Origin of the sequence: Clostridium sp. DFI.1.208, assembly GCF_024463855.1 — a bacterium.
GTDB lineage: Bacteria > Bacillota_I > Bacilli_A > Erysipelotrichales > Erysipelotrichaceae > Clostridium_AQ.
This window is the reverse complement of record NZ_JANGCA010000007.1, coordinates 1-57,671: the sequence shown is the minus strand read 5'-3', so window position 1 is coordinate 57,671 and position 57,671 is coordinate 1. Positions and strand designations below refer to the sequence as shown.

Annotated in this window: 59 protein-coding genes (1 of these 59 running past the window's edge); 40 read left to right on the top strand and 19 right to left on the bottom strand. The window is 36.8% G+C overall.

The window, feature by feature from the left end; all coding sequences use genetic code 11:
• Together NE665_RS05325 and NE665_RS05320 are read right to left on the bottom strand one after the other, a co-directional pair.
• Nucleotides 1–420: the start of a site-specific integrase gene (locus tag NE665_RS05325; protein WP_117442487.1), read on the bottom strand. 561 nt of this gene lie to the left of the window's left edge; only the first 420 of its 981 coding nucleotides appear in the window; its start codon is at nucleotides 418–420; its stop codon lies off the left edge, out of view.
• Between the two features lie 16 nt (nucleotides 421–436).
• Complete coding sequence (locus tag NE665_RS05320) at nucleotides 437–622, bottom strand: DNA-binding protein (RefSeq protein WP_117442457.1); 186 nt, start codon at nucleotides 620–622, stop codon at nucleotides 437–439.
• A gap of 194 nt (nucleotides 623–816) precedes the next feature.
• Here NE665_RS05320 and NE665_RS05315 point away from each other — a divergent pair, with 194 nt between their 5' ends.
• The 33 genes from NE665_RS05315 (at nucleotide 817) to NE665_RS05155 (ending at nucleotide 28,799) form a co-directional block, all read left to right on the top strand.
• Complete coding sequence (locus tag NE665_RS05315; RefSeq protein ID WP_117442456.1) at nucleotides 817–1,296, top strand: helix-turn-helix transcriptional regulator; 480 nt, start codon at nucleotides 817–819, stop codon at nucleotides 1,294–1,296.
• A 454-nt stretch (nucleotides 1,297–1,750) separates the two neighbouring features.
• Nucleotides 1,751–3,139, top strand: coding sequence for a helix-turn-helix domain-containing protein (locus NE665_RS05310; protein WP_195294527.1), 1,389 nt, complete (start codon nucleotides 1,751–1,753; stop codon nucleotides 3,137–3,139).
• Nucleotides 3,140–3,597: 458 nt separating this feature from the next.
• Nucleotides 3,598–4,092 (top strand): lincosamide nucleotidyltransferase Lnu(C), encoded by a 495-nt coding sequence (gene lnu(C), locus NE665_RS05305; protein ID WP_016147248.1) that lies wholly within the window; start codon nucleotides 3,598–3,600, stop codon nucleotides 4,090–4,092.
• A 93-nt stretch (nucleotides 4,093–4,185) separates the two neighbouring features.
• Entirely contained in the window at nucleotides 4,186–5,004 is an 819-nt protein-coding gene (locus tag NE665_RS05300; RefSeq protein WP_195294524.1) for an AAA family ATPase, read from the top strand.
• A 14-nt stretch (nucleotides 5,005–5,018) separates the two neighbouring features.
• Entirely contained in the window at nucleotides 5,019–5,330 is a 312-nt protein-coding gene (locus tag NE665_RS05295; RefSeq protein ID WP_154459520.1) for a single-stranded DNA-binding protein, read from the top strand.
• Nucleotides 5,323–5,535 (top strand): Lar family restriction alleviation protein, encoded by a 213-nt coding sequence (locus NE665_RS05290; protein ID WP_117445849.1) that lies wholly within the window; start codon nucleotides 5,323–5,325, stop codon nucleotides 5,533–5,535. The genes NE665_RS05295 and NE665_RS05290 overlap by 8 nt, the downstream gene beginning before the upstream one ends.
• A 12-nt stretch (nucleotides 5,536–5,547) precedes the next feature.
• Nucleotides 5,548–6,522 (top strand): ParB/RepB/Spo0J family partition protein, encoded by a 975-nt coding sequence (locus tag NE665_RS05285; RefSeq protein ID WP_195294522.1) that lies wholly within the window; start codon nucleotides 5,548–5,550, stop codon nucleotides 6,520–6,522.
• A 204-nt stretch (nucleotides 6,523–6,726) separates the two neighbouring features.
• Nucleotides 6,727–7,407 carry a hypothetical protein gene (locus NE665_RS05280; RefSeq protein WP_195294520.1) on the top strand — a complete coding sequence of 227 codons (681 nt, stop codon included), beginning with the start codon at nucleotides 6,727–6,729 and terminating at the stop codon, nucleotides 7,405–7,407.
• A gap of 92 nt (nucleotides 7,408–7,499) precedes the next feature.
• Nucleotides 7,500–10,577 (top strand): SpaA isopeptide-forming pilin-related protein, encoded by a 3,078-nt coding sequence (locus NE665_RS05275; RefSeq protein ID WP_195294518.1) that lies wholly within the window; start codon nucleotides 7,500–7,502, stop codon nucleotides 10,575–10,577.
• A gap of 2 nt (nucleotides 10,578–10,579) precedes the next feature.
• A complete protein-coding gene (locus NE665_RS05270) occupies nucleotides 10,580–11,317 on the top strand; it encodes a class B sortase (protein WP_195294516.1) in 738 nt (245 codons plus the stop codon).
• Nucleotides 11,318–11,683 (top strand): type II toxin-antitoxin system RelB/DinJ family antitoxin, encoded by a 366-nt coding sequence (locus NE665_RS05265; protein ID WP_347285918.1) that lies wholly within the window; start codon nucleotides 11,318–11,320, stop codon nucleotides 11,681–11,683.
• The gene (locus NE665_RS05260) at nucleotides 11,680–12,003 is read left to right on the top strand and encodes a type II toxin-antitoxin system RelE/ParE family toxin (protein ID WP_195294514.1); all 324 of its coding nucleotides are present in this window, start codon (nucleotides 11,680–11,682) and stop codon (nucleotides 12,001–12,003) included. The genes NE665_RS05265 and NE665_RS05260 overlap by 4 nt, the downstream gene beginning before the upstream one ends.
• Before the next feature lie 55 nt (nucleotides 12,004–12,058).
• Nucleotides 12,059–12,475: a hypothetical protein gene (locus NE665_RS05255; RefSeq protein WP_195294513.1), complete on the top strand. Its 417-nt coding sequence runs from the start codon at nucleotides 12,059–12,061 to the stop codon at nucleotides 12,473–12,475.
• A 17-nt stretch (nucleotides 12,476–12,492) separates the two neighbouring features.
• Complete coding sequence (locus NE665_RS05250) at nucleotides 12,493–14,145, top strand: ArdC family protein (RefSeq protein ID WP_195294512.1); 1,653 nt, start codon at nucleotides 12,493–12,495, stop codon at nucleotides 14,143–14,145.
• On the top strand, nucleotides 14,142–15,086 hold the full coding sequence (locus NE665_RS05245; protein ID WP_195294511.1) for a DUF3991 and TOPRIM domain-containing protein: 945 nt from the start codon (nucleotides 14,142–14,144) through the stop codon (nucleotides 15,084–15,086). Before NE665_RS05250 ends, NE665_RS05245 begins: the two co-directional genes overlap by 4 nt.
• Nucleotides 15,087–15,329 (top strand): DUF4314 domain-containing protein, encoded by a 243-nt coding sequence (locus tag NE665_RS05240; protein WP_195294510.1) that lies wholly within the window; start codon nucleotides 15,087–15,089, stop codon nucleotides 15,327–15,329.
• A 3-nt stretch (nucleotides 15,330–15,332) separates the two neighbouring features.
• Nucleotides 15,333–15,869 carry a hypothetical protein gene (locus NE665_RS05235; protein WP_195294509.1) on the top strand — a complete coding sequence of 179 codons (537 nt, stop codon included), beginning with the start codon at nucleotides 15,333–15,335 and terminating at the stop codon, nucleotides 15,867–15,869.
• A gap of 12 nt (nucleotides 15,870–15,881) precedes the next feature.
• Entirely contained in the window at nucleotides 15,882–16,199 is a 318-nt protein-coding gene (locus NE665_RS05230; protein ID WP_117445859.1) for a hypothetical protein, read from the top strand.
• 8 nt (nucleotides 16,200–16,207) lie between these two features.
• On the top strand, nucleotides 16,208–16,432 hold the full coding sequence (locus NE665_RS05225; RefSeq protein WP_195294508.1) for a hypothetical protein: 225 nt from the start codon (nucleotides 16,208–16,210) through the stop codon (nucleotides 16,430–16,432).
• A gap of 86 nt (nucleotides 16,433–16,518) precedes the next feature.
• A complete protein-coding gene (locus tag NE665_RS05220) occupies nucleotides 16,519–17,205 on the top strand; it encodes a DUF5688 family protein (protein WP_195294507.1) in 687 nt (228 codons plus the stop codon).
• A 351-nt stretch (nucleotides 17,206–17,556) separates the two neighbouring features.
• Nucleotides 17,557–17,916 (top strand): plasmid mobilization relaxosome protein MobC, encoded by a 360-nt coding sequence (locus NE665_RS05215; protein WP_195294506.1) that lies wholly within the window; start codon nucleotides 17,557–17,559, stop codon nucleotides 17,914–17,916.
• A complete protein-coding gene (locus NE665_RS05210; RefSeq protein WP_195294504.1) occupies nucleotides 17,889–19,223 on the top strand; it encodes a relaxase/mobilization nuclease domain-containing protein in 1,335 nt (444 codons plus the stop codon). Before NE665_RS05215 ends, NE665_RS05210 begins: the two co-directional genes overlap by 28 nt.
• On the top strand, nucleotides 19,220–19,930 hold the full coding sequence (locus NE665_RS05205) for a PcfB family protein (RefSeq protein ID WP_195294502.1): 711 nt from the start codon (nucleotides 19,220–19,222) through the stop codon (nucleotides 19,928–19,930). The genes NE665_RS05210 and NE665_RS05205 overlap by 4 nt, the downstream gene beginning before the upstream one ends.
• A gap of 4 nt (nucleotides 19,931–19,934) precedes the next feature.
• Nucleotides 19,935–20,138 carry a hypothetical protein gene (locus tag NE665_RS05200; RefSeq protein ID WP_195294500.1) on the top strand — a complete coding sequence of 68 codons (204 nt, stop codon included), beginning with the start codon at nucleotides 19,935–19,937 and terminating at the stop codon, nucleotides 20,136–20,138.
• Nucleotides 20,125–21,915, top strand: a complete 1,791-nt coding sequence (locus NE665_RS05195; RefSeq protein WP_195294529.1) for a VirD4-like conjugal transfer protein, CD1115 family — start codon at nucleotides 20,125–20,127, stop codon at nucleotides 21,913–21,915. The genes NE665_RS05200 and NE665_RS05195 overlap by 14 nt, the downstream gene beginning before the upstream one ends.
• Complete coding sequence (locus tag NE665_RS05190) at nucleotides 21,902–22,204, top strand: glutamyl-tRNA amidotransferase (protein WP_195294498.1); 303 nt, start codon at nucleotides 21,902–21,904, stop codon at nucleotides 22,202–22,204. Before NE665_RS05195 ends, NE665_RS05190 begins: the two co-directional genes overlap by 14 nt.
• Nucleotides 22,205–22,216: 12 nt before the next feature.
• A complete protein-coding gene (locus tag NE665_RS05185) occupies nucleotides 22,217–23,047 on the top strand; it encodes a hypothetical protein (RefSeq protein ID WP_195294496.1) in 831 nt (276 codons plus the stop codon).
• 81 nt (nucleotides 23,048–23,128) lie between these two features.
• Nucleotides 23,129–23,623 (top strand): helix-turn-helix transcriptional regulator, encoded by a 495-nt coding sequence (locus NE665_RS05180; RefSeq protein WP_195294494.1) that lies wholly within the window; start codon nucleotides 23,129–23,131, stop codon nucleotides 23,621–23,623.
• Between the two features lie 9 nt (nucleotides 23,624–23,632).
• Nucleotides 23,633–23,842: a hypothetical protein gene (locus NE665_RS05175; RefSeq protein ID WP_195294492.1), complete on the top strand. Its 210-nt coding sequence runs from the start codon at nucleotides 23,633–23,635 to the stop codon at nucleotides 23,840–23,842.
• Nucleotides 23,843–24,093: 251 nt separating this feature from the next.
• Nucleotides 24,094–24,279 (top strand): hypothetical protein, encoded by a 186-nt coding sequence (locus tag NE665_RS05170; RefSeq protein WP_195294490.1) that lies wholly within the window; start codon nucleotides 24,094–24,096, stop codon nucleotides 24,277–24,279.
• Between the two features lie 60 nt (nucleotides 24,280–24,339).
• Entirely contained in the window at nucleotides 24,340–24,579 is a 240-nt protein-coding gene (locus NE665_RS05165; protein ID WP_117445871.1) for a hypothetical protein, read from the top strand.
• Nucleotides 24,580–24,935: 356 nt separating this feature from the next.
• Nucleotides 24,936–27,290: a VirB4-like conjugal transfer ATPase, CD1110 family gene (locus NE665_RS05160; RefSeq protein WP_195294486.1), complete on the top strand. Its 2,355-nt coding sequence runs from the start codon at nucleotides 24,936–24,938 to the stop codon at nucleotides 27,288–27,290.
• 36 nt (nucleotides 27,291–27,326) lie between these two features.
• The gene (locus NE665_RS05155; protein WP_195294484.1) at nucleotides 27,327–28,799 is read left to right on the top strand and encodes a lysozyme family protein; all 1,473 of its coding nucleotides are present in this window, start codon (nucleotides 27,327–27,329) and stop codon (nucleotides 28,797–28,799) included.
• Nucleotides 28,800–28,846: 47 nt separating this feature from the next.
• On the opposite strand, the gene qatD is transcribed toward NE665_RS05155, so the two are convergent.
• The 9 genes from qatD to NE665_RS05110 all read right to left on the bottom strand — a co-directional run bounded on the left by qatD (nucleotide 28,847) and on the right by NE665_RS05110 (nucleotide 39,796).
• Complete coding sequence (qatD, locus tag NE665_RS05150) at nucleotides 28,847–29,578, bottom strand: Qat anti-phage system TatD family nuclease QatD (protein ID WP_256302477.1); 732 nt, start codon at nucleotides 29,576–29,578, stop codon at nucleotides 28,847–28,849.
• On the bottom strand, nucleotides 29,571–30,857 hold the full coding sequence (gene qatC, locus NE665_RS05145; RefSeq protein ID WP_256302476.1) for a Qat anti-phage system QueC-like protein QatC: 1,287 nt from the start codon (nucleotides 30,855–30,857) through the stop codon (nucleotides 29,571–29,573). The genes qatD and qatC overlap by 8 nt, the downstream gene beginning before the upstream one ends.
• Nucleotides 30,854–31,621, bottom strand: a complete 768-nt coding sequence (locus NE665_RS05140) for a hypothetical protein (protein WP_195295785.1) — start codon at nucleotides 31,619–31,621, stop codon at nucleotides 30,854–30,856. The genes qatC and NE665_RS05140 overlap by 4 nt, the downstream gene beginning before the upstream one ends.
• 3 nt (nucleotides 31,622–31,624) lie before the next feature.
• A complete protein-coding gene (locus NE665_RS05135; RefSeq protein WP_256302475.1) occupies nucleotides 31,625–33,451 on the bottom strand; it encodes a P-loop NTPase fold protein in 1,827 nt (608 codons plus the stop codon).
• Nucleotides 33,452–35,479 carry a protease Lon-related BREX system protein BrxL gene (brxL, locus tag NE665_RS05130; RefSeq protein ID WP_195295302.1) on the bottom strand — a complete coding sequence of 676 codons (2,028 nt, stop codon included), beginning with the start codon at nucleotides 35,477–35,479 and terminating at the stop codon, nucleotides 33,452–33,454.
• A 265-nt stretch (nucleotides 35,480–35,744) separates the two neighbouring features.
• Nucleotides 35,745–36,395 carry an ATP-binding cassette domain-containing protein gene (locus NE665_RS05125; RefSeq protein WP_009243732.1) on the bottom strand — a complete coding sequence of 217 codons (651 nt, stop codon included), beginning with the start codon at nucleotides 36,393–36,395 and terminating at the stop codon, nucleotides 35,745–35,747.
• A 2-nt stretch (nucleotides 36,396–36,397) separates the two neighbouring features.
• Nucleotides 36,398–38,353: a hypothetical protein gene (locus NE665_RS05120; RefSeq protein WP_101629281.1), complete on the bottom strand. Its 1,956-nt coding sequence runs from the start codon at nucleotides 38,351–38,353 to the stop codon at nucleotides 36,398–36,400.
• A gap of 81 nt (nucleotides 38,354–38,434) precedes the next feature.
• Nucleotides 38,435–38,749 carry a hypothetical protein gene (locus NE665_RS05115; protein ID WP_009243730.1) on the bottom strand — a complete coding sequence of 105 codons (315 nt, stop codon included), beginning with the start codon at nucleotides 38,747–38,749 and terminating at the stop codon, nucleotides 38,435–38,437.
• 411 nt (nucleotides 38,750–39,160) lie between these two features.
• Nucleotides 39,161–39,796: a helix-turn-helix transcriptional regulator gene (locus NE665_RS05110; RefSeq protein WP_101629280.1), complete on the bottom strand. Its 636-nt coding sequence runs from the start codon at nucleotides 39,794–39,796 to the stop codon at nucleotides 39,161–39,163.
• A 497-nt stretch (nucleotides 39,797–40,293) separates the two neighbouring features.
• Here NE665_RS05110 and NE665_RS05105 point away from each other — a divergent pair, with 497 nt between their 5' ends.
• The 3 genes from NE665_RS05105 to NE665_RS05095 all read left to right on the top strand — a co-directional run bounded on the left by NE665_RS05105 (nucleotide 40,294) and on the right by NE665_RS05095 (nucleotide 42,830).
• Nucleotides 40,294–41,343 (top strand): replication initiation factor domain-containing protein, encoded by a 1,050-nt coding sequence (locus tag NE665_RS05105; RefSeq protein ID WP_257963366.1) that lies wholly within the window; start codon nucleotides 40,294–40,296, stop codon nucleotides 41,341–41,343.
• 12 nt (nucleotides 41,344–41,355) lie between these two features.
• The gene (locus NE665_RS05100) at nucleotides 41,356–41,562 is read left to right on the top strand and encodes an excisionase (protein WP_101629282.1); all 207 of its coding nucleotides are present in this window, start codon (nucleotides 41,356–41,358) and stop codon (nucleotides 41,560–41,562) included.
• A 77-nt stretch (nucleotides 41,563–41,639) separates the two neighbouring features.
• On the top strand, nucleotides 41,640–42,830 hold the full coding sequence (locus NE665_RS05095) for a site-specific integrase (protein ID WP_101629279.1): 1,191 nt from the start codon (nucleotides 41,640–41,642) through the stop codon (nucleotides 42,828–42,830).
• 144 nt (nucleotides 42,831–42,974) lie between these two features.
• Here NE665_RS05095 and NE665_RS05090 read toward each other — a convergent pair whose 3' ends face one another.
• Genes NE665_RS05090 through NE665_RS05055 form a run of 8 tightly spaced genes read right to left on the bottom strand, consistent with a single transcriptional unit; the run spans nucleotide 42,975 to nucleotide 55,385 of the window.
• Entirely contained in the window at nucleotides 42,975–43,862 is an 888-nt protein-coding gene (locus NE665_RS05090; RefSeq protein ID WP_256302474.1) for a restriction endonuclease, read from the bottom strand.
• A 12-nt stretch (nucleotides 43,863–43,874) separates the two neighbouring features.
• On the bottom strand, nucleotides 43,875–46,460 hold the full coding sequence (gene pglZ, locus NE665_RS05085) for a BREX-1 system phosphatase PglZ type A (protein ID WP_195295306.1): 2,586 nt from the start codon (nucleotides 46,458–46,460) through the stop codon (nucleotides 43,875–43,877).
• A gap of 21 nt (nucleotides 46,461–46,481) precedes the next feature.
• Nucleotides 46,482–50,132 carry a BREX-1 system adenine-specific DNA-methyltransferase PglX gene (pglX, locus tag NE665_RS05080; protein WP_256302473.1) on the bottom strand — a complete coding sequence of 1,217 codons (3,651 nt, stop codon included), beginning with the start codon at nucleotides 50,130–50,132 and terminating at the stop codon, nucleotides 46,482–46,484.
• Between the two features lie 17 nt (nucleotides 50,133–50,149).
• A complete protein-coding gene (brxC, locus tag NE665_RS05075) occupies nucleotides 50,150–53,671 on the bottom strand; it encodes a BREX system P-loop protein BrxC (protein WP_195295489.1) in 3,522 nt (1,173 codons plus the stop codon).
• Nucleotides 53,672–53,687: 16 nt separating this feature from the next.
• A complete protein-coding gene (locus tag NE665_RS05070) occupies nucleotides 53,688–54,239 on the bottom strand; it encodes a DUF1788 domain-containing protein (RefSeq protein WP_195295491.1) in 552 nt (183 codons plus the stop codon).
• A 10-nt stretch (nucleotides 54,240–54,249) separates the two neighbouring features.
• Entirely contained in the window at nucleotides 54,250–54,849 is a 600-nt protein-coding gene (locus NE665_RS05065) for a DUF1819 family protein (RefSeq protein WP_256302472.1), read from the bottom strand.
• Nucleotides 54,833–55,183, bottom strand: a complete 351-nt coding sequence (locus NE665_RS05060) for a DUF6508 domain-containing protein (RefSeq protein WP_256302471.1) — start codon at nucleotides 55,181–55,183, stop codon at nucleotides 54,833–54,835. Before NE665_RS05060 ends, NE665_RS05065 begins: the two co-directional genes overlap by 17 nt.
• Nucleotides 55,173–55,385: a helix-turn-helix transcriptional regulator gene (locus NE665_RS05055; RefSeq protein WP_195295497.1), complete on the bottom strand. Its 213-nt coding sequence runs from the start codon at nucleotides 55,383–55,385 to the stop codon at nucleotides 55,173–55,175. Before NE665_RS05055 ends, NE665_RS05060 begins: the two co-directional genes overlap by 11 nt.
• A gap of 332 nt (nucleotides 55,386–55,717) precedes the next feature.
• Here NE665_RS05055 and NE665_RS05050 point away from each other — a divergent pair, with 332 nt between their 5' ends.
• The 4 genes from NE665_RS05050 to NE665_RS05035 all read left to right on the top strand — a co-directional run.
• Entirely contained in the window at nucleotides 55,718–56,143 is a 426-nt protein-coding gene (locus tag NE665_RS05050; protein WP_195295499.1) for a sigma factor-like helix-turn-helix DNA-binding protein, read from the top strand.
• Between the two features lie 691 nt (nucleotides 56,144–56,834).
• Nucleotides 56,835–57,203, top strand: coding sequence for a type II toxin-antitoxin system PemK/MazF family toxin (locus NE665_RS05045; protein ID WP_229038931.1), 369 nt, complete (start codon nucleotides 56,835–56,837; stop codon nucleotides 57,201–57,203).
• Between the two features lie 73 nt (nucleotides 57,204–57,276).
• A complete protein-coding gene (locus NE665_RS05040; RefSeq protein ID WP_195295703.1) occupies nucleotides 57,277–57,483 on the top strand; it encodes a DNA-binding protein in 207 nt (68 codons plus the stop codon).
• On the top strand, nucleotides 57,470–57,671 hold a 202-nt coding region (locus NE665_RS05035), incomplete at its 3' end, for an Arm DNA-binding domain-containing protein (protein WP_256302470.1). The genes NE665_RS05040 and NE665_RS05035, both read left to right, overlap by 14 nt.

Below are 57,671 nucleotides of genomic sequence, written 5' to 3'. Positions count from 1 at the left end.
GAAAATGGCACTTAGCTGATTATGAAGTGTTTTTAAATAGCAAGGTGAGAATGCTTCTCCCTTATCATTACGATACATCAACATTTCATTTTGCCAATCTTTAATATCTGATGGTTGGATTTCATTTATTTTCTTTTCTCCTAAATAAGGTAGAATTTTCATTTTTATGATATATTCCTTCGTATTTAACGTATTAAGTTTGACACGATGAGAACAATCTTTTAAATAAATGTCTACAAAATCTTTGAATGACATATCTAAGTTTTTAGATTCCTTTAATAGGAACGTACGCTCATACTCTTGTGCTTCTTTTTTTGATTTAAATCCTCTTTTTAGCTTTCTAGTATGCTCACCTTTCCAATTTAAATATCTGATAGATACATACCAAGTGCCTTTTTTCTCATCTTTGTATGTTGGCATAATCATAAACTCCTTCCTATTCTGTAATTCCATAAAAACGTTCTTCAAAATACTGCTTACTAATTCTTCCACGAATTGTGAAATAGCCTTTTGCTTCTAATTCACTATTTAGCTGTTTAATCAGCTTATAAGCGCACTGTTCAGACATACCCGTAACTCGAGCAATGTCTTCAGCACTCATGAATAAGTTATCGTTTTCCATCTATCACACCTCCTCTTTTTATGTAAAGCAGAAGAAATCACTAAGCATATTTGTTTAATTGAAGCAACCACAGTATACTAGACAATTTTGTTTAAGCCAATATTATATTAAACATTTTTGCTTAGTTTTTAGTTTACACATTATATCTGCTTTGTTATAATGTGTTTGAAAAAGGAATTGAAAGGAGCAATTGCATGCCAATAGGTACAAGAATTAAACGTATAAGAACACTTCGTGGTATCACTCAAAAAGAACTAGGAGTGAGATTAGGCTATTCCGAAAGAAATGCCGATATAAGGATTGCCCAATATGAATCAGGTAAACGTACTCCAAAAGAGGATGTCATCAATGGCATTGCTCACATATTGGAAGTTTCTCCTGAAGCTTTAAAGATACCTGATATTGAAAATCATCATGGTTTCATGTTTACCCTTTTTGAGTTTGAAGAACAATTTGGCTTAACTGTTGATAAGGCAGAGAGTATGCCATTTCTTCGCCTTGATAACGATCCTACCATTTACGACCATAGCATCAAAGAAATGCTAGATGATTGGTATGCTTGTAAATCAAAGCTAGCAAATGGCGAGATGACCAATGAAGAATATATCAACTGGAAATTGAATTACCCTGAAAACTCTGATCTATTGTTTAACCGTAAACCGTCTAAAAAATAGTCAAAAGAATCGTTCAATTTTATTTTGTGGTATCAAAACACCCTAAAACGCAAAAAAGTGCCCTGAAAAAGGCACTTTTTAGTTTAATACACTATTCGAACTCGATTGTATTATTTTCCAAATAGTCGAAAACATGCCCTTTTTGGCACTTATTTACAGGTGCAATTCCATGGAATATCCCCTGCTTCTCATGCGTCTACAAAAAATGTTTTCAAAAATGTTTTCACGGAAGATAGATTTGAAACTTGTTACATATTCTGAAGAGCAACTGCCCTCTTTAAGGATATGTATGATGTTGCATTCACTGATAACAGTATTCCACATGCTGTTCAAGAAGTCCAATCTAAAAAACAGCTGAAGCAGCATCTTATAATAGCTTGCTGGAAATGTTATAATAGTATAGACATTTTACCAAGACAATCATAAATCCCATATAAAGAAAGAAGGAATAGCAGTGGATATCAAAAGCCTGATTGGCGAAACAACAGAATATGACAAGAAATTAAGACTTGAGGAAAAGAAACCTAAGAGCTGGTGCAAGACTGTCAGTGCCTTTGCAAACTCATTTGGCGGTTTTCTTGTCTTTGGCATTTCTGATGATGACGAAATCATCGGGCTTAAAGATGCTGCCAAGGATGCTGAAAAGATCAGCGAAATCATCAAGACCAGGCTTGATCCAGTACCTGAATTCTCTATTGAATTCCATAAGGAAGATAACAAGGATCTGATCCTTCTTCATGTTTTTAAGGGTGAGGAAACGCCTTACTACTATTCTGGCGATGGCTCGCTTGAAGCCTACGTAAGAATGGGAAACGAGAGCGTCAAGGCTACTTCCATCGAATTGAAGCGCCTTGTAATGCGTGGAAAGAACTCCACTTTCGATTCGCTCGTTACCGATTATGACTTTGATGATTACTCTTTCTCCAAGTTGAAGGAAAGATACTTCCAATGGACTGGCAAAAGTTTTGACGATAAACTGTATGAATCATTTGGTATTGTCAATAGCAATGGCAAACTGACAAATGCTGGCGCTCTATTGGCTGATGAAACTCCAGTTTACCAGAACAGGCTGTTCTGTACCAGATGGAATGGCCTGACCAAAGCCGGAGGTTTGATTGATGCGCTGGACAGTGCAGAATACAAAGGAGGGCTGATTTCCCTTCTACGTGATGGCGAATCCTTCATCAAAAGGAACACCAGAATGATGTGGAGGAAAACACCTTTCTCAAGAATCGAAATGCCGGAATATGTTTTCCAAAGCGCATCCGAGGCTCTTGTCAATGCGCTGATTCATCGTGACTATACGGTAGTTGGCAGCGAAGTTCATATCGACATATTCGATGATCGAATGGAGATATATTCTCCAGGTGGAATGGTCAACGGAAGACTAATTCAGGAGTTAGACATCAGGCATGTCCCTTCGGAAAGAAGAAACCCAATATTGGCCGATATCTTCAATCGTCTTGGTCTTATGGAAAGACAAGGCAGCGGACTTAGCAAGATTGTCGAAGGTTACCAGTTTGAGGAGAATTATACAGAAGCAAAAAGACCAGTCTTCTACTCTGACAGAACTCAGTTCATAGTTGAGATGCCTAACTTGAATTATGATTTATCAAATAGTGGCACCCAAGATGGCACCCAAGATGGCACCCAAGATGGCACCCAAGATGATATTAATAACAGAATCATCAGCCTGATCAGAGCAAACAACAAAATAAGCGCAAAAGATATGGCAAATGAATTAGGCATCAGTTTAAGAACTGTGAGAAGAAAGCTTAGTGAATTAGACTGTATTAAATATGTTGGTAGAGGATATAGTGGCCATTGGGAAATAGAGGAATAACTGATCATAAACGTTAGCAGAAGCTGCTGGCGTTTTTGTTTACCTTGCAATAGCTTGAAAACCATCTGTTTTCACAGGTGCAATCCCTAAGAAAGCGAGCGAACTCGATTGTATTATTTTCCCAATGATCGAAAATATGCCCTTTTTGGCCATATTCACAGGTACAATTCCATCAAAACAGGCCTTTTTCCCATGCGTCTTAGAAAAATGTTTTCAAAAATGTTTTCACGGAGTTGGTTTTGATGCGATTATTGCATATCATGAAAATCAATATACTTCTCAGTTAGATCTTCGATCTATTTTATTGAATGATTATATTATTACAACTGAATAAAATAGAATCCATCATGAATTTAATAATTTTATACCGACTATCCAGAGCTATAAAATAAATGTTATACTCTAGGTGATTTTAGATAAATGGATTTATACAAATTTGAATTTGCGGAGATGATAAGATGGTCAATATAACAGATGTAAAACAGATTCTTCAATTTGCAATAGATGCGGAGATTAAAGTCTTTCTTGATGGCGGCTGGGGTGTAGATGCTCTTCTTGGATATCAGTCAAGAGCCCATAACGATATTGATATTTTTGTAGAAAAGAAAGATTATCAGAACTTTATAGAGATGATGAAAGCTAATGACTTTTATGAGATTAAGATGGAATATACAACATTGAACCATACTGTATGGGAAGATGCGAAAAACAGAATTGTTGATTTGCATTGTTTTGAATATACGGGCGAAGGTGAAATTCTTTATGAGGGGGATTGTTTTCCGATAGAAACTTTTTCGGGCAAAGGAAAAATTGAGGAGATAGAGGTTTCCTGTATTGAACCATATAGTCAAGTAATGTTCCATCTGGGATACGAATTTGATGAGAATGATGTGCATGATGTGAAGTTATTGTGTGAGACATTTCATATCGAAATTCCAAATGAGTATAGATAACTACAAATTCCAATTTGTCTATCTAACAAAATAATCATAACTCCTTTTACATATCCACAACTAGCTGGTGGTTATGGGAAAGGAGTTTTTATTATGTCCAAATGCAAAGTTATTGCAGTCGCAAACCAGAAAGGTGGCGTTGGAAAGACAACTACAACAGAGAATGTAGCTATCGGTCTTGCACGTAACGGGCAGGAAGTGCTGATTGTCGACTTTGACCCTCAGGGTGATCTAACAGCCTGCTTAGGCTGGAAAAACAATGATGCATTAGAGAATACTGTTTCAACAATGCTTGACGATTACATCAATGATAAGGATATCAGATATGCCTCTTTGATTTTGAAACACGAAGAGGATGTCGATGTAATACCAGCAAACATTGAACTGGCCGACTTTGAAATGCGTCTTGTGTCTGTCATCAACCGTGAACAGGTTTTAAGCAGCTGCCTTGAACCATTAAGGGATCGATATGACTACATTCTGATAGATTGTCCACCTTCCCTTGGCATGCTTACAGTAAACGCACTTTCGGCTGCTGACCAGGTATTGATACCGGTACAGGCTCAGTACTTGCCTGCTAAGGGAATGACCAAGTTACTTCAAACAATTAACAAAGTACAGCGCAAGATAAACAGCAATCTCACCATTGCCGGTGTTGCCATTACCTTGGCAGATATGAAGACAAATCTGGCTAAAAGTACAATAGAGACGATCAGGGATAGTTTCGGTAGAAACATCAGGGTATTTGATTCGGTTATTCCAGTTGCTACCAAAGCCGGAGAAGCTTCCATTTCAGGCAAGAGCATCTATTCCTACGCCAAGGATTCCAAGGTTGCCAGTGCATATTCATTGCTTACTGATGAATTGATCTCATCTGGCAAGCCAAAGCAGCGAAATGATTTTGAAAGATAGAAAGAAGGTAGAAAATGAACAAATCGAATTATGTGTCATTAAGCGGAACCCTTGTTAAGGATGCAATCATCAGGAAAAACGACAAAGGTTCCGATTATGTACTGTTTACACTGTCTGTTCCCCAGACTGGAACAAAATGGTACGACTATATCAACTGCATCGCATTTAATGAAAATGCTGCCATTATTGCAAAGAGCCCACTAAAAGGCACTCCCTATCATATTGAAGGAAGGATCCATACCAGTTCCTTTGACAGGAATGGCAAGAAGCATTATTCAACGGATGTTGTTGCTGAAAAGATCGAGATGGTAAATCAAAATGATTAAGATAAGACTTAAGAAATGCCCTGTTTGCCACTCCGATGTCAAGGTGATCATCGACTGGGATGGTGGCAGGATCAATGGCAAGTTCAGACAGTTTGGATATTGTTCAATCTGTGGCTACCATTCAGATCCCAAGGATTCTTATGAAGAAGCTGCCAACACATGGAATGCTCAGGTATCCAGTGGCCATCAGCTTCCATTGTTCTAGGAGGTGATCTGATTGCCAAAACTAGATTTAGGACTACCAAATTATGATTCCCTGTTCTCTACTGAAGAGGAACGCCAGGAATCAAGACTTGAAAAGATCGTATCCATTCCAATTGACAAGATATCCGATTTCAAGAACCACCCTTTCCATGTAACCATGGATGAGGACATGCTGAAGCTCATCGATTCCATCAAGGAAAACGGAATCCTGATACCAGCTCTTGTTCGTTCCAAGGATGATGGAACCTATGAGATGATATCTGGTCACAGGCGTAAATATGCCATGTCACACATCGGACTCACGGAAATGAATGTTATTGTCAGAGAACTTGATGATGACCAGGCAACGATACTGATGGTTGACTCCAACATTCAGCGTGAAAACATCTATCCATCCGAAAGAGGATATGCCTATAAGTTGCGACTTGAAGCCATGAAACATCAGGGCAAGAAAATTGACTTGATTCCCGATGAAGAATTAGGCGTTGAATACAACAAGCAAACTTGTGGCCAACTTGACCACAAGTTAAAGTCGATTGATGTTTTAGCAAACGACATGGGCGAAAGCAGAAAACAAATACAGCGTTTCATTCGTCTCACTTACCTGATAGAACCATTGCAGGAAATGGTAGATGGAAGGCATGAAAGCGAAATAAAGATTGCTTTCAATCCAGCTGTTGAGCTTTCATTCCTGACTGTAGATGAACAATATGATCTTGCGGATGCCATTGTTGCCAATGACCGTACACCATCGCTTGCCCAATGCCAGGAATTCAAGCGATTAAGCCATGATGGCGAACTGACAACCGAATTCATCCAGGAAACACTGGAAGCAGAAAAGCCGAATCAGAAGGAAAAGCTGTCTTTCAAGATGTCGGAAATCGATCAATACTTTCCAAAGGACTTCACACCAAACAGGAAAAAGGATCTTATCATCCACCTGCTTGAAAACTGGGCCAGAAAGAAATCACGGGAACAGGAACGATAATCGCATGTCGGATATCGAAATTTGCACCTGTGATTTTAACAGACTGAATGAAGGGGCAGTCTGCTTTGTGACCTGGCAGTTGTGACTCCATGTTTCCCCTAAAACCCCTTCAACCTACCGAAAAAACTATTACCTACCGAAGAAAATGAACTGGTAATAGTAACTATCCAGATTATTAGTAGATTCTTATAGGAGGAACAGTAAATGAGAAAGAAGTTATTATTATCATGCTTATCAGTAATTGCTCTAGCAGCACTTGGTATTGGTGCTAATGCAGATATGTTTAAACTATATGAACGATATGAGATACCAGTAGAAACAGCAGATATCATCGTAGAGGAAATGGAAGAGGATGAAGGAATCATTGATGAAACTATTGAAACCAATGGCACCGAAAAGGAAGAAGATGCCGTTGTTACAGTTGCAGACAAGAAGAACACTTCTTCTTCGGAAGGTGATAAGGAAGAAAAACAGGTTGTTGTTACATCTCCTGTCAATGAAGAGAAGACCAATTCTGGTAACAAACCTCCAAAGGAAACACCACATGACAGCCATTCTGCTACAGAACCAGTAACGTCTAAGCCAGAACCAACACCTGTACCTGATCCAAAGCCTGTTGAAAAGCCATCGATACCGGAATATGCATGTCCTGTTGGAATGGATCCAAACAAGCCATGTGATGTGATCATGGACACAAACTTCTACTATTCAACATATTCCAGCCAGTCTGAAGCAGATAATGCTGGACAATATTTCCTGGATGATGTTGTGACCATTGGCGACAAGGAAATCACCAACTATTCAGTACAGCCTGTTTATCGGAATGATGGCTCTGTTGCCTATTATGGTTTGAACCTATGGAGCTATGGATCTTTGATCCAGTAAAGGTGGTGATTCATTACTGAACTATATAGATATTCTGACGAGTCAATCTCGTCTTTTTTTATTGAAAGAGTTAGAAAGAAAGGACAAAGAAAATGAAGAATTTATTTAAGAAAACGGGCAAGCTGTTCCTCACATTGCTTGTACTTTTGAACAGTGCATTTCAAATCACTCCCGTCTTTGCTGAAGAAAACGATCCAATCGATTATTCTGAAGCCGTTGAGACCATAACGGAACTTGGTCCAGCTGAAGAGGTTTTTCCTGAAATCTATGCAGAGGAAACAGAAAATCCCAAACTTCGATTAACTCCAGGATTTGGCAGTGACCGCATTGTCAGAATCAATGGCGTTGGCGTTTATGGATATGACTACATCCGAATCCTTACGGTTGGAGGAAATGTTGTATTCTGCATTGAACCATGGGCATTGTTTGCTACCGACCATGATTATCCAGTTAACACTACCAAATGGAATGATCTATCTGAATACCAAAGACAAGCCATCTGGGAACTCAACTACTATGGCTATTCCTATCCAGGACATCAGACAGAAAGATACTATGCTGCTACTCAGTTATTGATCTGGGAAGTTGTCGATAGATGGTATGATCCTTACTATCCAGATGGTGTTACGCCAATTGATTTATCTCCTGAAATCAATGAAATCAATTATCTTAGAAGTCAGCCGCAAGGTAGACCTTCCTTCAACAACCAGACAGTCAAGATGGGAATCAATACTCCTGTTACCTTGACAGATACCAAAGGAACCCTGAGCAATTACAACGTCAATAGCGGCAACGGCATCAATGCATCTGTTAGCGGCAACAATCTGACAGTATCCATTACCTCAGAAAACTATGATCGTACTCTTACCTTCTCAAGAAAGAATTCAGCAAGGGATGTTCATGTCATCTATGGAGCAGGAGGAGATCAGAAAGTCATCTTCATGGCTTCAAGAAGCGACCCTACGCCAAATTTCAAACTGAACTTCGAACTTCTTTATGCCGATATTGAAGTGGAAAAGCGGGATATTGAAACAGGCACTAAAACACAAGGAGATGCAACATTCAGCGGTGCTGTATTTGAAGTAAAGGATGCTTCCGGCAATGTCTTGGAAACAATTACTACAAGTGGTAATAAAGCCAAGTCAAGGAAGTATCCTGTTGGTACGACGCTCAATGTCTGTGAAGTGACACCACCTGAAGGATATCTACTTAATAGCAGCTGCAGCAGCGTTGAACTGAAGTTCTCTGGTGACAGTACCCCTTCTACCTTCTATACAACCTGCAAAGACCAGGTCATCAAAGGAAGAATCGAAATTGCCAAGACAATCGAACAGGAACGAAAGAATCCATATGAATCGGTCATATCAGAACCTGGTGTTGGCTTTGTGTTTGATATCATCCTCAAGTCAAGTGGTGAAACCGTTGCTACACTGACTACAGATGAAGACGGCCGTGCCATTACTGATTGGCTTCCATATGGAACCTACGTCGTCAAGGAACATGCTGTTACCGGTTATGATACCTTGAAGCCATTTGAAGTGAAGATCGAACAGGATCAGAAGACCTACTTCTACAACATCTACAACGATACCTTAAAAGCTGAACTCAATATCTACAAAACCGATGCTGAAACCGGAAAAAGAATTCCAGCAGCTGGCGTTGAATTCAAGATCAAGGATGAAAACGGCAACTTCATCAAGCAGAAGGTAACCTATCCAGACAAGTACGAAACCGATGTATTCGTAACAAACGAAGAAGGATCGGTTCATCTTCCAGAAACGCTGAAGTTTGGCAAATACTGGATTGTTGAAATCAATGCCCCTTATGGCTATGTCTTAAGTGACAAGGAAATACCGGTCAATGTGGATGGTACAGCAACCGAGATCTTCATGAATTTTGACAATACAACCCAGAAGGGGCAGGTATATGTTGAGAAGTATGGAGAAATGCTTGCTGATGTTGAAACAAGCGAAACAAAATACGGTACACTTTATACTCCAATCTACGAAGAGAAATATCTTGAAGGGGTAACCTATCAGATTACAGCAAGAGAAGATATCATCACACCTGAAGGAACGCTCTGGTATAGCGCTGGAGATGTTGTAGATATCTTTACAACAGTTGATGGTGTAACCACTTCTTCTCTTCTCCAGCTTGGCAAGTATTCCATTACTGAAATCAATACACCTGAAGGCTTTGTACTGGATCCAACTGTCTACGACTTCGATATTGAGTATGGCGGACAGCTGATCGATGTAGTTGAAATCAAGCAATCCTACAAGAATGATCGACAGAAACTGGATTTTGAAATTACCAAGACGTTTGAAGATGAAGATCCTGAATCCTACAAGGATGTCGTATTCGGTGTCTATGCAAAAGATGAAATTGTTGTAAGAGAACCAGTTGAAGAAGTGATACCTGTTCTTTTATCTGATGATGAAGATGATAATAGCAGAGTATGCATCCCAGCTGATGGACTTGTTGGTATTCTGACTTTGGATGAAAATGGCCACAATATTGAACAGTTGGATCTTCCTGCTGGCGATTACTATGTGAAGGAACTTGAAACCAATGTTGGTTTTGTTCTTGATGAAGAAAACCATGAATTCACATTTGAATATGGTGAAACAAGCCTGGAATCAATTCAAGTTGGAATGGTACTTCACAACGAAAAACGCCGTCTTGATCTGGAAGTAAACAAAGTAGACAGTGAACACAAGGACCATTTCCTGAATGGCGCCATCTTTGAAGTCTATGACAAGACAACTGGCAAATATGTTGCTTCCCTATGCTCTGGAAATCTGATGATCAAAGGATCCGAAAAGGATGAAGAATATGAAATCGCCAAGGATGAAGCCTTTGAAGAAATCATCAAAACAGCCAAGACGGATGAAAACAAGGAAATCATCATTGATCTTGATGATGGTATCTACTATTCAAGAAAAGCGGGTTCAGAAGAAGTCGCAAAGCATATCGTAAAAGATGGAAAAGCAGTATTGGCTGATGCCATCTATGGCCATGAATATGAATTCAAGGAAATCAAGGCTCCTGTTTCCTACAAATTGGCTGACAAATCCAAAGCCTATAAAGTGGAAGCGGATCGAGATAGTGACATTGTAATCGTCTATTTTGAAAATGACCGCATCGTTGTTCCAAATACGGGAGTCTAGATATGAAGAAGAAAACAAAGATCAGATTGATTGTAGCAGTCGCTGCAGCAATTGGTATTACCGGAATCTGTACCTACAGTATTCTCAATACCAAGAAGGCTTATGACTATACTGATTACTATGTTGATACTCCAGCAACCAATGAAACGAATAAGGATGAGGAAGCTTCTGAAAAGGAGCTTTCTTTGCCTTTATTGAAAAAGACAAATCCGGATGTTGTGGGAATCATCGAATCTGATGATCGTGTCATTTATGAACCTGTTGTCCAGGCACCTGACAATGACTACTACGTCAGAAGAAATATTGAACGAAAATATGCAGCTGCTGGCATTCCCTACATCTCAGGTGATGGAAACATAAATGCCAAGAATGTTGTCATCTATGGGCATTCAAGCACCAGAAGCAATATCATCTTTACCCCACTGATGGATTACATCAACAGTGATTACTATATGAAGCATCCAACTTTCCGATTCATCACAGAAGAAGAAACCAGAACCTATCAAATCTTTGCGGTAATGAACATAGACCTTAACAATCTTGAACATTCACTCGAGTTCACTCAAAGCAGCTGGCGTTCCAATAATGACTTCCAGGCATTCATTTCCAATACAATAAACAACAGCCTGTATCGGACCGGAGCATCTGTTTCAAATGATGATGAGTTGATGACTTTGGTAACATGCGACACAAGAGATGGAAACAAGAGGATCGTTGTCATTGGAAAGAAGGTTGCATAAATGTATATGCTTGCAATTGCTTGCAAAAATCTCTATAATGATAGTACAAAAGGAGTTGATTCTATGAGTACTTCACCTGTTTATGCTCGTATTGATACAGAATTAAAGGAAAATGCCGAAAGCATCCTGTCTAAATTAGGAATTACGCCATCAAGTGCCATCCAGATGCTATACAGCCAGATTGTTCTGACAAACAGTCTGCCACTGGATCTAAGGCTCCCTGTGTCAAAGCCAACTTCCATCGGTGATATGACTCGTGATCAGATCGATGCTGAGCTAACAAAAGGTCTTAATTCCCTTCAGAAAGAAAGGACATATACTCCAGAAGAAGTGGATGCAATTCTGGCAAAAGAGTTCAACATATGAGCGAAACATATACAATCAAATATTCAACTAAAGCAATAAATGATCTTAGAGACATCTATTCATATATTGCTTTTAATTTACAAGCTCCTGAAACAGCAGCGAAAATGGTAAGGCGAATACGAAATTCCATCAAGGAACTAGACTTTATGCCTGAAAGAAATCCAATATTAGATTGGGAACCATGGAATTCATTGAATACACATAAGATGCGTGTTGGAAACTATCTGGTTTTCTATATCGTGTATCCTTTGCAATCAAGTGTTTCAATTGTTCGTATCGTCTATGGAAAAAGAGATATTGCCAAAGCATTAAGTGAATAATTTACAAGCATCAGCAACCGCTGGTGCTTTTCTTTTGGATGAAAGGAGGTCTGAAATGGGATACAGAAGCGATGTAAGAATCATTTTATCAATCGATGGCTTTAACGAACTTTCAAAGCATGTAAAAGAATATCTTAAACTGAATAAGCTGAATGATCACTATAATTACCTGAAGTACATGGATGTGGTACACCGAACAAAGGATGCCATCTATTTCGGTTGGAATGATATCAAATGGTATGAAACCTATGACGGTGTCTTCCCTATCATGAGCGGTCTTAAGAATCTACAGGAAAACCAGTATTCCTACCGTTACATGCGCATTGGTGAAGACTATGGCGACGTCGATGAATACTTCTTTGACGGAAAGAATGATGAAAATATCGATCTTGAATATCCATCAATGATCAGAAGGTTTGATGACAAATATGTATTTCGATGCATGAACAGATCAAAAGAACAGGAACGATGAAGAAAGGATGTGAATAAGTGACAAAAGAAGAAAAGACCAAACAGGCTTTTGAAATGATCGAACAGGGTGTCAAAGATGTTTACAGTTCAGACAACTTCAGGAAATACCTTTCCTGCTGTTCCAAGTTTCATAGCTATTCATTGAACAATACCCTATTGATACTGGCCCAGAAACCGGATGCAACACTGGTAGCTGGATACAACGCATGGCAGCGCAACTTCAACCGTCATGTAGATAAAGGTGAAAGAGGACTGATAATCCTGGCACCAGTAACAAGCAAGATTACCCAACTGATGGATAAGGCTGATGAAGATGGCAATCCAATACTTGATGAAAATGGTGATCCAATTAAGGAAGAAAGAGTCATCAATCAGCTTCGCTTTACGACCACGACCGTCTTTGATATATCCCAGACTTCAGGCGAACCCCTTCCCTCTTTGATTCATAATCTGACCGGAAGTTCTGATGAGATACTGGCCTTCATTGATTCCGTCAAAAACATCTGCACCATTCCAATCGATTACCATTCACCTTCAAAAGATGCTGTTCTGGCTGGTGGTGCCAAAGGCTATTATTCAATCGCCGAAGACAGGATCGTGCTTAATATGGAACTGGAGGATATGCAGATTGCCAAAACTCTGATCCATGAATACTCGCATAGCATCCTTCACAAGAAAACTGACAAGGACTCTGACCAGCGAGAGATCGAAGCCGAATCTCTCGCTTTTGTTTTATGCGATCACTTTGGCATTGATACTTCCGATTATTCCTTCGGTTATATCGCCAGCTATGCTGCCCAGGATGAAGCAAAACTGAAGACCATACTATCCAATATCCAGAGTACGGCTCATGAGATGATTGACAAGCTAGAACCATTGTTTGCCCAAAACCTGAAGAAACGGACAATGGTACACGAATATATCACACCAGTCGAAATGAATGAGCTGGCAAATGATGTTGTAATAAATGTGGTCAATGAATTGAAAGCAAATTATAATCCAGGACTGGATGACTCATTGGTTTACCAGAATATCGAAAGCAGCATCTACAACTATTTTGATAGAAACAAGGAAGCAATGAAAATCCAAGAACATCTTTACAACAATCACACAGATTTCAAAAGAGATCTGAAACAGGCCATCTATAAAGCATTGAATAATCCATCATACAATCCGGAAACAGGCCATCCATTCATCGATGATTCGATTGAAAGAAGGAACTATGAGCAGTTTGAAGCAATAGCTGCACCTCTATTAAGTGGTGATGCCTGCTATATCAAATACGGAACACCGTACTTCATGGATCTGAATGTTGAAATCATTGATGATAACCGTTATGCCATGTCCCATAACTATGAACTTAATGGTGATCTAATGGCTGATCCGGATGTTGAATTCACTGTTGATAAGGATAACCGCTTGCTATATCCAGAGTCCTACCAACAGGACAATCTGCAATTCTATCAAAGAGTTGATAAGGATCCGGTTGCTGCTCATCAGCTAAACGAATTCATGGATGAATGGCTAAACAATATTCAAGAAAACCAGTATAAGGTTAAAGCTGTATATACAGAGGAGCAAGTTATTGAAAATGCAAATGACATCCGCAAATTCTGCAAGGAAAACAATCTGGCAAATATGGCACCAAAGGTTAAGGAGAAAGAAAGATGACAAGATATATACCTAAAGACAAGCTGAAGGAAATCAGAAGCCTGAGCGCAATTGATTATCTGAAGAACTACCATCCAGATCTATTGATCAAAAACGGTAGAACGGATTATATCCATGTTGATCATGATTCATTGCACTTTTCCAATGGGAAATGGTACTGGTGGTCAAAACGAAAAGGCGGAACTTCTGCTATTGATTATCTGGTAACCGTTGAAGGCTATACCTTCATGGATGCCTGTGAAACCATCATGGATGCGATGAAGATCAGCATACCAGTCATTACACATGAAAGGCCAAAAACAACAAAGCCGTTTGTGCTGCCGTCAAAGGATGAAACAAACGATGATGTGATCCATTATCTTTGTGATGAAAGGATGATTGACAAGGACATCGTTAATTACTTTGTTGCAAAAGGCCAGATATACCAGAGCAGATATTACAAGAATGCAGTCTTTGTTGGATTCGATGGCAATAAGCCAGCCTATGCCTTCAAAAGAAGCATCAATACCCCTATGAAACAGGATCATGCTGGAAGCAACAAGGCTTTCAGCTTTTCTTTTACTACCATCCAATCAGATGAGCTTCACGTCTTTGAAGGAGCCATTGATATGCTTTCCTATATGACGTTGTTAAAGATGGACAACATTCCCTTCTATTCACATAACTGCCTGTCACTATCAGGAGCAACAGCTGGCATTGTTGCAAAAGAGGAAGCGGATGTTCCAATTGCCTTATGGAGCTATCTCAAACGAAATGATCGTATCAAGAAGATCATCCTGCATCTGGATAATGATGATACTGGTAAACGTGCAACCCAAAGCATCATTTCAATTCTTGATGAATCCTACAAATGCATTGATGAACATCCAACCTACTTCAAGGACGTAAATGAAAAGCTGGTCTTTGCAAAAATGGACCAGCAGCGAAAGGAGAAATGCTAAATGGAATTTATGAAACAGGATGAAGTCGAAAGACTGCGAAGACAATACCCGCCAGGTACCAAAATCAAATGCATCCACATGAATGATGACTGCCATCCAGTACCTGATGGAACATATGGCACTGTCCAGTTTGTTGATGATGCTGGTACGATCCATGTTGGTTGGGATAATGGTTCTTCCCTTGGTCTAGTACCTGATGAAGATCAATTCACTAAAGTTAAGAAAAAAGAAATGGAGAGATGACATATGAACAAACAGTTTGATCTATTTGTGAAAATGAAGATCAAGGAACTGAGCGAAAACATTTCGCGAATGACCTATGCCTATATCAATCCGGATACCAACCAGCCAACAGTAGTTCCAGCCAAGCACTACAAGGATATACTGGATCAGCCTGTGGAAGTCATGGTAAATGATCAGGTAAAACGGCAGTTTCTGAATATCATGTTCAAGCAGATGAAATCATTAAAGGAAGAAGAACCGGTACTGTTCTATGAAACATTATTACTGATGGACATGAACAAGACACCGGATTCACTGGAGCTCAACGAAGAAGCCGCCATCAAGATAACAGCCCAGGAACTTGTTGAAGATGAGAAAACCCTGAAGAAGAAATTCCATCTAGTTGATTCTGAACATCTTGATAAGTATGAGGATACGAAAAATGATTCCGAACTTATGGCTTCCCTGTTTGGTATGGAACCAGCCGATAATGTCTACAAGTTTGAAATTACTGAAGACGACAAGACTAGAATCAAAAAGAAGAATGGCTTTGAAAGATAGGAGGAAAACACAATGAGCTATTACAATCCAAAAATCTACAACTATTCCAACCTTCATCGTGATGATCAGATGACGGTTGATGTTATGAACTGGGCAATCGATGCAGTTGAGAATATGGAAATCGACTATAGGCCAACTGAAGATTCATCAATCATGGAAAAGATGTGTGATGAAATTGCACTGGAAGTTGTGGCTGAAGTCGAAGAACAGCTGATGCACGAAATCATTGAATTCATTGTCATGACCATCGACAGCTATGACCATGATGTGGATGAAATCGATACAACTGATTTTCTTTTCGGTATGGAAGGTCATCGTAATGATGAGTAGGTGCCAACATGATCCGCTATGAAGACATTATCCGTAAAATACATTTGCTGGAAAACCAGAAAATCAAAAACGAGGAAAGGATCAAAAAGTATTCTGAAGAAAACATTCTGATTGCCAACAAGCTTAAGCTTCTCAATCAGAAGAAGGAAATGATGGAGAAAATGGAATCAGAGCTTTCTGATATCATTCCTTCTGCAAACAAGAACAAGGAGACAAAAGAAAATGAAAATTGAAATTACCATCAGCGATATCAGCACTTCTTCCAGTCATGACAGGCTGGATTTTTATTTGGAGCAATTAGAAAATGAGGATTCCAAGAATGATCATCAATAAGAACCTTATCGCAGATATTTCGAATATTACCAATTACGATATGGTCAAGGACTATCTGTTCATACGCGTATGCAATCTTGAACAAAATGAACTCAAAGATATGCCGCATACCGCAATTGGCGATCTTGCGATAACCTATCACATTGTTATCAAATCATCCGATACGCAGATTTGTTCAGCAAAGATCACAAACAACCTGCTTAATGTCTATGGCATGACACTTGATCAGCTTCACGAGGATGCCATGATTTCATCGCCAAAAATGATTCCACCGCATGTGCAGACCCTGGAATCCATGATACTTGGAATACCAGATGAAGTTGTTGAAAGAAACAGCAATGTCAAAATGTATATCGTCACAAACGAACACAACAGTGATGGAGCTGCATCCATCTTTTATCCAGAACTTCTGAATTCACTGTCTGCAAAGCTAGACAGCAGCCTTTATGTCATCCCTTCTTCAGTTGATGAATGCATTGTCATTGCGGAAAACAAGAATGTCAAGCCAAAGGATCTCAAGGAGATGCTTTATATCGTCAATAGAAGCGATGCACTCAGCGAAGACAAGTTCCTTTCGGATACGGTATACCACTATGACAAGGATACCCGCCTTTTTGAAAGATATGATGATTATCAGAAAATGGTTAACAAGAACAGGTTCCAGTGTCATTAGTCTGTAGACTATCTATGTCTACAGATGTAGCAAGCAACGTATTTGATCGACCACAAATACAGATATTTAGGGAATATCCCTTAGACCCTATCAAGGCAGTTTTGAAAGCTGCCTTTTTAATGCAAAGGAAGTGAATTTTATGAATTCAATAATTATTGGTGTTACCTGTTTTGGTGCAGGTGTGATTATTACGACCTTGATGTTCATGTTCTTTCTTGGTGTCAGCAGCAACCGTGAAAGCTGATGCAAACGATATGAACCAGGTCATTTTCTATAGCTGCCTGATGTGCCTCTCGTTGATTGGAATTGTCTTCAGCCTATCCATTCTCCATCATCTTCAAAAGGAAGAACATGAGGAAAAGAAACTACCGGATCGAAGTAAAGCTCAATCAAGATGAATTCAATCATCTGATGGAACTGGTAGAACAGTCAAGGCTTTCACGGGAATCATATATCCGCTTGCTGATAAGCGGTGTCATACCAAAGGCAGCACCAAGCAAGGAGCTGCTGGAGACAACAAGACTGCTTCGCAATATTGCAAGCAACATCAACCAGGTTGCAAAAACAGCCAATTCAAATGGTTCCATAGATGTGGAAACCTACAAAACCAATTACATTGAACTGCAGAAACTGATTGATGAGATCATGCTACTGATCAGGGCACCAACAAAGATGGAGGACATATGGCAATTACCAAAATCTGGCCAGTAAAGGATAATCTGAGCCGTGTCTATCGCTACATTTCCAATGAAGAAAAGACAACCGAAGAAATATCTGATGGTCTTAATGAAGTATTAACCTATACAACTCAGGGTTACAAAACAAATGAGAAGGAATATATTACCGGAATCAACTGCTCCCCTGCCAGCGCAGTAAAGCAGATGATTCACACAAAGAAAAGCTATGGCAAGGATGATGGCGTCCTTGCCTTTCATGCTGTGCAGTCATTCAAGCCAGATGAACTGACTCCTGAACTTTGCCATGAAATCGGAGTCAAGCTTGCAGGGCTTATGTGGGGTGATCGGTTTGAAGTTGTCGTTTCAACGCATCTTGACAAGCATCACCTACACAACCATTTCGTGGTCAACTCGGTTTCCTTCATGGATGGCAAGAAGTTTGACAACAACCGTAATGACTACATCCGATTCAGGAACCTTTCCGATGATCTATGCAATGGCTATAACCTGTCCGTTGTAAAGTCAAACGGCAAAGGAATGCATCATAGCGAATGGGAAGCCATGCAAAATGGCAAGCCATACTTCAGGGAACTGATCAAGCATGATGTTGATGTCGTACTGTCCTATGCCCGAAGCATGGAACAGTTTGTTGAAGGACTCGTGGAAATGGGATATGAAGTATCGACTGATCGTAAGTACATTGCCATCAAGCATCCACAGGGACAAAGAATGCGAAGGCTGAAAAGTCTATTAAGGGATGGACGATACGATGAGGAGCATATCGAGGAGCGCCTTTACAACAACCTGATTTTGCCAATGGTCAAAGTGCAGGATGCCATTCCCTCACACTTCTACAAAGGCGACTCAAAGAAGCTGAAAGGATTCAAAGCCTTGTATTTCAAATACATGTACATGATGGGCATCATCCATGCAAACGATGCACCAAAAAGATATCCAAGCGCTGCATTAAGGAGGGATCTGATTTATATGGATAAGATAACGGAAGAAAATACATTCCTAGGTAAAAACAATCTGGAAACAATTGAAGATGTCATTGCCTTCAAAGTAAAAGTGAATGATGAAATTCATGAGCTGATCAACAATCGAAAGAAGATCTATGGGAAGCTCAAACGGGTCAAGAATGAAGAGCTCAAAGCGCAGTATGAAACCGATCGTGATGACATCACTTCAAAAATTGCACATTTGAAAAAGCAACTCAGACTCTGTCATGATATAGAAAACAGAGTCCCCGACATTGAAGAAAAGCTCAAGCAGATCAATGAGCTTGAAGAACAGAAAAACGAAAAACAGCAGGAATATGAAAGGAGCCTCAATATATGAACAGTGCGGATACTGCTGATCAGATGATGAAAATGACATTGGAAGGCATTGAAGTGGCTGCTGAAATTGCCATGAAAGCCGGTGGTGCTACCGCACGATCACTGGCGGCAACACTATATGCCATCCTTACCGACAAGAAAAAGATCAAAGGGAAAGCCAGGCTGGATTCCATGCTGAAATCCGGCAAGGAGCTCAAGGTATTTGCCATCCATCATTCTGATTTGAAAAAGTTCTGTGAAGAAGCAAAGCATTATGGTGTTCTCTACTCTGTTTTAAAGGAGAAGAACAATACTGATGGAATCGTTGATATCATGGTGCGTTCGGAGGATGCATCCAAAATATCAAGAATTGTAGATAAGTTTGATCTGGCTACCATCGATACCAAGGCCATCCGTGAATCAATCATGGCCCAGAAGAACCAGTTCAAGGATGTCAAGCCTTTATCTGACAAAGAACATGATGAACTCATTTCAAAGATGATGAACGAATCAAACCCCTCAAAAGCTCGAGCGAAAGGCGGCATTCCGTTCGAGCCATCTTCAAAAACATCGAAGACCGAAAAGCCGAAGAACAGGAGCGAAGGAAAAGAAACAAACCTTACTTCTAAACGCCCTTCAGTAAGGCAACAGCTAATGAACCTGAAGGATCAGCAAACTAAGAAGAACTCTGCTCCTGTATTAAAGAAACACAAAACGAAAGGTAGGTAAGCTTATGTTTGGCAAAAGAAAAGATGATGAACAAATGATTGGAATTATTGTCGATGATACGGAAAGGCGCATAATCGTTAGAGCCCTGGCCGACTTAAGGGACAAGCAGCGCATGGAACATAAGAACCATGACTTTCTTGATACCCTGATTGTCAAGGTTTGCGATGCACCAGTCACACCGACAAGAAGCGGTTATGAAAGATCGTAAGCAGGACGATTACATCTTTCTGGGACTGCTGATAATACCAGTCATCTGGTTCGCAATATTGATTGCACCCTATTCAAGCGGTGGTTTGATTTATGCCCTTCCCTATATCAGCGAGGCAATCAACCACCCTTTTTCTTTTTCCTGGTGCGACAATACGCCAAGAATGATTCTTATATTCACCCTGATTTATGCAATTGGTGTAATGGTCTATCTGTCAACAATGAAAAACTACCGAAGGACAGTTGAATATGGTTCTGCCAAATGGGCCAATGCCTTAAATGTAAACAGGAAATATGCTAGCAAGAACTATCTTGAAAACAAGCTTCTCAGCCAGAATGTCCGAATTGGACTCAATGGCAAGATCCACAGAAGGAATCTCAATACCATTGTCATTGGTGGTTCCGGTGCCGGAAAGACCCGCTTCTATTGCAAGCCTAACATCATGCAGTGCAATACATCATTTGTTGTACTGGATCCAAAGGGAGAAATATTAAGAAGTGAAGGATACATGTTGGAAAAGGAAGGATATGTAATCAAGGTCATTGATCTGATTGATATGTCAAAGTCACATGGCTATAATCCATTCCACTACATCCAAAGCGATAAGGATATCCTGAAGCTGATAACCAATCTGATTCGCAATACGACTCCTAAAGGATCACAATCCATGGATCCCTTCTGGGAAAAATCGGAGACAGCACTACTGGAAGCACTGATGCTTTACCTGTACCATTACGCTCCAGAAGATGAGCAGAACTTTACAATGGTAATGGAAATGCTGACCTATGCCGAAGTAAAAGAGGATGATGAAGAATATGAGTCACCTCTTGATGAACTGTTCCATCACCTGGAAAGATCAGATCCGGATTCACTTGCTTTAAAACAGTACCAGATCTACAAGCAGGCAGCTGGTAAGACCGCAAAATCTATTCTGATTTCCGTTGGCGTAAGACTGGCAGCATTCAATCTTGATTCGATGGCATCACTGACAAAATTTGATGAACTGGAACTTGATAAGATCGGTGAAAGGAAGACAGCCCTCTTTGCGGTCATTCCAGACAATGATTCAACATTCAACTTTCTTGTCGGCATGTTATATACCCAGCTCTTCCAGATGCTGTATTACCAGGCCGATTATGTATATGGTGGTGAACTGCCTGTCCCCGTCCATTTTCTGATGGATGAATTTGCCAATGTTGCCCTTCCAGATGAATTCGACAAGCTGCTTTCTACCATGCGTTCCCGTCAGATCTTTGTATCAATCATCCTGCAAAATCTGGCACAGATAAAAACATTATTTAAAGATAGCTGGGAATCCATTGTCGGTAACTGCGATGAACTCTACTACCTTGGAGGCAACGAGCAGTCTACCCATAAGTTCATCAGTGAATATCTTGGCAAGGAAACGCTTGATACCAATACCTTCGGAAAATCCACAGGTCATAGTGGAAGCTACTCCACCAACTATCAGCAGACTGGAAGAGAACTATTAACACCCGATGAAGTCCGTCTTTTAAACAATGACTATGGACTTCTTTTTATTCGTGGCGAACTGCCTATCATGGATAAGAAATATGATCTTCTGAAACATCCAAACATCAATGAGACAACCGATGGAAAACAGAAACCATATATTCATGGAACAGCTAGCCACTTCATTGATGACTGGCAAAACATCCTTCTCAGCGATAACGAATATGAACTGTTATCAGATGAGGAAATGGATGATTACTTCAAAAATCTAGAAAAGGAGACATCAAATAATGAAACTCAATAAATGCAAAAAGATACTATTCATCTTATACACAGCACTTGTACTAACTGCAAACCTGACAATGCCTGTATTTGCAGCCAACGATCCGGTTGCGGTAGTCAATAACTTCTCTGAATTCATGTTCGGACTGATTCGTGCTATTGGCATGATTCTTCTGGGATTAGGAATCGTACAGGTTGGATTATCCTTGAAGTCACACGATCCATCACAAAGAGCTAATGGTTTTATGACTGTAGCTGGTGGCATCATCATTACATTTGCCAAAGAGATACTGAATATCATTGTTGGATAAGGCGGTGATTTCATGGAGGGAATCATCGACAATCTAACAAGCGCCCTAAATACATGGAATGAAAAACTGGCAGAGATATGGATGTTACTAACTCAATCACCGGAATCATTCAAAGGTGGTGATATTTGGAATATTATAGTGAAGATTCATGGAGCATTACAGGCAATCGGTCTGTCCCTATTGGTATTATTCTTCCTATGGGGACTGATTAGAACCTGTACCAATTGGCAGGATATCAAACGACCAGAACATGCCTTCAAGCTGTTTCTTAGATTCGTTATTGCAAGAGGTCTTGTCATGTATGGTATGGAACTGATGACTGGAATATTTGAGATAGTACAAGGTGTCATCTCAACAATCACCAGAACGGTTGGATTGGGAACAGCTGAAAGCACCGTTATCCCACAGGAAATTATTGATGCGGTAAACAATACAGGTTTTCTTGAATCAATACCGCTATGGGCAGTAACTCTGCTTGGATCCGTATTCATAACCATACTTTCATTTATTATGATTCTTACTGTGTATGGTCGATTCTTTAAGATCTATATGTATACAGCCATATCCCCTATTCCACTGGCTGCAGCAGCTGGTGAATCAACACAGAATACAGCATTCACCTTTATAAAAAGCTATGCTGGTGTATGTCTTGAAGGAGCAATCATCCTATTGTCATGTGTGATATTCTCAGCCTTTGCTTCATCAGCACCAGCAATTGATACTTCTGCATCAGCTGTATCAATGATATGGAGTTATATAGGTGAATTGATATTCAATATGCTGGTATTGGTTGGAACAATCAAGATGTCAGATAGGATTGTTAAAGAAATGATGGGACTTTAAAGTAAAATTATTTTACCTTTAGTTTTATATTGTATTTATAGTATATCTGTTGTATACTTTATTTACAAAGGTGGTGGCCGTATGCCAGAGATTGATTTACTTCAAGAAAACTTAAAACTCATCCGTCGCAGTGCTGGTTGGACCATTGAAGAGCTAGCAAATAAAATTGGAGTGACAAAGCAAACAATCATTAATCTAGAAGGATTAAAATCAAAAATGACAAAAACAACTTATATAGCCATTCGTGCTGTATTAAGTGATGAAATGAGTACACATCCAGATGAATGCAAGATGCTATATGATATACTGGACATTTTTGTAGATAATCCAGATAAGTATTCTGAAGAATTGCGTGACATACTTAAATCTAAAGCAAATGTTGTAGCTCCAGCCGCTATGACCAATGATATTTCAAGAAAAGATGTTTCCAGAGAATGGACAGATATTTTATTGGCAATTTCTGCTGGTATTGGTACTTTCGCAGCGGGTTATGCTTTAGGAGCCACTAATCCTAATCTTTTAAAAAACACAATAGAAAAACTTGATATCACAAGTTGGACAAAAATATTCAAATAGGAGGTACTTATGTTAGTTCTAGGTATTAATAAAATTTTGGAATGGTGCCAGATAACATCTGGAGGTCGAACTTATACTTGCCCTACAAAATATATAGATGGCAAATTATTCTTCAAATTCAAAAGGGTTTGGCATCCTGTTTCAGATTATATTTCTGAACATGCTGATGAATTAGTAAAGATTGGTGGAAAAGTATTTTCCAGACCTTTTAAAGAATAAAAATAAGGAGGAGAGTTAATATATGTCTGATAGATTTCCAGGAATCGATTGGTATTGTGATCGTTGTAATGCTCATTTGAATGATCAACCAGGATTTGACGACCACCACTACGTTTGGGTATGTACTGAATGTGGTCATAAAAACAGTATTTCATCTGACAACATCTACGAATCAGAAGAAGAATTTAGAAACATAAGTAATTCCTGACTATTATGAAGTTATAAACACTGCGAATCAATGGAGGTTAAAAATGCAATTTGGTGATTCAGAATTAATTTATGAAAAACACGGAGTCAAACTGTTAAAAGTTGGATGTAGATACGATAGAGAGGTTTACTGCGTAATTGGAAATGGTCCAACCAAACACTTTGAAGATTATGATGATGCTTTAGAAGAGTATAATCTTCGATGGATGAAAATTGAATACGGAGAGTAATTACCAATTATTATTCAATCCTACAATATGTAGGATTTTTTTCATAGAAAGGACAATTAAATGAACAAAACAATCAAAAACACTATCGTCTTTACCAACGGTGACAGCGTAGTGATCAACGAACCAATTTCATTACCACTTAAGGAAAAGGTAATGTACAAGATCAAGAATTCTGATAAGAATGCCATTATCAGCACCAGTACTGGTGAAACTGTAATTCCAGTTAACAACATATTATTTGCTACTTCTTCACCATTCAATATCGAAGAAAAGGAATTGGATGGATGCTATGAAATCTAATTTCGAAGTAAAAATCAATAAGGAAATAAGAGATTATACAGAATCCATATTGTTTGGACTATCCCTAAGGCAAAGTATCTTTTCAATACTTGCCTGCGGATCTGCCTGTATAATCTATTTTTCATGCTCAGATAAGCTAGGACAGGAAGTTACAAGCTGGCTATGCATGCTTGGGGTATTGCCATTTGCCTGTTTTGGCTTTATCCGGTTCCAGGGAATGTATATGGAGGAAATCATATCGACCGCCTTCTATTCCCTAATGCTGAACAAAGCACAATTGATCAACAAGCCATTTAACCTATATGAAGAAATCTTCTCTTCTTATATTGATAAATCACGAAAGGAGTCCATTGTACATGATAAAAAGCTTCGAAAGAATCAAAAAGCAAAACAAAGAAAGAATAAAGGTTCCTAGAACCGTTCAGGATACCATCCCTGTTGATACCATCTACAAGGATGGTATTTTTCGTATGGGAAACAAGTATTCCAAAAGCTACCGCTTCCTGGATATCAACTACAAGATTGCTTCCGGCGAGGACAAGAACAACCTGTTCCTAAGCTATAGTGATCTGTTAAATTCCTTTGATTCATCCGTTATGACCAAGATCACAATCAACAACCGTAAGATTGATCTTAAGAAATTCAAGGATGATATTCTGATTCCTATGAAAGATGATGGATTGGATGTATATCGTCAGGAATACAATGATATGCTGCTGCAAAAACTGGCAGAAAGCGATGATATCATCCAGGAAAAATACATTACAGTCACAGTATTCAAAAGCAATATCGATGAAGCTAGATTCACCTTTTCAAGAATCACATCGGAGTTTACAACGCTGTTCTCTAGACTTGGCAGCGCCTGTATTGAACTTGATGCAGAAGAAAGACTGAAGATCCTACATGACTTCTATCGAAATGAAAATGATGAATTGGTATATGACATGAATGATCTTGCCAAGAAAGGCCATTCCTTCAAAGATCTGATCACACCAGGCATATGCAAATACAAGAGCCGCTATTTCCAGTTCGATAACAAATATGGCCGTGTACTGTATCTAAACAATTACCCTGGTTTTCTGAAGGATGAATTCGTATCGGAACTATGCGATCTGAACCGCAATCTCATGTATTCAATGGATATCATATCCATTCCTACTGATGAAGCAGTCAGAGAAGTTGAAAACAAATTCCTCGGCGTAGAAAAGAACATTACCGACTGGCAAATGAAGCAGAACCGCAACAACAACTTCTCAGCCATCATTCCCTATGACATGGAACTGCAGCGAAAGGAATGTAAGGAATTCCTAGATGATCTGATCGTAAGGGACCAAAGAATGATGCTGTGCAATATTGCTCTGGTCCATCTGGCTGATACTTTGGAAGAACTTGATAAGGACACCGAAACACTCAAGTCAATCGCCAGAAAGTATGTATGTGAACTGGATACATTATATTTTGCCAAAAGACAGCTGGATGGGCTTGTTACTGCTCTACCGATCGGTGTCAATCGATTGAATATAACAAGAACACTATTAACTGAAAGTGCAGCGGTATTCATTCCCTTCCGTGCTCAGGAAATCATGGACAAAGGTGGTATTTGGTATGGCCAGAACGCCATCACCAACAATCCGATTCTCTGCAACAAGGAACTGCTGCAGAATCCTAATGCCTTTGTACTAGGAGTACCTGGATCAGGTAAGTCTTTCTTAACAAAAGAGGAAATCGAATTCATCATCATGTCTACAGATGACGATGTCATCATTGCCGATCCTGAGGGAGAATATGATCCGATTGTCAAAGCCTTTGGTGGCCAGGTCATTGATATTGGTACTAACAGTTCCGATCATATCAATGCAATGGATATGGCTGAAGGATATGGTGATTCTGGCAACTCAATTGCTGATAAATCACAATTCGTTATGTCTTTATTTGAGCAGTTGGATACCAATCATGGTGGAATTTCTTCAACTGACAAGAGTATTATTGACCGTTGTGTTGCCTATGTTTACCAGGATGCTTTCAATGGTCACTATACCCCTACTCTTAAGCATCTATATAAGAAGTTATTGGATCAGCCAGAAACCGAAGCAAAATCACTTGCAATCAAACTCGAACTGTTCACAAATGGATCGTTGAATATCTTTGCTCATGAAACCAACGTAAACATCAAATCAAGAGTATTGTCATTCAATATCTTTAATCTTGGAAAACAGCTTAAGACAATGGGGCTGCTTGTCATTACAGATGCCATTATCAACCGGGTGAATGAAAACTGGCGTAAAGGCAAACGTACACATGTATTCATTGATGAGATCCATGTCATATTTGAAAACGAGGAATCAGCGACATTCTTTGCTTCAGCATGGCGACAATTCAGAAAAAGGGATGCCTTCCCTACCGGTATTACTCAAAATGTTAAGTATCTTCTTTCTTCGCAGCAAGGTACAAGCATGTTGTCTAATTCATTATTCATTGTGATGCTGAATCAATCACCTAATGACAGGGAGGATCTGGCGAAGCTGCTTAACATATCTGAAGAACAAATGAGCTATATAACTAATGCCCAGACTGGCTGCGGATTGATCAAATATGGTGGATCCATCGTGCCATTTATAAACAAGATGCCAAAAGGAAAACTTTATAATCTGAATACAACAAAACCAAGTGATCGTAAAGAAATGATCAATAAGAGAAACTATAAGGGATAAGCTGAATGCTTGTCCCATTTTTTAAAGGAGACAAGAATGAACAGCATCAAAACCAAGCAATCAATACAAACCATTAAAACGAAGGATTCCAAAGAGAATCTAAATCACTTTATCAAACAGCAAACCATCCACAGTAAAGAAAACAATAAAGAAGATTCACCATCTCCTAAAGCAAATGCATCTGCAAGAGCTATAGATAACATCAGCACTACCGCTAAATCAACTGCATATGAGTCAGCCTTTCGAGCAAAGAAATATGTTAAGCAGAAACTGGAACAGCATCGTACAAAGAGGCAAATAGAGCGTACCACAGCAATCATGGATTCTTCTATACCTAAAGTTACTTATATGTCAAAAGCTAAGCGATATGTACAGAAAAAGATCAAAGCTTCAAGCATCAAGGAAGCAGCAGATCGAATTATTACTAGACCAGCAATACAGACATCAGCTAAATTCATATCAGTTTCCTTTAATGTTGTTAAAAAGACAATTGGTGGAATCAATGCACTATTATCTTTCGGTACCGGAGTCATACTTATTGTGATAATGACGCTATTTATCGGCACTTTCTCTGTTTTAGCTCAGGATGGTGGCAGCAACAGCATGATCATTCCATTAAGTCCGGAAGTCATCGCCTACGAAGAAACGATAACAAGATATGCAGAAGAAAATGGAATTGTAGACTATGTTCCAATACTAGCAGCCATTATGATGCAGGAATCTAAAGGACTAGGAAATGATCCAATGCAATGCAGTGAATCAGTGTTCAATACAAAATATCCAAGAGTACCTAACGGGATAACTGATCCTGAATATTCAATCGAATGTGGTGTTAAATCATTTGCCGATTGCCTAAATAGAGCTAATGTAAAAGACAAATCCGATACAGAACATCTATATATGGCTATACAGGGATATAACTATGGAAATGGCTATATTGAATGGGCAATCAGCAACTTTGGAGGCTATTCAAAATACAATGCCCAATTGTTTTCAGATGATATGAAAGCAAAACTAAATACATCAACATATGGTGATCCAGAATATGTAGATCATGTCATGCAATATGTACCTGTTACATTTAGAGGTGGTATCAATCCTAACTTTAACAATATGGAAGCCTGGATAACAAAAAACCCATATGCAAGAGTTGGCTTATATGGCCAATGCACATGGTTTGCCTGGGGCAGATTCTATGAATTATATGGATATGATCCAGGATTTACTGGTAATGGATGGAACTGTGTAGACCAGTTGGTAGCTGCTCATCAGGACTTATTTGAAAGATCACTAACACCAAAACCTGGGTCTGTCTTCTCCGGTGTTGGTGTCAATCATGTTGGTATCGTCATTGCTGTCGATGGGGATTATGTTACTATCCAGGAAGGAAACCTTGACGGCAAGACAAATACCTTCCAAGATGCAAAAATGGACTGGCATACAGTCACCTATACATTGAATCAGTTAAGATCTTATTATAAAGGTGTGGTATTTGCCAATCTAAAGTAAATAACGGCAAAGAAACTCATTTCAAATAATCTTGTGTGTAATACATTTTACATTAATATCTCTTTAAAGTTATGTTTAATATGGTTTTGAATTTCATAATTATCTATGTTATGTACTATAGACAAATAATTGATAACCTCTTGAAAAAAACTAAAATTATAATTATCTTTCAATCCAACAGTAAACGGAGCATCACTTTCTATAAGTATTCTATTGATTGGAAGCTCGTTAATGATCTTTCTTCCGTTATTGGACTTAATCATTTGGTGGTTTATGGAGAAATAATAACCTCTGTCAATTGCCGTTCGTAAACAAGTAATACCTCCACTATACCAGTGAAAAATCACTTTACCATTAAATGAAGACAATATGTCAAGACAATCTTTTTCTGCATTTCTTGTATGAATGCTCAAAATTTTATTGCCTGCCTTATTACATGTGGAGATGATTTCTTCAAAAACCAATCTTTGATCAGACTTATCTTCTTCGCTTTTATGATAATAATCTAAACCAATTTCTCCAATATACCTAGTAGTATTGATGTTCTTTTTGAATAAATTAATTTGATTTTTATAATCATGAGAAAGCTCCGGATGGAATCCTAAAGCAATCCTTATATAACGAAATCCTGTATACTTTTCTTTATATTTTTCATATAGTATAGGCAAATTGGTCATTGCTATAGTATACGACTTATTTGTCTCTATATAGTTTAATACTGTATTTTTGTTATCATATAGATCGAAATGCATATGTGAATCCATTATAAAATCATTCATATAAATCCTCCAAATATGACTTCATCTCCTCCATACCTCTAATATATAATTCAGTAAATTCATTAATATTATTCGATATTCTACCACTTAGTTGAATTACCATAAAAGCATATTTTGGATTGAAATCTTCAAAGCCTAATCGATATGAATTTAAGTTGGTTTTTGCCACTTCACAATTTTTAAATAATCTATCTCTATATGAACTTTTGTCATGTATTCCAGCTTTTTTCATGGCTGCTTGTCTTATAACGCATGGCAGGCAATAACCACAATGACGTGCTTGAGTTTCTCCTAGCATTCTTCCATTATCAGGATGAGAGCAAGACATTGTGTTTTCTATATTTTCTATCATAAAAGACTGATTTTTGCATTCCTTAAGCATTTCGCCTTTAGTTTTAAATTGATATGGATTATATAACAATACGGGTAATTCCAATATTTTTAATAATTCTTGGAACATTTCCATATAATAAGGATGAGTAGTTCTTGTACTACTTGTTCCTATTCTAGAAAATGTGCTCGGTATATTCAAAGAAATAAATCCATTTTCTGGAATAATTAAATCGATGTGTTTATGAAAACATGAAGCTACTGCGATTGCATGAGAAAAAAACATAAACGAACGAGTTCTTGTAGTATCTTCTACACCACTTACAACTTTCGCATAGTACTGATGAAAATCCTGTGCATTTAATCCGTACTCAATAACAAACTTTTCTTTAAGAATATCTTGATATTCTTTTGTTCCTTTACCTCCACCATAATGGCTAATAAACAAGGTTTTCTTTTTCTCAGTTTCTAACAAATCAATAGCACCAACAAAAGAATCCAAACCACCTGAAAACATACATAACTGATCATAATCTGTAGAGGTGCTATTTGATTTTTTCCAAACATCATATTTGTTTCTTTCGAACTGGTATAACTCTCTTTTTCTAAATATAAATTCCCAACTATCTCCACTTAAGAAAGAAAGCATATTTTCCAATAACTCTTTTGCAATGTTCCATTTGTCAATTTCTAAAACAGGTATAAATATCTTAAACTCTCTACTCCAACCATCTAAAGAAGAGCTTCTTAAACACAAACGATCTGCAGCGAAAACAGCTAGAGAAATGTATAACAAATCCAAGGCTTGATTTGAATACCAATATGGTAATACGTGTTTATTATGCCAAAAAGTATAAGAGAATGTTTCATGATTTGAGAAATTGATTTCCACACTATTTTCTTCAGTTTGAAATGTATCTTCTTTATCTATCTTAGCATTAATAATCATATTATTCCCTCCAGAACTTTTAAGCATTTCGTATATAAATCCTGTATTACTACTCCTACCTGTTGATTTACAATATCCCCTTGTGATTTAAACTGAACATCCACGATTCCTGCAATTAGCTCCTTAAATTTTCTTTCTACTAACGCCGCATTTTGAGCATTTGATATATATTTTTCCAACCTGCTATCCAAATCTTTCATCATCGTTATCCATATGTATGAAGCTATATAATCTCTTAATGCAATGTTCATTAATTCCTTTGGCATGCTATTTAAGCACTCCACATTTAAATCATTTTTTTCAACATAATCATACACTTCTGATAAAGCCTCAACCATTGCCTTTCTTGCAGTAATATCTTCTTTTGTGTTTGACAAAGGCGATATTACGTCAACTAGTCTTGAAAAAATTTCTCTAACTGAAAGATTCGCATTGTTTATACCGAAATTATAAAGTGTAATTTCAATTCCATTCTCATAAATACTGTTAAAGAATGTGCCAAAATTCACACCAGCTCTAATGCCCGATTTAGATTGTGCAACTAGTTTATTAGTACCACCTGCAGCTTTCACATATTGTTTTGCGATATGTTTCAAAGACCCTTTGTTTCCACCACTATTAATGTACTTTGAAAAATCAGATTTAACAGTTTGCCATTTTACAACTTCGGATTGATCAATGGGAGAATTTTCATCATTATTAAAATCATTAGGTAATAGTGCGTTTTTATCTGTTCTTCCGTTAAAAATGCTTGACGTACCCATAAACTACTCCTCTGCCTCTAATAAAGATTCGATTGCCTTTTGAAGTTCTTTATTTGTACTTCCCCACATTACTGCAATATTTTGAACTTCTTGTTTTTTGTTCATTTTTTTGCCATAATCAACTACATAGCTTGCGCAACCTAAACTAATTTGGGAGCCTGATAATGATTGCATGTAATTCAACGTATCACTAGTTAATAACGATTTTCCTTCTGCAAATTCCAAAAACGCACTAAAAAGTTCTTTACTAATTGAAGTATCTGCTGATAATGACGAATACATTGCATCTAATATGGTGGCAGATTCAGCGTCAGAGATTTCTTCAACTTTTTTTAGTGCTTGTTTTACTTTTATATCTGATTTCGACAACAAAGAATCCAGAATGACTTGTCCATTTGGAGAAAGAATTCTTGAAACTCTACTTATCTTTTCATCCAATGATGTTCTTGTGAAATAAAAATAAATATTTAATGATTCATTAGCTAAATGTGGTTCAAATTTACACCATCGCAAAAACCATTCATCATCAACCCATGTTTTTAATTCTGTAATATTCTCGAGTTTTCCTTCTTCAAACTGTGATAATTCCTGTTTCAAAGTATTACTTCTTGCCATTTCAGCGATCTTATTAAAAATCCTTGGTTTTATGTATTCCAACATCATTATTTTCGCTAAAATTCTACTATCCAGCTTTTTGTTTTTATAAGATGCCATATCTAGCCTCATATACATTGAATTTAAAAATCGTTTGCACTGTCTTGGATTGCCATGTAGGCCATTTGAAAGAACTGAAGATAGTTGACGAGCAACAGTTAAATTCGTTGTAATTGATTCACATAAACTCTTATCATTTACAAATAAGTTAGTAACATTTTCGATTTTAAAACTTTCAAAATCTTTTTCTTTTTCCTCTTTAACCCATTGCAGAACCTTCTTAAACTCTTCATTTGATAATTCAGACTCCAATAATAAACAAGTAAGATATATCTCAACTTCATCGGAATCAAGTCTTGGAATACGGATTGGATATTGAATTAGCTTTTCAAGATATTCCTTTCCTATATCGATTTGGATTCCTTCAATATCTTTAAACTTACTTTTAACAGCATACGATATATGACGCTCATCTGCGCCTATAACGAACGCTACTTTTCCATTAAAAAGGAATAATTTTATTGCTTCTAAAGTATCCAAAATTGTATCTGGTCTGCATCTATCAAGCTCATCAATAAAAACAACCAAACGACTAATTTTGGACTCTTTCAATAGTTCTCCAAATTCCGATTGAAATTTGCTAATGTCATCACGTAAATTCTTATTATTAAGCTCATCTTTGATAGTGGATATAACATTATTAACATTTTTTTCCTCTTGCATTATATTCGTACTCTGTAAGAATGTTTTCATGGAGTAATCAATCATTGAGGCAATTCCACCTGTCATCCAAATATCAGTTACTAGTTTTAGTGAATTTTTAGCCAATTTAAATTTATCAACACTTTTATATAATCCTTTTATAATACTCTTTGCTTTTTCACTTAAACTAGTATTCTTATTAATTTCGTCAAGAATTGTCCCTAGGATTGATGTCTTTGCGTCTTCATAATTTTCGAAAAGCCATCCATTAAAATAAACGCATTTGATATCTTTATCTAGTTCTTCCAATTGTTTTTTGCTCATACGCATCAAACTTGATTTCCCACTTCCCCAATCACCATAGATACCTATACTTGCAGGTAAAAGAGAGTCATTTGTAACTATGTTCTGGACTGTTTTAATCAAATAGTCATAATCAAGAAAGTCAAGTTCAGTCTCATTATCTTTCCACATTTACTCTACCCCCAAAGCTTTATACACTGCATCTTCTGCACTACTATAGAAAATCAAGCTGAATCTTCCGACTAAATCACTTGGTACAGTTGCAAGATCTGCGGCCGATGTAATTGGCAACAATACTTTTTTAGCTCCTGAGTCCAAACAGACTTGTAAACTATTTGCTAAATTATCTGCCTTCATGACAGTACCACTTATTGTAATATCACCTAAAATTGCCAACGAAGATAATGTTGGCTTACTTAATGCAATAGAACATATAGCAATTAAAGTTGGCATCGCAAGTTTTGATGTCATACCTATTCCTTGTAAGTCACGATAATCAATCAAATAATCCTTAGTCGTTGTACTGATAGACTGAGAAATACGGCTTGCATTCGCCTTCAGATAGTTAAATGCAATGTCTGTTGCCTCTTTAGTATCACGATCAGTTCCAATACCAGTTCTCGTTAGTTTTCCATTGCCTGGCAACATTTGTGATTCAAGACGGAACAATCCAATCATACCATTTTTACCTTCAGCCACAGTATAAACTTGTCCTGGATTACACATACCTTCTGGAATCAATGTGCTGGAACCCTGTTCAGGAACTGATACATATTTTTCTTCAAATGTTTCGTTATCTCTATATGAGAAGTTAACGTCATAGAATTCCATACCACCTATTTTCTTAAGCTGTTCTTTGACTCTTCTTCTCATTTCTAAAGCTATACGCAATACTTTTTCTAATTCTTCCTTACTGTAATTGCCATCAGGATATACTAGCTTTATTAATCCAGATACCATTTTCCTAACCGCAATAGTATCTCTTTGATTCAAATTTTTGCCTAACTTATAGTATTTATCTAAAGCATCACCTTGCTGATCTTTACGCAGTGTTCTTAATACTTCAGATAAATAATCCGTTATAAAACCGTAATCATCTGTGAAGTGTTCTGGCCTAAATTTAGGAATTTCCCATCCTGGAATATAACAATGCATACGATCTAAGAATGCAGTATCTGTACCCATTTCAGGTGGAAACGGATCAAATAACGATGATGTTTTTAATAGTACATCAACACTTTGATTTATGTTACCAACAAATACCATTGAAGCACTGGCAGCTTTTTCTTCTTTTCCACGTGCAAAAGATCCGGATGCCATATAATCTTTCATGATCTGAATTCCATCATTATCTTTAAACTTGATACCAGCAACTTCATCAAAAGCTATACAATCCCATAAGCCAACAAGGCCAACCTGTTTTCTGCCCATGTTGTAGAAAAGATTAGCTACTGTAGTCTGACCGCCAGATACAAGTATGCTATTTGGTGATATTTCCTTATATAGATGTGATTTACCTGTACTACGTGGTCCTAATTCACACAAGTTAAAGTTATTTTCAACTAGTGGTACCATTCTTAATAATAGCAACCACTTTTCTCTTTCAGTTAATTTATCTGGCTCCATACCTATAGAGCGCAACAAAACATCTATCCATTCTTCTTTTGTGAAATTTGCTCTATTAGCTTTATATTCTTTTATTTCAACACGTGGCATTTGGATTGGATTCAATTTTAAAATTCTGATTGGATTTTCATATTCCAATTGAACAATACACCAGATGCCTCCACATAATAAACGATCATATTTTTCAGGATACTCTTCTGAAATAGGAATATCTTTAACACCAAGATTGGAGAATTCAGCTACATATATATCTCGTTTAATATCTAAGGAAACAGTAATTCGATCAATAACGGTATAAGAACCTTTTTGCCTTAAAACCGATAGGGTCTTTTGTGCTTCATCTGGACGAACAAAGTTATCTGCCAGTATCTTTTTTACCTTTTCAACTCCTTGTTCGATAATCTCTTCATCATCAGAACCACAATATTGGCCAAGCAAAAACTCCAGTACATAAACTGGCACATTGGCTCCTTCTTTTATTTTCTTCGTTAGATCTTTGCGAACAATCTTACCACTAAAATTATCTCTTAACTTTTCTTTTATTTCTTCTCGATTAGCACAAACATGATCCATTATCTCACTCCCCAATCTTTATGTTCTTTAAACATTTAATCTTCATCGTAAAAGTCTAACAGCTCATACGTTGTTATAGGCTTATATTCAAACTTGATATAGAAAATCCGATTATCCGCATAAATACAGCATTTAAGGGCTGTTCATCACTTGAAAAAATAAGTGTTTTACCACGAATTTACCATAATTGAATATGAGTCTTGATATGACGAAATATAAAGGGAGATTGCACGTATAATAAAACCGCGTATCTCCCTTTAACAAACTATCTAAAGTTTTCTACATTTATAACTCTGGAAAAACAATCGCACAAATTCATGTTGTGAGTGACCATGATTATAGTAATGCCCTTTTCATTTAATTCTTTCAAAAGTTTCATCACTATCAATTCGTTCTCTTTATCAAGTCCAGAAGTTGGTTCATCAGCTAATATAATCTGACTTCCTTGCAAAATCAATTTAATAATTGCAATTCGCTGTTGCTCTCCACCGCTTAACTGATATACTTTTTTGTTAAGCATGTCACTTAGCTCAAATTGCTTTAAATACTTATTGATTAGTTTCAGTTTTTCTTCTTTTTTTACTTTTTTATATTCAAGAGCTAATTTTAAATTCCACAACACGCTTTCATCTTCTATTAGTCCATAATTTTGAAATAGATAGCCTATTGTATATCTTCTCAAAATCATAGCATTTTTACCGTTCATGGACAAATTTTTATGACTATCAATAGTGATTGTTCCCTCGGATATATCAGTAATCAATCCTATTATATTTAAAAGTGTCGTTTTACCTGCCCCGCTTTTCCCTACAAGCCCCACAAATTCGCCTTTTTCTATTTCTAAAGATAAATTTTCAAATAGAACCTGATTTTTCCCATATTCTTTTTTGACGTTCTTTAATGTAATCAATGACATACTTATGCCCCCTTTTCAATCTCATATAAAGCGTTTGAGATATAAATTCTATAAAGCAATTCGCAGAATATGTAGTCAATAAGTATAATCGCAAAAAGGCAAGCAAAATAATAATTTATAGCAGTTAATACGCCTGATATAATTATTTCGATTCCCCAAAAAATATACCGATTTTTCAGTGTCCTAAAATGAGAGAATCCTAAAATCTCTTTTGCCGCATATCTCTTTCGATTTACAAAAATGTCCACATAATTTGAAATATACAAAATAAACAGTAAAGACACTATAAAGACAATCGTAAACATAGTGAGTGTTTTAAGAACGAATGTCACATTTTCAAGTTGCATTAAATAAGGTGTAAGTAATGTTCCAGCTGTAACTAATTGCTCTAAATCATATTCTGATAACAAAGAAGAAAAATCTTCTCTTGACTCCATTTGAAAAAATAAACACCTTGTATTTAAAGAATCCAAATAGTAAAGTCCTGCAAAATTGCCCGTATCAACAATGATAACAGGATTAGCCATATCCGAAAAACCATTTTCTGTATTGACTTTTATCGTAGAATCATCGTCTATATAAACAACATTAAATTTATCAATAGTTTTTTCTTCTCCCGGTATTCCATAAAATTGATTGTAATTCATCAATCGGAAATATTCTTGCTTAATATATTCGCTAATAGAATTTTCATCATTCTTATATTTATGTGGAACTAATACTGTTGGTTCACTAAATATATCTTCTCCCAATGGTTTTCCACTGAGCTGGATATTTGAAAATTCATTCAGATAATTTCTATTTGCAATAACAAGCTGTTGTTCATAATAGGGGCGTGATGTCTGCAAACCACCGTCTGTCCTAAAATCACATAGTAGTGAATGGTTATGATTATACATCTCTAATGTTTGTTCAGAATATTTTTCTAATATGTCTGTGTTTGCTAACGCATAATCATACTCCGATGAATTAAAACCATTAGCGGTATAATATCCGTCCAGATACTTATAATCTAAAACAGCTTGTTGGCTTTGTCTAAATGAGTTCCCCTGATTCAGCAATGAAATAATAGTGATAGCGATTATTACCGAAAAAATTATTTTTATAGCCTGAACTACAATATTTGTGCCGCTATTTAAAGTCTTATTTTTTATCATTGCCTCTAAAGAAACAAACTTAATTAAAATACTTGTAATTAAAACACAAAGTATATTTATAGCTAAAACACCAATAAAGAACAGTACACTTGTTGCTAAATAAGAAAAATCATATCTGTTTGTTAATGCGTAATATAAATTTAGCAAGAACAGTAATACTAAACATATTACAGCAAAATATTTTATTACACTGGTAATTTGCTCCTTTAAAATATGTATAGTAGAAAAGCCCATGCTTTTTTTAATACCTATTTTTTTCAAACTATAAGACGTATAAATACAGTATATGATTTGAAGTACAATAAATAAGATTACAAAATTCAGAAGATTCAATTCTAATACCATACTATACGGAATAGCGTCATTTTCAAAGTTATTTATTGCGACGGACAGTTGAGAAGCTATCTCTTTAATTGCGTTAGCTGGTAAATCTGTATAGAATACACCAACACTATCTAAAAAATCTTCCTTTTGCAATTCATGATATTGAAACAAAATAGAGGAAGATATAGGCTGTTTTTGTGTAAACTCATTTAATGGATAGCAATATAAATCATAAACAGATTTATCTGTGGAAGTGAGCGTATTGTTAATGAGTTCTAATTTATTTTGAGAATATTCTTCTGTAAATATTGTATAAAATTTGTCGAGAATTTCTGGCGATGTTTCTTCTAAAACATACCCTTTTAAATTCTCAGTAGCAATGTTATTCTTTTCATAAATGTTGTAAATAGAAGTATTAAAAATATATGCAAAGAGTATGACTTCAAGGAAAATAAAAATCTTTAAAAATTTTTTCATAACATACGCCCCTTTCTTTGAAGAAATGTATAAAATAGGGCGAGACAAATAGCCCCGCCCTAGGTGTTTGAACTATTTTACTTAATATGGATAATAATCATAATAAGATGTTTCGTTCGCCCACCAAACTCTCTTTGCATCTTTGTAAGCGTAGTTTGACTTGAATCCACTGGTATATGTATCTCCGCCGACCTTTACAGTTGCCTTTACCATGTAGTTGCGACTAATACCTGCTTTACGCCCAATTTCGGAATATACAATGGTGTCTGTTTGCCCTCCATTGTAGTACAAATCTCCACCCGCTACATCAATAGCCCACGCTGTAAGTGGAGCGCCGACAACCATAACTGCTGCTACAAGACCAACTACTTTCGTTCTCAACTTCTTTGCTCTCATTCGATAAACCTCCTTTCTCTTTTTTACTTTTTGATAGTTTTATGTCACGTACTGTTTTTACTAACCTCAACATAACATATATTTCATTAAATGTCAAGTTATTTTTGTTTCTATTTTATATATGACCTCTTTGTTGCTATCATATTTTGTGCATAATGCACAAAATCAAAGTGCCAATATTAGTGCTTTCCACGATTGTACTTTTACAATGAAAAGACGAAGTACCTGTGATAAATTCATTGCTCTAAAATTATTAGAGAAACTATACAATATAGCTATCCTTTTTTCTCTTGTCTGCCATAAACAGAAAAGAAAAAGCCCTGTCAAGAGCCTGCCACTTCTTTAGAAGTGGTGCTTGCACTCTTGATCTGGGCTTTTTGTTTGCTGTATCTTTTTGCAAGAGGAAAAAGGCTACTCGTCCCCGTTGTCAAAATGGCTGTCCTTTAAGACTTCCCGCAACAGCTCCATATCTTCTTTTGAGTTGGGATTTATCCTCTTTACAACCTGATAAGGTGTACCGTACTTGTGTCCGTCTGTGCTTTCCCCGAACATATCCATGCTGTATAAATCATCATAACGGTCTAATACTTTCTGAAATTTCAAGTGCTGGATAAATGTTTTGATAGGGTAAAGGTCGGACGCTTGTATGTCCTCTCCCTTGATATAGTCTGTGATGTATTTCCGCAACTGCTCCAACTCATACTCTAGCCATTCTTCTTCACTGTCAAAGAAGTTATCATAGTGTCCGTGTTTCAGTTCTGCATTTAGGCGTTCTTCCGTCCGTAAAAACTTGCATACCTCTTTTTCCGCCTGTTGGACAAACTTCCATTCTCCCGACAACAATTCATTCGGTGTTACTTCCAGTACGTCCATTATCTTTTCCAGCGTGTCAAAGGTGGGATAGTTTACCCCTCGTTCAATCTTAGAAAGGCTCTGCATATTGATACCGATGGCGTCCGCAAGCTCCTGCTGTTTCATTTTCCTGTGTTTTCTTATGGTCTGTATGTTCTCCCCTAAAAAATTTATTTTCTTTGTGTCATGCTCCATAACTTCTTATATCTTTTCCTTTCCCGGCTTTTTCGTTCCTTTATAAGCCTATCATACTTATTATAGCCGAAAAAGTCAAGAAAAAGTTCTTGACAAGTAATTCTAACGGCGTTATTATCATGGAGGATATAGTGATTAAGCACAATGAGGTCAATCACACGCTTGAGTAGGCATAGAAAAGAGTTATTTTCGCTTTGATAGCATGAATAGGCATGGACTATCCGACCGAAAACGGTGTTTCTTCCTGTGCCTGCCCCGTTTAGCCACGAGCCTCCCAAAGGCTCGTGAGCGTTAAGAACGGGGCTGGTGCAGGAAGAAAAGGAACGCCGTAGGCGTTCCGTACAGGGCGTATATGTAACACCGCCCTGCGCATACATGTCATAGTACCTAGAAACTGTGATAAATAAAGGACAAAACACGATTTTTACCCCGCAAAAAAACGGGGAGTACGAAAGGAGTAATGCACTATCGCAACACATGAAAATTTATCCGTCAAGATTGATTACATCAGCATTGTCTTTGATACGGCAACGGCAGAAGATGTGATACGGCACATTTTATGCTTGCCGACCGATATTTTTAATGTCTATCCTGCAACGGTCAAATTTAAGACGTATCAGGCGCGTTGGGAAATCGGAGATATTTATGTATCGGGCGACGCAAAAAAGACAGAGGACAACCCACAAGGGCTGGGCTGTTATCTCGTGATGACAGGCAGGGGGTGTGATGATATTTTCCGTATCCTCGATAACAACGGCTTGACCTTTGGGGATATGTTCGGACGCTGTGAAAGGAGATATGGGGCTGGAAACTACCATTTCACAAGGCTGGACGTTGCCATTGACGACAGGAACGAAACGCCGTTCTTTACCATAGAGCAGATAAAGAAGAAATGTGAAAAAGAGGAATTTATCGCCAACAGTGAGGGCTACCATTTTGACGAGAGCAAGTTTGATGATTTTGACACCGCAAAGACCGTCTATATCGGGGCTGGAAAATCGGGGCTTTCCTACCGCTTTTATGACAAGGACAAGGAAGTGTGCGGCAAATACAACAGGACGCTTGATGAAGTCGGGAGTTGGAAACGGACGGAAATGCAACTGCGTGATGAAAAGGCTCATGCCTTTGCTATGGCATTTCAGGCAAGACCGCTGGAGATTGGGGAACTGGCTTTCGGACTGCTGGCGGACAACCTGCGTTTTGTCGTAGCAAACAGGAATGAGAGCAACAAGAGCAGGTGGAAAACGTGCCGTTTCTGGCAACGCTTTTTAGGGGCTGTGGAACTTTTAAAACTCCATGTACCCACACCGCATAATTCCCTTGAAGAAACGCAACAGTGGCTTACAGAGGGTGGTGTCATATCCGCTGTCAAAGGCTTTTACTTCCTCGAATCCCATGACGCTTTAGGTGGGCTGGAACGTGTCGGGGATATGGTAGATAAGGCAAGGTACAGCACTTCCCTTTCCAGCAAGCTGACCGCCCATTTACAGCGGATAGACAGGACAGAATTGATACCCTACGTCCAGTATGACACAAAGAACAGGTAGGGGGGTGGCATGATGAACGAAAAGATTGATATTCCTGTATGGGAAAAATACACCCTTACCATTGAGGAAGCGTCAAGATACTTCACAATCGGACAGAACAAGCTACGCCGATTGGTAGAAGAAAACCGACACGGCGACTGGTATGTGATGAACGGCAACCGTATCTTGATTAAGAAAAAACAGTTTGAGAAATTTATGGATAAAACAGACGCAATCTAATGCAAAAGAGCCTTGTATGTGATATTATTTCAGTAAGTCATATCAAGGCTCTTTCTTACGAAAGGAGCAGATAAGAAATGTCGGAAAAAAGACGGGACAGTAAAGGTCGCCTCTTAAAGACAGGAGAGAGCCAGCGAGCAGACGGAAGATACTTATACAAATATGTGGACAAGGCAGGAAAGACAAGGTATGCCTATTCATGGAAACTTGTGCCGACAGACCTCGTACCTAAAGGCAAGAGGGACGGGAAATCCCTAAGGGAATTAGAAACGGAGATACAAAGGGATTTACAGGACGGTATCGACACAACAGGCGGAAAAATGACGCTGTGCCAGCTATACGCCAAACAGAACGCCCAGAGAGCCAACGTAAAGGAAAGCACAAGACAGGGCAGGAAAAAGCTCATGCGGACATTAGAGGGCGATATACTGGGGGCTAGGAGCATTGACAGCATACGCCTTTCAGACGCTAAGGAATGGGCGTTACGCATGAAAGACAAGGGCTATGCTTATCAGACCATAAGCAATTATAAACGCTCGTTAAATGCGTCATTCCGCATTGCCATAGCGGACGACCTCGTGAGGAAGAACCCCTTTGATTTCAAGCTGAATGAGGTCATAGAGGACGACAGGACACCACGGCAGGCATTGACCGAGGAACAGGAAGAAAGGCTCTTGTCCTTTGCCAGCAGGGACAGGGTATATAAAAAGTATTATGACGCAATCGTAATACTGTTAAAGACAGGGCTTCGTATCTCGGAACTGTGCGGACTGACAAGGCAGGATATAGACTTTGAAAACGGCGTTATCCATGTAGACCACCAGCTATTATCCAGCAAGGAAACGGGCTATTATATCGAAACACCAAAGACAAAAAGCGGTGTGCGTGATGTTCCCATGAGTGAGGAAGTGAAACAGGCATTTGAGCGTGTCATGGCAAACAAGGCAAAGGCAGAGCCGACAGAGATAGACGGGTACAGTGGTTTCCTCTTTCTGAACGGGAAAGGCTTTCCTATGACGAATGCCTATTATACTTCTACTTTCGCTAATCTGAGAAAGAAATATAACAAGAGCCATGAGGACAGCTTACCAAAGATAACGCCCCATATCCTGCGTCATACGTTCTGTACCAGACTTGCGAACAGGAACATGAACCCTAAGAGTTTACAGTATATCATGGGACACGCAAACATCAGTATCACGCTGAACCTGTACGCCCATGCGTCCATAGAGAACGTCAAGGCAGAATTAAGAAGCATGATAGCTTAAAGTTTTACCACGATATTTACCACGATTGACCGTGAGAAAACGTGATGAAACGTAGCTGTTTGGAAGTATCAGCCGAAAAGAGAAATGCCCGTAAAGCTGATAAAATAAGGCTTTGCGGACATTTAAGAAGATATGAAAAGATAATCAAAAATTTATATTAAGTTTTACATAAACCTTATATTTCTTAACTAGTTCAACCAGTTCATTGCCATCTATAAGAGTAATTGGTCTTCCTTCTAATGCTGCATCTTTAGCTGCTTTTGTAAAACGGCTATTTGTAATAAACACGCCATAATCTGCATTATATTTGCTGACAGCACCTAAAAACTGGTTAATTTCCGGTTCTGTAACAGGTCCGCTATTATACCTTTTGCATTGAATGACTACTTTTGTAGTTCTAAAATCACTGGAATCCAAATGGTATCCATATCCATCAATACCACCATCATTTGAAATCTGTACTCCTTTTTCAGTGAAGTTTACTCCCATCTTGCTTAAAAGCATCCTTGAGAAAGCTTCAAATTTCTTAGGTGACATTTTAGATATTGAATCTAATAAATTCTGTTTGAATTCATTGTTGTATTTATCTTCCAGACTTATATCATCATCAATGATTTCTTTTTCGTTCTCTTCCTTGCTAACCTTGGTAGATTGTTTTGCTTTACTTAATTCTTCCCAATGCTTAGCAGATTCCTCGATTACATTTTTGCCATTGAAATTTGCAAGATCTAGATTAAGACCTTTCTCAGTTAAGGAAATAACTGGATTTCTTTTTTCAAATTCTACCAATCCAACAAACGAAAGATCTTTTATTGCAAAGTTAAACTTAAACGCAAATTCTTTATATTCATTACCAGTCTTCTTGGATTTTTTAACCTTACTAGCAAATTCAGCAATATCATCATCTTCAGCACAGATCTTTTCTTGTATCTCTGTGCGAGTTAATTGGCCGCCCGCTGATTGCAACGCCTTTAAAATAGGAAGAAGTAAATATTCAACACGCTCATCGTGACTTAATTTTTCAAGTTTCAAATTGTAATCCTCCTATCCAAAGAAATCAAAATCATCAAATGCCATTGCAATATCAATCTGCATTTCTTCTTTAACTGGTACCTGTGTACCATCTACATCAACAATTATTAGATAATAGATATCATGACTGTTATATGATTGTGTTTTTAAATTGAATGTAACCTTGAATTCTCTATCCTTAGTTACTGTACTTTCCTTATCAGCTATGATCTTCTGTCTATCTGATACAATAGCCCCATTATCATCAGTAATATACACTTCATAAGTACATGGAACATAGTTATCTTTAACCGGTTCTTTCTGATAGAAGCTTAAGTTGAAGATCATGTTTGATATCTTTCTATTCGAAGATAACAATGCTACCGTTACAGGTTTTGCATCATATTTATCTTTGTTTCTTTCATATGATTTATAACCAGCTCTTAAATACTTATACTTGATAACTGGCACAACCATTTCCTGTAAAGAAACTCCACCATGAACAAAGTTCTGTCCACCAGCTGTTTTAATTCGAATGTTTTCTCTTGGGGCAAATCCAAGAACGTTTTCTTCATTATAGAATCCCTTAACTGGCAATAGGAAATCCGGGTCTGCTTTATCGTTTGCTAATACATATCTTCTTCCTTGTTCAATTACATTATCCTTGAATGAAGATTTTTCCATCTTATCATCTTCATTTAGTGGTTGATATGTATACAGGAATCCATGATCAGATGTTATGACAATGTTTACTCCACTCATACCACCTGTAATAATCTTTACCAGATTCTTAATTTCAGCAATCGCTTCTTCGCAAGCGTCAAATACTTTTGTTTCATCATTGTGACTTGTTGCATCAATCGTATCATGATAGATATAAACAATATCCATTCCCTTAATAGCTTCTCTTCTCTCATCGCCCTTCATGGTAATGATATCTTTATACTTCAATGCAACACTATTTTTCTTTCGGTTCTTTAAAACAGCATCACGATCAGCCATTTCAGTTGTACAACCATCAGCCAACACTCTTATTTCATTATTCTTGACAGTTATTGATAATTCTCTGTGTGGCAATAAGGCAGCCATTCCGAACTTGGTGATTGTTGGAAAAATAGCCTCTTGAGAATCAATTGATATATCGCACTTAGTTTCAACACGAAGTTGATTACAAAGATCAGCTGCCACATCATAGCGTAAAGCATCTGAAATAATGACAAAAATCTTGTTTTCATTATTAGCAACATCTCTACGATAGAATTCATCTTGTTGTTTGATACCCGAAATATATCCATTGGTCTTAAGATCATTTTCAATAATCTTAGTCCAGTTTTCAGCTAAACCATTTAGGTACCAGTTCTTATACTCTCGTTCTACGTAATCAACAATCCTCTTGAAATCATCATCCAGATAAGAATTAATTGTTTTTAAAATATTTGAATATGTATTGTGGAAGTTTCTATACATAGCATCCATCTGGTAATAATCAGAAGTATATGCATTCCACATTTCCTTAGCTACTGTATGATGGAATCCATTCAAGTGTTTCTCATAGAATTTCTTCATCAAAGAAACCTGATATAATCCATCATAGTAATATCTAAAATCTTCAAACCATACTGATGTTCTCCTCTTATCTACAATTGTCATGAGAGAATCAGAAGTAATAGTATTATTTAAGATATTATTCATTAATTTAGATATGATGACCATATCAATGCTGAATACAATATCCGTATCCACTAAATCGTCTAACTCAAACTGTTCAAAGCGACTTCTTAAATGTAAGTTTTGTTCAATATTCTCAAGTACATCTCTTGCCTTATCCTGGTCATCACTATGTAACCAGTTAAACATCAGACCATAACAGAAATCACTTCTGATTTCTGAGTATTTGCTTTCTAGACCACTTAATACCTTTGAAGGTAAAGTCCGACATAATGCACTTAACACAACATGTTCAGCCAGATGGTCTACGTTTGTATCTCCTGTATAACCACATGCCTTATTTGCTAACATGAAGAACTGTGTACTCATATTATATTTTAGGAATTCAAGTGTCAGCTTATTGTTGTAATTGGAACCATCTTCCAACACTGCCTTGATGATTGCTTCAGGTGTACGATCCTTAATACCACAAATAGCGGCTAATACACTCATATATAACTGAGATTTACGGTCAATAACATCGCCAAAAGCAGCTATTCTATTTCTTCTGGCCTGCGCATTAAAGAATCCTTTCAACATCTTCACTTCTGACCTCAACTCAGTAGTGTTTAATATATTCATTTCTTGCATCCAGCGAGAAATAAGATCCGCACGATATTCTTCACTATATAATTTGATATCTAAAAACCAATCATGCTCATTGTCCATAACAATCGGATTATAAACAAGATAATTACTTGTTAGATCATCTTCATTCAGCAACTTCTTGGAAGCAAACTGATTTGTTTCAGATAACACTAAGACTTTAGCGTTATCCAACGCCAATGATTCAATTTCTTCTTTAAACTCACCTTCTTCATCATTCCAAAAGATGATTCTTCTTTTATAGAACTCAGGTAAGGGTTCAGCAAACCTCTTATCTAAATCTTTTTTTATATCTTCAATAGCCATATTTACTAAACCCTCCTGTTTTTATTTCTCTTTCGGTTTCTTAACCACGTTTGGAACTAATAATTCCTGGAATTTGTTGTAGTTGTTTACTACGCCGTCATCCAAATCCATTGGCTCCATCTTATCCGCCCAGTGATGAATCTTTTCTTCGTAAATTGCCAATTCATCAGCTTTAGCTTTGATGGTTTGAATCTCTTTTTTGATCCTTATTTCATCTGATTTAGATACAGAACCAATCTGGTTTTCTAACATATTAATCTGAGTTCTATATCTTGCTTGTTGTGGATGAACATATTCTGTTCTCATTCTTGCAATCAGATCCGGTTTATATCTATGGATGTAAACCAATGCCTTGAATCCATTCTTCTTACCACTGTCAAACTGCCAGTATATTGGACGTTTTCCAGAACCAGTTACCTGATACATTTGACAATGGTCTTTAAAGAAATCATTGATGAAGTAGTCTCTTATTACCTTTCTTGGAGTTCCTTTACCGCCTAATGAATCAGCTATGAATGTCAGATTTGCTTCAAGATCATCTTCTCCAAATGCTACTCTGACAAAATCAATAAATCTGCCGGTGATATCATCATCTCCATAGAATTCATCTTCATAAATTGGAATAATATCATCCTGATCAGGAATAAAACTCTTATACTTACTATCGTCCCATTCACCACCTGCATATGCCAATCCATCTACATCTAAAGAATAGCGACCAAACATGCAGCCTACTGCGTAAGAAATGAATGATTTGATTTCATCCTGTTTAGTTCTAACATAGTTAGATCCTTCAAATGATTTTGGAATATCATCTTTACTGTCTACTACATAATGTACTGTGACATCCTTATCACTCACTTCTGGTGTCAATTCATCCTGTAAACCATATATATCAATAAAGATTCTATTTAGCTCTTCTTCATTTTCTTTCAGCTGTTTAAATCTATCGTTGCATTCTATCTTCCATAAGTGATAGCACAGTTCCATATTGGAATTTACTTTTACATGATGTCCATAATATTCATGAATAGCAGCACCCACTCCTGTTGCATCCCATAGATAATCTAACTGTTTGATTATAGGGTTGACTGAGAAATCCCAGGAGGCTTCATAGGAATCCCAATCGGATTGGGAAAGTTTAATCAAGTTATCAGTCAAATTCTCAACTACCTGATAATATTTGTCACTAATTATAAAAGGCAGTTTTTCTAGGTCGCCAGCATTAAAATTTATCGATTGGTTTATTATTTTTATCAAAATTTTTGAAGTACAATTACAATTTAAAAAAGCAATAATATATTTCAAATGTTTATTATTATAAATGGCCATACCTGCATTAGAAATAATAAACCCTTGTGGTGAGTATCGTACGGATATATCCCCACTTGTTATTGCAGACCAAGTTCCATTTTCTTCAAAATAGAATTTTCTATTTTTAATTACAAATTCAGGATCTGAAATTCTAACATATTTTTTTGTTACAGTATCTATCAAATCTTTTCCATCGTATTGATAATTAACAACAAACAAATTATTACCGTACCATTTTCTGTATTCTCCTCCCTTATTAATTGGAAACCATTTTAATCCACTCTTATACGATTCAACACGATTAAAGCCAAAGCCAATTTCTCTGATTATAACTTCAAACCATAATCTCAAAAATCTTTCATTATCTGTGGTTGCCATTCCTTGTTTAGGTGTGGCAAATTGTCTGAGTGCAGTATTATTGCTAAATGATTTAATCACATTTTCGCTTGCCCAATACGCAATTGGAGTACCTGGAATCTTTTTGAAATTATCTAATCTATTTTCGTAGAAATAGCCACATTGCTTATTAATATTTGCTTCAAGTACCTTTTGCTTTTGTACTTCCATTCCACCTTTAAAATCAGATAGTCTGTAATAATAACCTAAATTCTCCGTTTTTCTATTTGAAAGTACAAAACTGCAAATAGGTACAGTTGCTTCTTCGTAAGCAGAATACTCCATCTGAATTAGTGTAGTTATATCTTTATTGTTAATAATGTATTCACGTAATAATCCATACGATTTAATAAACATCCAAACAAATGGTGTCATAAAACCCATATATCCATCTTTTTGAGTAAACTTGAAATTTCTTTTGATAAATACTGCAAATAAATCAGAAGAAACATCTTTGTAATTATCTAAAACATATTGTTTTAATTTACCCTCCATTTTACTCATATAAGGAGGATTTGTTGTTGTGATTGTAAACTTCCTTTTTAAGATGTCCGCTTGTTTCACTAATGACTTAGCCAAAGGATATATCTCCTCTTGCCAACCATAAAAATCCGAACTTAACTCTCCGGAGTTATTGATGTCATCTAAATAAATTTCATAAGTCTTATAATCTTTATCCTCTGATTCGATTAGCGAACCCAGTTCCAATGCATCTTTATATGTTTTTAATAGATATTTCTCCATCTCTTTGGATTCATTTGTTTGTTTCATTCCAAAATAAGATAGTGAATCTACTCCATTTGTTTCAACTATTGCTGTTAAATGAGGTTCAATGCCCATAGTCATTATTTTTCTGTTATAGGCTCTTGCTTTCATCATTACAGAAAAATAAGCAAGCTGATATGCACGGTTATCGATATCAATACCATATAGATTATTTTCTAGGATAGACTCTGCAGCATCTCTGTTTGAATAGCCACACTCTCTATAAATCTCCATAAAAACATCAAAAGCATAAGCAAGTATATGTCCCGATCCCATACATGGATCTAAGAAAGTAATTGCTTCTGGTTTAATGGTTTCATTAATCACAGGAATAGAATTATCTTTCGAAGTCGCTAGATATCTTAATTTGCTCTTTAATGGACTATTAGGATTTCTCTCAATCCAATACCTTCCCAATGAATTATCTACCATATATCGAACAACCCAGTCTGTTGTCCATAATTCAGTAGCAGCAGGAATATCCTCTTTTTTTATATTTCCTTTATTTATGTTAATCACTTGATTGTGTTTTTCGGAAATATAATATTGATACATCCACCCAATAATCGTTGTTCCATTATCTGATGAGTTTTCTATTTCTTCATTTAGCCAGTCTTCCTCAGGGATATCTTTAATTAATCTATCTATTACACTTCCATCATTCAAAAGATGATCAGGTATCAATAATGCTTTATAGTCGGTTATTGGCGTAAACATATCAGGAAGATATTTATTCATATCATTGCATACTGAAAGAAGAAGATATTTGTATAGTTCTTCTTGATTGTTCTGTTCGATGAATTCAAATACTTTCTTTTTATCTACTCCATCTATTTCAAGATGAATTGCTTCTGATATCATCTGTGGCTTGAATTGATTATTCCCATTAGTAAATACATTGACTTTTTGAGGAAGATAGTTGTTTACTTCCATAAATCTTAGTGCAATAAACCTATTGAACCATATATAAGCAACTTCTTCCATGACATGATTAAAACCATGTTTATTCACTTGCAAGATTAATTCATTTAACTGTTTCTTTTCAGTATTTGAAAGAAGTTTTCCATTCACTGATTCCGAATCGTATTCAGGTGTTTCTTTTTCAGTAACTCCATATTCATATGCTTTTTGGGATACTCTGGCTATAAGCTCATTTCTTGCCCAGACAGCATAATTCTTTATTGCACTTTTGTTCATGGTTTAACTCCTTTCAATTACTTAATTTCAATTTCGTCACAGTCATTCAAATAACTATAAAGTTTTGCTTTCATCGTATTCAAATACTGGTCAATCTTTTCCTGTGAATCCAAAACTGCTGGATTAAAGACAACCTGTCTTTGCAGTTTGGTAACTCTCTTATTTTTAACTGGCTGAACTGGTGTTGTTGTCTTATCCTTTAGCAGTTCATCCATTTTCTGAATAATTCTATCTTTTTCATTGGTGATGGTATTCACCTTAACCTGCAACCATGTAAGCTTAGTAATCTTTTTCGCTTCATCTAATCTCTGATTAAGCACTTTCTTACCATTTTCAAATTCGTTTGCAAGTTTAGGATTATTCCCAGCTTTATCTTCAATTTCATGAATGCATTGACTTACAAGATCTTCAATTTCGCTCTTTATTTCAGATTCTTTTTGTGATCTGATTTCATTGATTTTGGAGATACAGTCATTAAGTTCTGGAATTCTACGATAATTAAATCTTCCAACTACCCTTGTAATATCTGCAATCTTTTCAATCTCAACCTTGACCTCAGGAATATTGAATAAGAAATCTCTATCTTCTGTTTCCACCTGATGTTTGCAACTTACAGCATTATCATAAAGAGTAATCTGATTCTTATAGAAGTCCTTAACATCAGACATGTCTTCTTTGGAATCAAGCAAGTCATCACTTAAAATGATAACCTTATCGATTAAAGCAATATTATCTGTTTTAGCCAAAAGTACATCATTTACCAGCTTTTGAGCATCACGGATTTCATTCATTCCAGGATGTGCTCTTGATGTACTCTGGTTGGACATATCGATAAGCTCTGCTTTATTTGCTTCAAATGATTTGATAATAAATTGAATCAATCCATCTTCATCATTTGGAATATTTGTTACTTCAAAGTATTCTCTTAAGAATGCATTAACTTTTGCTATCTTAGCTGGAGAGATAATAACACGCTTTGTAATCTTTGTATTTCCACGTTCTGTCTTCTTACGCAAGAAATCAACCATTCGATAATCGTTAGGCTGAATCGTCTGGCCAGAATTCTTGATTGTAACTTTCTGGTCAAATATCAATTGCGCAACAACGCCGGCAATATCAATCTCTTTCCATCCATATGGGATAGCCTGATAACGTGACTGAATGTTCTCCATTGTTACAGGCATCTTCATCATTTCCTGCATATCTAAATAGCTTGAGATTGTTTCACAAGCTTTTCTATTAGGCTCCATACCTTCAAAATAAGCTGGAGTATTCCCTAACAACACATCCTTAACTTCCTTATCCGACTTAAAGTTAGTATCAATTTCTGCTAAATGAGAATATGTATGGTCAACAAGATAATCTAATGCTTTATCAAGAATCTGTCTTACACTTGCTCCTGATAAAGATACAATTTCGCCATCAATATAATATTTGCCATGGATAATAGCCTTAGCTATTTCATCTTTTGCTTCTTTTTCTAACCGTGTTCTTTCATTTTGCTTTGCCTGAATGATATCCTGAATGGATTTAGGAAGCTGATCTACTCTTTTCTGACTTACATATTTCTTGATTTTTAAGGATAATTCAATATTTTCAAAATAGTTGGAATCATTATTCAACAAGCAGATGGCTTCATGACCTTTAGAATCAGCAATCAGCTTCAAATCATTTCTGTTATCTGCTGCAATTGTAATGAAGTGCAGTTTCATTCCACCAGTTGAAATACCATGAATTTGATTATCTACCGACTTGTCAAAATCAAAGTCCTGATCGTATTTCTTGGATCTATATCTCTTGACTGGATACAAATCATTGTCATCAAATATCAGTTTGCATACATCACTGATAACTGCAGAAGAATCGATAACAATATTATTAATCTCTCTTTCAATATCCTGCTCTTCATTGGTTAAGAATGTATAGATATCTCCGTTACGTGCAACATAATTGTTTTTCTGCAAACGATCTAATGATTCTCTGATTTTCTGCTTCAACATTAATTTATCTACATTGATCTTATCTGCCATTAGGATAGTAAGATTATCGATATTGGACTTAATATCATCTACATAACGAACAAGATACAGTAATTCCAATAAATTGACATCATCCTGAATTAAACCATTTCCATTATTAACTGCTTTTTGTGCTCTTTCGATAACAGAGCGAACAGAATCGGTTAAAGACCCATGTAAAGTTGAGTAGAACTTATATAGTGGTACAATTGTCAATTCATTATCATATTCAACACTTTGTGCAGACTGTTGGAAGCCACTAAGCATTGTTCTTTCACCTTTTGATGCATGAGCACCAACATGACCATGAATACGTACTTCGTTAAATATCTTAGGCATGATGATGAACTGGTAAGGAACAAATGGATATACTCTTTCAAATTCCAGTTGTGATGAATATCCCTTAATGTCTTTTACATCTGTATCAAAAGCATATAGATTCTTTAATACCGAATCATTATTGTCATATACCTGATCCAATATATTTATTGCTTCAGGTGTTTTTGTCAAAAGACGTTTTTCGATAACTTCACCAGCTGATGAAGAAGTCAATGTAATCTGAATTGGGAATCTGGCCATGATACGTGAAAATTCATCGTGTCGAACCTTAAGCATCTCATCCAGTGCTTCTTGTCCCGTGGCTACTACCCATACTTGTCCACGACAAACACTGCCTAACTTTTCAATAATAGTTTGCAAGTTAAGCAGGAGATCTGTATTTGTACTCATGTATTGTCCGGCTTCATCGATCATGAAAAGAAGTCTGAATTCTTTTCCTTTTGAATCAACATACTCTTTGATTTCATCGACAAGCTGTTCGATACTTACATTAGTATCCTGTGTTCCGTCAAACCAGTGCTGAGCTGCCGTTTCACTGATTCCAAGAACCTGTACCATTGCAGGAATGATATCATCTTCCCACAATATATAATCCTGTCTTGAATCTTCCCAGGTTCCACCATTTATTTCTTCAAATACTTGTTTGAATTCATCAAGCTTTCCTTGCTTAGAAATAAACTGTTCAAGTTTAGCTACTTTAGTATCTCTACCATAGAAACCTAAATGATTATAGAAGACTTTTGTGAATACCTTTAAAACAGCGGTCGCATCCTTATCGGCAGGTCCTTCAGAATCAATGTTGAAAAGAATAACTTCTGTAGGTGCTTGTGTAGATTTTCGAATATTCATGAATGTCAGTTCATCATCGAATTTATCCTCAAAATAATCTACAACTTTCTTTCCATTAAGTTCCTTATTTTCAAGAAGATAAGAAAGCATCTTTAAGAAATGAGATTTACCTGATCCAAAGAAACCAGTAATCCAAGCTCCTACATTATCAGTAGGAACATCAAAGCCTTCACTATAGACATTAAAGAAGTTTGTAAAGTGCTTCTTTAATTCGTTAGTGACTACATATTCCTTTACTTCCTGTTCAACAACATCCGTTTTATCCTGTTCTACCTGAATGACACCATTGATTTTACGATTGATGTCATCTCTAAACATGTTCTTAATCTGCATAATATCTCATCCCTCTCTAAAACATATTGAATGCCCTATAATATGGATTAGGCTTTAATTCATTGAATAACTTAACAAAATGATTATCGAATGTACCTGGATACATTACTATTATCGGTTTATTGATAAAATATGGCTGTAAAGCTTCTAGAAGATTATGCACCCTTACAAAAGGAAATACTTTTCCAACACCCATCAATAATAGAATATCTTCCTGATTAAATTCATTATTAATCTTTTCAGCAAACATCTTTGCATCAAAACTCTTTTTTAAATAATCCTCTATGAATTCCTTGCCACGTTTCTCTTCCAGTTTTGGAATACGATCCAAGATTCTTCGATCTTCACATATTGACAAGAAGACTTTATAAAGGTCCATTTTCTTGATAGTACAATTCAGTTTTTCGTTAAGCAGTTCATCTACGAAATATCTGACAACCATCTCATCTTGAGGATCATAGCAAAACATTCGAATATTCACTTCATTGCTCAATCCCTCACCTTTTAGAAATTCCTCCTTTTGAATTTCTATCTTCATGTTATCTAGTCTTTCTTTAATGTCTCCCATAGTATCACCTCTACTCAAAACTATTAAAAGCACATAATGCGACACTATCTATGTCAGATACAATGCTTTTAAAATAAGAATCCAGATAAATAGAATTAAGCTGTGTTGCTTTTCTGTTTTCAAGGTATTCATTTTCAAGCAATAGTCTCATCAGCACCTGTTTGCACTTCTTAATAGTTGCTTCTGACCACGAAGCAATATCATCGTTCTGTTCCTGAAGTCGAGTAAAGAAAGAGTTAATGTCAGTCATTGAAAAATGGTAGTCTCTAGTTTTGTACTTTTCACCAATAACACCAACCATAAAATCCCAAACAAGCCTATTCTGTTCCATCATGGCAAATAAGCACGCTTGCTTTGCAGATTGAACATTTCCGGTTGCGATTATTTCAGCAACTCTATTGTCATCAAATATACGAAGCCTTGATAAACATGTCCTTGTGATTTCTTTCAAAGACTTTTCTGTGGGATATTGAAATAGATTATCATTTACAACTTCATTTATTATTTCTTCGTTGTTTTTATTTTCAATTATTAGCTTTGCAATTGTTCTCATTTCATGAAAAAGGAACTGTTCTCTGGTAATTGCTTTATATTTAATCAACGGATTCACCGTCATCCACCTCCATATCATTCTTTAATTGATGCTTAATTCTTTCTAATATGTTTTTAATTTGTCCTTTTTCAAAGCGTTCCAACAGCGACCCGTTAGAAAAATGATCTTCTCTAAGTAACATTGTTAATAACACTCTACATTTAAACAAATCAGCTGTATCCAATGATTTTAATTCTTCATCGCAATTGATTGGATGAGTGCTTAGATAATTCCCATAATCTCGAACAGCTCCCCCAATTAACTCAATCAGTTCATATAAATCATTTTCATAATTAATGTCGTATTCTGAATAGCTTAGTAATTTGTTAATCAATTCTTCTCTATTCATCATTGTCTTTATATAACTCCATTACATCCTCAATTCGACAATCCAAGCATTCACATATCTTGATGATAGTTTCCATTGATACCACTTCATCTTTGGATAATCTAGCCAATGTAGCTGGTGTTAGCCCTGCCGCTTTAGCCAAATCAGTCTTCTTCATCTTTTTATCAATGAGCAATTTAAACAAATTGTTATAACGAACTTTCATAATGGGCTCCATTCTAAAATAATCTAAGGATATTATAACCGATTTCAAAGCTATAGAAAATAGTAAAAATACTCTCAAAGTAATATTTTGTTCAATCAGAAAAATATGAGTGTAAAATTATAGTTTGTGAAAATATTTATTAGAGCTCCTCCAATCTCCACAAAAGTCAGAAAAGGTATTTTTATCTAATGTAAGACTTAAGCAGATCACTGTTCTTGCAGTAGATCTGTTTTTTTATACCTTCTGTAACTTTTAAAAAGAAAGCAAAAATGCCTTTTCTTTGTCCAATTTAGACCACTTAACTGGCCTATTCAGTTGAAGGGGTATTGATTATGAAAAAGAAGAATTATGAACTCGAAAACGAATTCAATGAGTGGAAAGATAAGGAGGACCAGCAATTGAGAGAATTGAATTATCCAGAAGATAAAATAGCTACATTAAGAAAATATGATCATGATTTATTTGTAAACAAAACCAGAAGGCAACAGCGAAAAGAACAGATAACTGCCGATGCATTCTTCATTGCCATTCCTGCATATGATAAGAAGGAGATCAATACATTTATGGACCTATTGGATATTGTCGAAAGTGAAACACTATTCACGATGCTAAAGAAGACAGACAAGCAGCTGCAACAGATATTCCTGCTTCGTTATTATGGTTATGAGGTTGAAGAAATATCAGATCTGTTGAATATCAAACCCGATACCATCTACAAGAAAATCCAGCGTTTCAAAGAAAAGCTTAAGAAACAGTAACTTATCCACACTTACCTGTGGATAACCATGTGAAAAGTGACATTTTTATGACACGATTATGAAACATTTGATTCTCTTCTTGAAACTACAATATTAGTAGGAGGAAATACCATAATGGAAGAAATGATTTCAATACTATGTGATGAAATACTGAAATCATATCAAGCTGGTTTCAAAGAGGGAATCAAGATTGGATATGAAGCAGGTGCAAATTCTTTACAAGACGATCAATAAAAGATCGTTTTTTTAAATTTGTTGTCCAATAATCATTCATTTCATGGCCTATTAGGGTGAAGGGATAAGAATTTCCTTTATTCCCCATGATCTTTGAAAATAGGATAACAACTGTTAAAACCAAAACCTGTATGCCCGAGCTGGATCAATGATGCGCGATGACTATCATATACAGCCTATAAATAATATATGGTAAGAGCGATGATACTTCAGAATGATCAGCAGCTGTTAACTGTGCCATGACGGTATACAGGATAATGATACTTTCAGCGATGAGCGCACACGTAAGATGCGTGGGTGAAACTCCCATGATTGATGGCTGACAACCATCTACTTTAGCAGGATTCCCTATCGTTTTCGGGTTATCAGGGATAAATAGAAAACAAGATGAATACTAGATTAATATATCAGCCAGGTTCAACAGCCTGGCTTTACATATGAAGGAGCTGTTATATTTATGATCAAAGTAAAACGAGGAGATGTTTTTCTTGCTAATCTAAGTGATGCAACCGGATCTGAACAGGCTTTTGTTAGACCGGTCGTTATTATCCAGAACAACTGTGGCAACAAGCATAGTCCTACAACCATTGTTGCCTGTCTATCTTCCAAGATTGAATCAAAAGCCCATCTTCCAACTCATTACATTCTTCCGGAAGGCATTGGCCTCAAACATCGATCCATGGTTCTTTGCGAACAGATCAAGGTCATCGATAAGTCCAGGCTGCTAAAGAAGATCTGCCATATTTCAAAAGGACATATGCACATCATCGATCACAAGATCAAAATATCACTCGGTCTAAAGAATATACATAGACAAAAATCATAGGTACAAATCCCACTTTTGCAGTTGGGATTCTTTTTTATTAAAAGCCTATAACAAAGGAAAGGAGGATAACCAGATGGATAAAAACAAAAACAGATTCATAGATGCGAAAGAAATCATGGAACTTACCGGATTATCCAAGTCTGCTGCATATAAGCTAATCCAGCTATTGAATGAAGAACTTGCACAGAAAGGTTACATGTATGTTCGTGGAAGAGTTATCTATCCTTATTTCTATGAAAGATTCTTTGGAAAGGATGGAGATAGAGATGCCGGTATATAGGGATAAATCAAGAGGAACCTGGTATGTCGTTACCCGCTATAAGGACTGGACGGGTAAGCTCAGGACCACAACCAAAAGAGGATTCAAGTCCAAGGTTGAAGCCAAGCGTTATGAAGTTGAATTTGCTGAAAAGAAGGATAACAGTCTATCAATGACTTTTGGAAGCTTTGTTGAAATCTATATGGATT

Excerpts from the sequence above, each read along its gene's own strand:
- NE665_RS05320 (WP_117442457.1), bottom strand. The coding sequence starts at position 622 with ATGGAAAACGATAACTTATTCATGAGTGCTGAAGACATTGCTCGAGTT.
- NE665_RS05315 (WP_117442456.1), top strand. The coding sequence starts at position 817 with ATGCCAATAGGTACAAGAATTAAACGTATAAGAACACTTCGTGGTATC.
- NE665_RS05300 (WP_195294524.1), top strand. The coding sequence starts at position 4,186 with ATGTCCAAATGCAAAGTTATTGCAGTCGCAAACCAGAAAGGTGGCGTT.
- NE665_RS05295 (WP_154459520.1), top strand. The coding sequence starts at position 5,019 with ATGAACAAATCGAATTATGTGTCATTAAGCGGAACCCTTGTTAAGGAT.
- NE665_RS05290 (WP_117445849.1), top strand. The coding sequence starts at position 5,323 with ATGATTAAGATAAGACTTAAGAAATGCCCTGTTTGCCACTCCGATGTC.
- NE665_RS05280 (WP_195294520.1), top strand. The coding sequence starts at position 6,727 with ATGAGAAAGAAGTTATTATTATCATGCTTATCAGTAATTGCTCTAGCA.
- NE665_RS05275 (WP_195294518.1), top strand. The coding sequence starts at position 7,500 with ATGAAGAATTTATTTAAGAAAACGGGCAAGCTGTTCCTCACATTGCTT.
- NE665_RS05270 (WP_195294516.1), top strand. The coding sequence starts at position 10,580 with ATGAAGAAGAAAACAAAGATCAGATTGATTGTAGCAGTCGCTGCAGCA.
- NE665_RS05265 (WP_347285918.1), top strand. The coding sequence starts at position 11,318 with ATGTATATGCTTGCAATTGCTTGCAAAAATCTCTATAATGATAGTACA.
- NE665_RS05260 (WP_195294514.1), top strand. The coding sequence starts at position 11,680 with ATGAGCGAAACATATACAATCAAATATTCAACTAAAGCAATAAATGAT.
- NE665_RS05255 (WP_195294513.1), top strand. The coding sequence starts at position 12,059 with ATGGGATACAGAAGCGATGTAAGAATCATTTTATCAATCGATGGCTTT.
- NE665_RS05245 (WP_195294511.1), top strand. The coding sequence starts at position 14,142 with ATGACAAGATATATACCTAAAGACAAGCTGAAGGAAATCAGAAGCCTG.
- NE665_RS05240 (WP_195294510.1), top strand. The coding sequence starts at position 15,087 with ATGGAATTTATGAAACAGGATGAAGTCGAAAGACTGCGAAGACAATAC.
- NE665_RS05235 (WP_195294509.1), top strand. The coding sequence starts at position 15,333 with ATGAACAAACAGTTTGATCTATTTGTGAAAATGAAGATCAAGGAACTG.
- NE665_RS05230 (WP_117445859.1), top strand. The coding sequence starts at position 15,882 with ATGAGCTATTACAATCCAAAAATCTACAACTATTCCAACCTTCATCGT.
- NE665_RS05225 (WP_195294508.1), top strand. The coding sequence starts at position 16,208 with ATGATCCGCTATGAAGACATTATCCGTAAAATACATTTGCTGGAAAAC.
- NE665_RS05220 (WP_195294507.1), top strand. The coding sequence starts at position 16,519 with ATGATCATCAATAAGAACCTTATCGCAGATATTTCGAATATTACCAAT.
- NE665_RS05215 (WP_195294506.1), top strand. The coding sequence starts at position 17,557 with ATGAGGAAAAGAAACTACCGGATCGAAGTAAAGCTCAATCAAGATGAA.
- NE665_RS05210 (WP_195294504.1), top strand. The coding sequence starts at position 17,889 with ATGGCAATTACCAAAATCTGGCCAGTAAAGGATAATCTGAGCCGTGTC.
- NE665_RS05205 (WP_195294502.1), top strand. The coding sequence starts at position 19,220 with ATGAACAGTGCGGATACTGCTGATCAGATGATGAAAATGACATTGGAA.
- NE665_RS05200 (WP_195294500.1), top strand. The coding sequence starts at position 19,935 with ATGTTTGGCAAAAGAAAAGATGATGAACAAATGATTGGAATTATTGTC.
- NE665_RS05195 (WP_195294529.1), top strand. The coding sequence starts at position 20,125 with ATGAAAGATCGTAAGCAGGACGATTACATCTTTCTGGGACTGCTGATA.
- NE665_RS05190 (WP_195294498.1), top strand. The coding sequence starts at position 21,902 with ATGAAACTCAATAAATGCAAAAAGATACTATTCATCTTATACACAGCA.
- NE665_RS05185 (WP_195294496.1), top strand. The coding sequence starts at position 22,217 with ATGGAGGGAATCATCGACAATCTAACAAGCGCCCTAAATACATGGAAT.
- NE665_RS05180 (WP_195294494.1), top strand. The coding sequence starts at position 23,129 with ATGCCAGAGATTGATTTACTTCAAGAAAACTTAAAACTCATCCGTCGC.
- NE665_RS05175 (WP_195294492.1), top strand. The coding sequence starts at position 23,633 with ATGTTAGTTCTAGGTATTAATAAAATTTTGGAATGGTGCCAGATAACA.
- NE665_RS05170 (WP_195294490.1), top strand. The coding sequence starts at position 24,094 with ATGCAATTTGGTGATTCAGAATTAATTTATGAAAAACACGGAGTCAAA.
- NE665_RS05165 (WP_117445871.1), top strand. The coding sequence starts at position 24,340 with ATGAACAAAACAATCAAAAACACTATCGTCTTTACCAACGGTGACAGC.
- NE665_RS05160 (WP_195294486.1), top strand. The coding sequence starts at position 24,936 with ATGATAAAAAGCTTCGAAAGAATCAAAAAGCAAAACAAAGAAAGAATA.
- NE665_RS05155 (WP_195294484.1), top strand. The coding sequence starts at position 27,327 with ATGAACAGCATCAAAACCAAGCAATCAATACAAACCATTAAAACGAAG.
- qatD (WP_256302477.1), bottom strand. The coding sequence starts at position 29,578 with ATGAATGATTTTATAATGGATTCACATATGCATTTCGATCTATATGAT.
- qatC (WP_256302476.1), bottom strand. The coding sequence starts at position 30,857 with ATGATTATTAATGCTAAGATAGATAAAGAAGATACATTTCAAACTGAA.
- NE665_RS05140 (WP_195295785.1), bottom strand. The coding sequence starts at position 31,621 with ATGGGTACGTCAAGCATTTTTAACGGAAGAACAGATAAAAACGCACTA.
- NE665_RS05135 (WP_256302475.1), bottom strand. The coding sequence starts at position 33,451 with ATGTGGAAAGATAATGAGACTGAACTTGACTTTCTTGATTATGACTAT.
- brxL (WP_195295302.1), bottom strand. The coding sequence starts at position 35,479 with ATGGATCATGTTTGTGCTAATCGAGAAGAAATAAAAGAAAAGTTAAGA.
- NE665_RS05125 (WP_009243732.1), bottom strand. The coding sequence starts at position 36,395 with ATGTCATTGATTACATTAAAGAACGTCAAAAAAGAATATGGGAAAAAT.
- NE665_RS05120 (WP_101629281.1), bottom strand. The coding sequence starts at position 38,353 with ATGAAAAAATTTTTAAAGATTTTTATTTTCCTTGAAGTCATACTCTTT.
- NE665_RS05115 (WP_009243730.1), bottom strand. The coding sequence starts at position 38,749 with ATGAGAGCAAAGAAGTTGAGAACGAAAGTAGTTGGTCTTGTAGCAGCA.
- NE665_RS05110 (WP_101629280.1), bottom strand. The coding sequence starts at position 39,796 with ATGGAGCATGACACAAAGAAAATAAATTTTTTAGGGGAGAACATACAG.
- NE665_RS05100 (WP_101629282.1), top strand. The coding sequence starts at position 41,356 with ATGAACGAAAAGATTGATATTCCTGTATGGGAAAAATACACCCTTACC.
- NE665_RS05095 (WP_101629279.1), top strand. The coding sequence starts at position 41,640 with ATGTCGGAAAAAAGACGGGACAGTAAAGGTCGCCTCTTAAAGACAGGA.
- pglZ (WP_195295306.1), bottom strand. The coding sequence starts at position 46,460 with ATGGCTATTGAAGATATAAAAAAAGATTTAGATAAGAGGTTTGCTGAA.
- pglX (WP_256302473.1), bottom strand. The coding sequence starts at position 50,132 with ATGAACAAAAGTGCAATAAAGAATTATGCTGTCTGGGCAAGAAATGAG.
- brxC (WP_195295489.1), bottom strand. The coding sequence starts at position 53,671 with ATGCAGATTAAGAACATGTTTAGAGATGACATCAATCGTAAAATCAAT.
- NE665_RS05070 (WP_195295491.1), bottom strand. The coding sequence starts at position 54,239 with ATGGGAGACATTAAAGAAAGACTAGATAACATGAAGATAGAAATTCAA.
- NE665_RS05060 (WP_256302471.1), bottom strand. The coding sequence starts at position 55,183 with ATGATGAATAGAGAAGAATTGATTAACAAATTACTAAGCTATTCAGAA.
- NE665_RS05055 (WP_195295497.1), bottom strand. The coding sequence starts at position 55,385 with ATGAAAGTTCGTTATAACAATTTGTTTAAATTGCTCATTGATAAAAAG.
- NE665_RS05050 (WP_195295499.1), top strand. The coding sequence starts at position 55,718 with ATGAAAAAGAAGAATTATGAACTCGAAAACGAATTCAATGAGTGGAAA.
- NE665_RS05045 (WP_229038931.1), top strand. The coding sequence starts at position 56,835 with ATGATCAAAGTAAAACGAGGAGATGTTTTTCTTGCTAATCTAAGTGAT.
- NE665_RS05040 (WP_195295703.1), top strand. The coding sequence starts at position 57,277 with ATGGATAAAAACAAAAACAGATTCATAGATGCGAAAGAAATCATGGAA.